The 52,197-nt window shown below is 52.2% G+C and carries 73 protein-coding genes (1 of these 73 only partly in view); 30 read left to right on the top strand and 43 right to left on the bottom strand.

Going from position 1 to position 52,197, the window contains the following annotated elements:
* The 4 genes from DXY31_RS03235 to DXY31_RS03220 all read right to left on the bottom strand — a co-directional run.
* Positions 1-154: the beginning of a hypothetical protein gene (locus DXY31_RS03235; protein ID WP_114992134.1), read on the bottom strand. The gene continues 161 nt to the left of window position 1, outside the view; 154 of the gene's 315 nt are visible here — the first part of the coding sequence; it begins with the start codon at positions 152-154; the stop codon falls past the left edge of the window.
* Positions 155-314: 160 nt separating this feature from the next.
* A complete protein-coding gene (locus tag DXY31_RS03230) occupies positions 315-869 on the bottom strand; it encodes a chromate transporter (RefSeq protein WP_114992077.1) in 555 nt (184 codons plus the stop codon).
* Positions 866-1,450 (bottom strand): chromate transporter, encoded by a 585-nt coding sequence (locus DXY31_RS03225; RefSeq protein WP_244279500.1) that lies wholly within the window; start codon positions 1,448-1,450, stop codon positions 866-868. Before DXY31_RS03225 ends, DXY31_RS03230 begins: the two co-directional genes overlap by 4 nt.
* On the bottom strand, positions 1,443-2,450 hold the full coding sequence (locus DXY31_RS03220; protein WP_114992075.1) for a phosphatidylserine/phosphatidylglycerophosphate/cardiolipin synthase family protein: 1,008 nt from the start codon (positions 2,448-2,450) through the stop codon (positions 1,443-1,445). Before DXY31_RS03220 ends, DXY31_RS03225 begins: the two co-directional genes overlap by 8 nt.
* Before the next feature lie 405 nt (positions 2,451-2,855).
* Here DXY31_RS03220 and DXY31_RS03215 point away from each other — a divergent pair, with 405 nt between their 5' ends.
* Positions 2,856-3,257: an OsmC family protein gene (locus DXY31_RS03215; protein ID WP_114992073.1), complete on the top strand. Its 402-nt coding sequence runs from the start codon at positions 2,856-2,858 to the stop codon at positions 3,255-3,257.
* A gap of 37 nt (positions 3,258-3,294) precedes the next feature.
* On the opposite strand, the gene DXY31_RS03210 is transcribed toward DXY31_RS03215, so the two are convergent.
* On the bottom strand, positions 3,295-4,026 hold the full coding sequence (locus tag DXY31_RS03210; protein WP_114992130.1) for a 16S rRNA (uracil(1498)-N(3))-methyltransferase: 732 nt from the start codon (positions 4,024-4,026) through the stop codon (positions 3,295-3,297).
* Positions 4,027-4,170: 144 nt separating this feature from the next.
* Here DXY31_RS03210 and DXY31_RS03205 point away from each other — a divergent pair, with 144 nt between their 5' ends.
* Both DXY31_RS03205 and DXY31_RS03200 read left to right on the top strand, forming a co-directional pair.
* Entirely contained in the window at positions 4,171-4,425 is a 255-nt protein-coding gene (locus tag DXY31_RS03205; protein ID WP_137024878.1) for a hypothetical protein, read from the top strand.
* The gene (locus DXY31_RS03200) at positions 4,422-4,703 is read left to right on the top strand and encodes a hypothetical protein (protein ID WP_114992069.1); all 282 of its coding nucleotides are present in this window, start codon (positions 4,422-4,424) and stop codon (positions 4,701-4,703) included. Before DXY31_RS03205 ends, DXY31_RS03200 begins: the two co-directional genes overlap by 4 nt.
* Before the next feature lie 3 nt (positions 4,704-4,706).
* Here the strand turns inward: DXY31_RS03200 and DXY31_RS03195 are convergent, their stop codons facing one another.
* Positions 4,707-5,534: a dehydrogenase gene (locus DXY31_RS03195; protein WP_114992128.1), complete on the bottom strand. Its 828-nt coding sequence runs from the start codon at positions 5,532-5,534 to the stop codon at positions 4,707-4,709.
* Positions 5,535-5,677: 143 nt separating this feature from the next.
* Between DXY31_RS03195 and DXY31_RS03190 the strand changes: the two genes are divergently transcribed.
* From DXY31_RS03190 to DXY31_RS03180, 3 genes are all read left to right on the top strand, one after another.
* Positions 5,678-5,872 (top strand): hypothetical protein, encoded by a 195-nt coding sequence (locus DXY31_RS03190; protein ID WP_114992126.1) that lies wholly within the window; start codon positions 5,678-5,680, stop codon positions 5,870-5,872.
* A gap of 147 nt (positions 5,873-6,019) precedes the next feature.
* Positions 6,020-6,661, top strand: a complete 642-nt coding sequence (locus DXY31_RS03185; protein WP_114992066.1) for a helix-turn-helix domain-containing protein — start codon at positions 6,020-6,022, stop codon at positions 6,659-6,661.
* A gap of 182 nt (positions 6,662-6,843) precedes the next feature.
* On the top strand, positions 6,844-7,419 hold the full coding sequence (locus tag DXY31_RS03180) for a ferritin (protein WP_244279496.1): 576 nt from the start codon (positions 6,844-6,846) through the stop codon (positions 7,417-7,419).
* Here DXY31_RS03180 and DXY31_RS03175 read toward each other — a convergent pair whose 3' ends face one another.
* From DXY31_RS03175 to DXY31_RS03165, 3 genes are read right to left on the bottom strand one after another with little or no spacing between them, the layout of a single operon-like run.
* Positions 7,420-7,710: a hypothetical protein gene (locus DXY31_RS03175; protein ID WP_114992064.1), complete on the bottom strand. Its 291-nt coding sequence runs from the start codon at positions 7,708-7,710 to the stop codon at positions 7,420-7,422. It lies immediately after the preceding gene.
* Positions 7,710-8,315 carry a Crp/Fnr family transcriptional regulator gene (locus DXY31_RS03170; RefSeq protein ID WP_114992061.1) on the bottom strand — a complete coding sequence of 202 codons (606 nt, stop codon included), beginning with the start codon at positions 8,313-8,315 and terminating at the stop codon, positions 7,710-7,712. The genes DXY31_RS03175 and DXY31_RS03170 overlap by 1 nt, the downstream gene beginning before the upstream one ends.
* Before the next feature lie 39 nt (positions 8,316-8,354).
* Positions 8,355-8,693 (bottom strand): hypothetical protein, encoded by a 339-nt coding sequence (locus tag DXY31_RS03165; RefSeq protein WP_137024877.1) that lies wholly within the window; start codon positions 8,691-8,693, stop codon positions 8,355-8,357.
* 70 nt (positions 8,694-8,763) lie between these two features.
* Between DXY31_RS03165 and DXY31_RS16340 the strand changes: the two genes are divergently transcribed.
* Both DXY31_RS16340 and DXY31_RS03160 read left to right on the top strand, forming a co-directional pair.
* Positions 8,764-8,964, top strand: coding sequence for a hypothetical protein (locus tag DXY31_RS16340; protein ID WP_137024876.1), 201 nt, complete (start codon positions 8,764-8,766; stop codon positions 8,962-8,964).
* Between the two features lie 103 nt (positions 8,965-9,067).
* Complete coding sequence (locus tag DXY31_RS03160; RefSeq protein WP_114992056.1) at positions 9,068-9,271, top strand: hypothetical protein; 204 nt, start codon at positions 9,068-9,070, stop codon at positions 9,269-9,271.
* Between the two features lie 320 nt (positions 9,272-9,591).
* Here the strand turns inward: DXY31_RS03160 and DXY31_RS03155 are convergent, their stop codons facing one another.
* Genes DXY31_RS03155 through DXY31_RS03125 form a run of 7 tightly spaced genes read right to left on the bottom strand, consistent with a single transcriptional unit; the run spans position 9,592 to position 16,317 of the window.
* Positions 9,592-10,779 (bottom strand): hypothetical protein, encoded by a 1,188-nt coding sequence (locus DXY31_RS03155; RefSeq protein WP_114992053.1) that lies wholly within the window; start codon positions 10,777-10,779, stop codon positions 9,592-9,594.
* A gap of 33 nt (positions 10,780-10,812) precedes the next feature.
* Positions 10,813-11,706 (bottom strand): metal ABC transporter substrate-binding protein, encoded by an 894-nt coding sequence (locus DXY31_RS03150; RefSeq protein ID WP_114992050.1) that lies wholly within the window; start codon positions 11,704-11,706, stop codon positions 10,813-10,815.
* A gap of 52 nt (positions 11,707-11,758) precedes the next feature.
* Complete coding sequence (locus tag DXY31_RS03145; protein ID WP_114992048.1) at positions 11,759-12,550, bottom strand: metal ABC transporter permease; 792 nt, start codon at positions 12,548-12,550, stop codon at positions 11,759-11,761.
* Entirely contained in the window at positions 12,543-13,244 is a 702-nt protein-coding gene (locus tag DXY31_RS03140) for a metal ABC transporter ATP-binding protein (RefSeq protein ID WP_170953519.1), read from the bottom strand. Before DXY31_RS03140 ends, DXY31_RS03145 begins: the two co-directional genes overlap by 8 nt.
* 25 nt (positions 13,245-13,269) lie before the next feature.
* The gene (locus DXY31_RS03135) at positions 13,270-14,655 is read right to left on the bottom strand and encodes a hypothetical protein (RefSeq protein ID WP_114992045.1); all 1,386 of its coding nucleotides are present in this window, start codon (positions 14,653-14,655) and stop codon (positions 13,270-13,272) included.
* Positions 14,652-15,341 (bottom strand): TIGR03943 family protein, encoded by a 690-nt coding sequence (locus tag DXY31_RS03130; protein WP_114992117.1) that lies wholly within the window; start codon positions 15,339-15,341, stop codon positions 14,652-14,654. Before DXY31_RS03130 ends, DXY31_RS03135 begins: the two co-directional genes overlap by 4 nt.
* A gap of 16 nt (positions 15,342-15,357) precedes the next feature.
* Positions 15,358-16,317: a permease gene (locus tag DXY31_RS03125; RefSeq protein WP_114992043.1), complete on the bottom strand. Its 960-nt coding sequence runs from the start codon at positions 16,315-16,317 to the stop codon at positions 15,358-15,360.
* A 167-nt stretch (positions 16,318-16,484) separates the two neighbouring features.
* Between DXY31_RS03125 and DXY31_RS03120 the strand changes: the two genes are divergently transcribed.
* Positions 16,485-16,973 carry a hypothetical protein gene (locus tag DXY31_RS03120; RefSeq protein ID WP_114992041.1) on the top strand — a complete coding sequence of 163 codons (489 nt, stop codon included), beginning with the start codon at positions 16,485-16,487 and terminating at the stop codon, positions 16,971-16,973.
* A gap of 22 nt (positions 16,974-16,995) precedes the next feature.
* On the opposite strand, the gene DXY31_RS03115 is transcribed toward DXY31_RS03120, so the two are convergent.
* From DXY31_RS03115 to DXY31_RS03100, 4 genes are all read right to left on the bottom strand, one after another.
* Positions 16,996-17,289, bottom strand: coding sequence for a DUF3721 domain-containing protein (locus tag DXY31_RS03115; RefSeq protein WP_244279494.1), 294 nt, complete (start codon positions 17,287-17,289; stop codon positions 16,996-16,998).
* A 59-nt stretch (positions 17,290-17,348) separates the two neighbouring features.
* Positions 17,349-17,933, bottom strand: a complete 585-nt coding sequence (locus tag DXY31_RS03110) for a hypothetical protein (protein WP_244279492.1) — start codon at positions 17,931-17,933, stop codon at positions 17,349-17,351.
* A gap of 75 nt (positions 17,934-18,008) precedes the next feature.
* Complete coding sequence (locus DXY31_RS03105) at positions 18,009-18,803, bottom strand: metal ABC transporter permease (protein WP_114992115.1); 795 nt, start codon at positions 18,801-18,803, stop codon at positions 18,009-18,011.
* A gap of 146 nt (positions 18,804-18,949) precedes the next feature.
* Positions 18,950-19,258, bottom strand: coding sequence for a hypothetical protein (locus DXY31_RS03100; RefSeq protein WP_114992037.1), 309 nt, complete (start codon positions 19,256-19,258; stop codon positions 18,950-18,952).
* Between the two features lie 213 nt (positions 19,259-19,471).
* Between DXY31_RS03100 and DXY31_RS03095 the strand changes: the two genes are divergently transcribed.
* Positions 19,472-20,383, top strand: coding sequence for an SMP-30/gluconolactonase/LRE family protein (locus DXY31_RS03095; protein ID WP_114992035.1), 912 nt, complete (start codon positions 19,472-19,474; stop codon positions 20,381-20,383).
* A 743-nt stretch (positions 20,384-21,126) separates the two neighbouring features.
* Here the strand turns inward: DXY31_RS03095 and DXY31_RS03085 are convergent.
* From DXY31_RS03085 to DXY31_RS03075, 3 genes are read right to left on the bottom strand one after another with little or no spacing between them, the layout of a single operon-like run.
* Entirely contained in the window at positions 21,127-21,861 is a 735-nt protein-coding gene (locus DXY31_RS03085) for a metal ABC transporter ATP-binding protein (RefSeq protein ID WP_114992113.1), read from the bottom strand.
* Positions 21,862-21,863: 2 nt separating this feature from the next.
* On the bottom strand, positions 21,864-22,898 hold the full coding sequence (locus DXY31_RS03080) for a metal ABC transporter substrate-binding protein (RefSeq protein WP_244279490.1): 1,035 nt from the start codon (positions 22,896-22,898) through the stop codon (positions 21,864-21,866).
* A 6-nt stretch (positions 22,899-22,904) separates the two neighbouring features.
* Entirely contained in the window at positions 22,905-23,288 is a 384-nt protein-coding gene (locus DXY31_RS03075) for an STAS/SEC14 domain-containing protein (RefSeq protein WP_114992111.1), read from the bottom strand.
* 103 nt (positions 23,289-23,391) lie between these two features.
* Between DXY31_RS03075 and DXY31_RS16710 the strand changes: the two genes are divergently transcribed.
* Positions 23,392-23,685, top strand: coding sequence for a hypothetical protein (locus DXY31_RS16710; protein ID WP_170953516.1), 294 nt, complete (start codon positions 23,392-23,394; stop codon positions 23,683-23,685).
* 195 nt (positions 23,686-23,880) lie between these two features.
* Here DXY31_RS16710 and DXY31_RS03070 read toward each other — a convergent pair whose 3' ends face one another.
* A complete protein-coding gene (locus DXY31_RS03070) occupies positions 23,881-24,078 on the bottom strand; it encodes a DUF2256 domain-containing protein (RefSeq protein WP_114992029.1) in 198 nt (65 codons plus the stop codon).
* 279 nt (positions 24,079-24,357) lie between these two features.
* Here DXY31_RS03070 and DXY31_RS03065 point away from each other — a divergent pair, with 279 nt between their 5' ends.
* Both DXY31_RS03065 and DXY31_RS03060 read left to right on the top strand, forming a co-directional pair.
* On the top strand, positions 24,358-24,621 hold the full coding sequence (locus tag DXY31_RS03065) for a hypothetical protein (protein ID WP_114992027.1): 264 nt from the start codon (positions 24,358-24,360) through the stop codon (positions 24,619-24,621).
* 27 nt (positions 24,622-24,648) lie between these two features.
* Entirely contained in the window at positions 24,649-25,011 is a 363-nt protein-coding gene (locus tag DXY31_RS03060; RefSeq protein WP_114992025.1) for a putative quinol monooxygenase, read from the top strand.
* 272 nt (positions 25,012-25,283) lie between these two features.
* Here DXY31_RS03060 and DXY31_RS03055 read toward each other — a convergent pair whose 3' ends face one another.
* Positions 25,284-25,568 carry a hypothetical protein gene (locus DXY31_RS03055; RefSeq protein WP_137024875.1) on the bottom strand — a complete coding sequence of 95 codons (285 nt, stop codon included), beginning with the start codon at positions 25,566-25,568 and terminating at the stop codon, positions 25,284-25,286.
* Positions 25,569-26,107: 539 nt separating this feature from the next.
* Entirely contained in the window at positions 26,108-26,272 is a 165-nt protein-coding gene (locus tag DXY31_RS16705) for a hypothetical protein (RefSeq protein WP_170953515.1), read from the bottom strand.
* 1,082 nt (positions 26,273-27,354) lie between these two features.
* Here DXY31_RS16705 and DXY31_RS03045 point away from each other — a divergent pair.
* Complete coding sequence (locus DXY31_RS03045) at positions 27,355-27,579, top strand: hypothetical protein (protein WP_244279488.1); 225 nt, start codon at positions 27,355-27,357, stop codon at positions 27,577-27,579.
* A 119-nt stretch (positions 27,580-27,698) separates the two neighbouring features.
* Positions 27,699-27,854: a hypothetical protein gene (locus tag DXY31_RS16700; protein ID WP_170953514.1), complete on the top strand. Its 156-nt coding sequence runs from the start codon at positions 27,699-27,701 to the stop codon at positions 27,852-27,854.
* Between the two features lie 122 nt (positions 27,855-27,976).
* Here the strand turns inward: DXY31_RS16700 and DXY31_RS03040 are convergent, their stop codons facing one another.
* Both DXY31_RS03040 and DXY31_RS03035 read right to left on the bottom strand, forming a co-directional pair.
* Complete coding sequence (locus DXY31_RS03040; protein WP_137024874.1) at positions 27,977-28,318, bottom strand: hypothetical protein; 342 nt, start codon at positions 28,316-28,318, stop codon at positions 27,977-27,979.
* 25 nt (positions 28,319-28,343) lie between these two features.
* A complete protein-coding gene (locus tag DXY31_RS03035; protein ID WP_114992015.1) occupies positions 28,344-28,550 on the bottom strand; it encodes a hypothetical protein in 207 nt (68 codons plus the stop codon).
* A gap of 540 nt (positions 28,551-29,090) precedes the next feature.
* On the opposite strand from DXY31_RS03035, the gene DXY31_RS03030 reads away from it, so the two are divergent.
* The gene (locus tag DXY31_RS03030; protein WP_114992013.1) at positions 29,091-29,408 is read left to right on the top strand and encodes a hypothetical protein; all 318 of its coding nucleotides are present in this window, start codon (positions 29,091-29,093) and stop codon (positions 29,406-29,408) included.
* Positions 29,409-29,474: 66 nt separating this feature from the next.
* Positions 29,475-29,669 carry a hypothetical protein gene (locus tag DXY31_RS03025; RefSeq protein ID WP_114992011.1) on the top strand — a complete coding sequence of 65 codons (195 nt, stop codon included), beginning with the start codon at positions 29,475-29,477 and terminating at the stop codon, positions 29,667-29,669.
* Positions 29,670-30,631: 962 nt separating this feature from the next.
* Here DXY31_RS03025 and DXY31_RS03015 read toward each other — a convergent pair.
* Entirely contained in the window at positions 30,632-31,096 is a 465-nt protein-coding gene (locus DXY31_RS03015; RefSeq protein ID WP_137024873.1) for a hypothetical protein, read from the bottom strand.
* A gap of 907 nt (positions 31,097-32,003) precedes the next feature.
* On the opposite strand from DXY31_RS03015, the gene DXY31_RS03010 reads away from it, so the two are divergent.
* Both DXY31_RS03010 and DXY31_RS03005 read left to right on the top strand, forming a co-directional pair.
* On the top strand, positions 32,004-32,267 hold the full coding sequence (locus DXY31_RS03010) for a hypothetical protein (protein ID WP_114992005.1): 264 nt from the start codon (positions 32,004-32,006) through the stop codon (positions 32,265-32,267).
* A gap of 99 nt (positions 32,268-32,366) precedes the next feature.
* Positions 32,367-33,506 carry a hypothetical protein gene (locus DXY31_RS03005; RefSeq protein WP_170953513.1) on the top strand — a complete coding sequence of 380 codons (1,140 nt, stop codon included), beginning with the start codon at positions 32,367-32,369 and terminating at the stop codon, positions 33,504-33,506.
* Positions 33,507-33,688: 182 nt separating this feature from the next.
* Here the strand turns inward: DXY31_RS03005 and DXY31_RS03000 are convergent, their stop codons facing one another.
* On the bottom strand, positions 33,689-34,135 hold the full coding sequence (locus tag DXY31_RS03000; protein ID WP_371639020.1) for a hypothetical protein: 447 nt from the start codon (positions 34,133-34,135) through the stop codon (positions 33,689-33,691).
* A 3-nt stretch (positions 34,136-34,138) separates the two neighbouring features.
* On the opposite strand from DXY31_RS03000, the gene DXY31_RS02995 reads away from it, so the two are divergent.
* The 3 genes from DXY31_RS02995 to DXY31_RS02985 are packed head-to-tail and all read left to right on the top strand — an operon-like array spanning position 34,139 to position 35,197.
* A complete protein-coding gene (locus DXY31_RS02995; protein ID WP_114992104.1) occupies positions 34,139-34,378 on the top strand; it encodes a hypothetical protein in 240 nt (79 codons plus the stop codon).
* A 20-nt stretch (positions 34,379-34,398) separates the two neighbouring features.
* On the top strand, positions 34,399-34,698 hold the full coding sequence (locus DXY31_RS02990) for a hypothetical protein (protein WP_114992101.1): 300 nt from the start codon (positions 34,399-34,401) through the stop codon (positions 34,696-34,698).
* Positions 34,688-35,197, top strand: a complete 510-nt coding sequence (locus DXY31_RS02985; protein ID WP_170953522.1) for a DUF924 family protein — start codon at positions 34,688-34,690, stop codon at positions 35,195-35,197. Before DXY31_RS02990 ends, DXY31_RS02985 begins: the two co-directional genes overlap by 11 nt.
* A 1,671-nt stretch (positions 35,198-36,868) precedes the next feature.
* Here the strand turns inward: DXY31_RS02985 and DXY31_RS02980 are convergent.
* From DXY31_RS02980 to DXY31_RS02940, 9 genes are all read right to left on the bottom strand, one after another.
* Complete coding sequence (locus tag DXY31_RS02980; protein ID WP_114992000.1) at positions 36,869-37,045, bottom strand: conjugal transfer protein TrbI; 177 nt, start codon at positions 37,043-37,045, stop codon at positions 36,869-36,871.
* Between the two features lie 251 nt (positions 37,046-37,296).
* The gene (locus DXY31_RS02975) at positions 37,297-37,551 is read right to left on the bottom strand and encodes a hypothetical protein (RefSeq protein WP_114991998.1); all 255 of its coding nucleotides are present in this window, start codon (positions 37,549-37,551) and stop codon (positions 37,297-37,299) included.
* Positions 37,552-37,682: 131 nt separating this feature from the next.
* Complete coding sequence (locus tag DXY31_RS02970; protein ID WP_114992099.1) at positions 37,683-38,492, bottom strand: hypothetical protein; 810 nt, start codon at positions 38,490-38,492, stop codon at positions 37,683-37,685.
* 512 nt (positions 38,493-39,004) lie between these two features.
* Entirely contained in the window at positions 39,005-39,289 is a 285-nt protein-coding gene (locus DXY31_RS02960) for a DUF427 domain-containing protein (RefSeq protein WP_114991993.1), read from the bottom strand.
* 268 nt (positions 39,290-39,557) lie between these two features.
* On the bottom strand, positions 39,558-40,283 hold the full coding sequence (locus DXY31_RS02955; protein ID WP_114991990.1) for a hypothetical protein: 726 nt from the start codon (positions 40,281-40,283) through the stop codon (positions 39,558-39,560).
* Between the two features lie 89 nt (positions 40,284-40,372).
* A complete protein-coding gene (locus DXY31_RS02950; protein ID WP_114991988.1) occupies positions 40,373-40,720 on the bottom strand; it encodes a PAS domain-containing protein in 348 nt (115 codons plus the stop codon).
* Between the two features lie 110 nt (positions 40,721-40,830).
* Positions 40,831-41,250 (bottom strand): response regulator transcription factor, encoded by a 420-nt coding sequence (locus DXY31_RS02945; protein WP_114991985.1) that lies wholly within the window; start codon positions 41,248-41,250, stop codon positions 40,831-40,833.
* 113 nt (positions 41,251-41,363) lie between these two features.
* Positions 41,364-41,513, bottom strand: coding sequence for a hypothetical protein (locus tag DXY31_RS16695; RefSeq protein WP_170953512.1), 150 nt, complete (start codon positions 41,511-41,513; stop codon positions 41,364-41,366).
* Between the two features lie 4 nt (positions 41,514-41,517).
* Positions 41,518-41,922 carry a hypothetical protein gene (locus DXY31_RS02940; RefSeq protein WP_114991982.1) on the bottom strand — a complete coding sequence of 135 codons (405 nt, stop codon included), beginning with the start codon at positions 41,920-41,922 and terminating at the stop codon, positions 41,518-41,520.
* Positions 41,923-42,027: 105 nt separating this feature from the next.
* On the opposite strand from DXY31_RS02940, the gene DXY31_RS02935 reads away from it, so the two are divergent.
* Genes DXY31_RS02935 through DXY31_RS02925 form a run of 3 tightly spaced genes read left to right on the top strand, consistent with a single transcriptional unit; the run spans position 42,028 to position 44,989 of the window.
* Entirely contained in the window at positions 42,028-42,696 is a 669-nt protein-coding gene (locus tag DXY31_RS02935; RefSeq protein WP_114991980.1) for a hypothetical protein, read from the top strand.
* Positions 42,696-43,082, top strand: a complete 387-nt coding sequence (locus DXY31_RS02930) for a hypothetical protein (RefSeq protein ID WP_137024872.1) — start codon at positions 42,696-42,698, stop codon at positions 43,080-43,082. Before DXY31_RS02935 ends, DXY31_RS02930 begins: the two co-directional genes overlap by 1 nt.
* Positions 43,082-44,989 carry a hypothetical protein gene (locus DXY31_RS02925; protein WP_114991975.1) on the top strand — a complete coding sequence of 636 codons (1,908 nt, stop codon included), beginning with the start codon at positions 43,082-43,084 and terminating at the stop codon, positions 44,987-44,989. Before DXY31_RS02930 ends, DXY31_RS02925 begins: the two co-directional genes overlap by 1 nt.
* A gap of 85 nt (positions 44,990-45,074) precedes the next feature.
* Here the strand turns inward: DXY31_RS02925 and DXY31_RS02920 are convergent, their stop codons facing one another.
* Together DXY31_RS02920 and DXY31_RS17290 are read right to left on the bottom strand one after the other, a co-directional pair.
* Positions 45,075-45,362: a hypothetical protein gene (locus DXY31_RS02920; protein WP_114991973.1), complete on the bottom strand. Its 288-nt coding sequence runs from the start codon at positions 45,360-45,362 to the stop codon at positions 45,075-45,077.
* A 166-nt stretch (positions 45,363-45,528) separates the two neighbouring features.
* Positions 45,529-45,741: a hypothetical protein gene (locus DXY31_RS17290; RefSeq protein WP_114991971.1), complete on the bottom strand. Its 213-nt coding sequence runs from the start codon at positions 45,739-45,741 to the stop codon at positions 45,529-45,531.
* Positions 45,742-45,893: 152 nt separating this feature from the next.
* Between DXY31_RS17290 and DXY31_RS02910 the strand changes: the two genes are divergently transcribed.
* A complete protein-coding gene (locus tag DXY31_RS02910; protein WP_114991969.1) occupies positions 45,894-46,127 on the top strand; it encodes a Nif11-like leader peptide family natural product precursor in 234 nt (77 codons plus the stop codon).
* Between the two features lie 218 nt (positions 46,128-46,345).
* A complete protein-coding gene (locus DXY31_RS02905; protein WP_114991967.1) occupies positions 46,346-46,636 on the top strand; it encodes a Nif11-like leader peptide family natural product precursor in 291 nt (96 codons plus the stop codon).
* A 430-nt stretch (positions 46,637-47,066) separates the two neighbouring features.
* Here the strand turns inward: DXY31_RS02905 and DXY31_RS16690 are convergent, their stop codons facing one another.
* Both DXY31_RS16690 and DXY31_RS16685 read right to left on the bottom strand, forming a co-directional pair.
* Positions 47,067-47,237, bottom strand: a complete 171-nt coding sequence (locus DXY31_RS16690) for a hypothetical protein (protein WP_170953510.1) — start codon at positions 47,235-47,237, stop codon at positions 47,067-47,069.
* Positions 47,237-47,389: a hypothetical protein gene (locus DXY31_RS16685; RefSeq protein ID WP_170953509.1), complete on the bottom strand. Its 153-nt coding sequence runs from the start codon at positions 47,387-47,389 to the stop codon at positions 47,237-47,239. Before DXY31_RS16685 ends, DXY31_RS16690 begins: the two co-directional genes overlap by 1 nt.
* 296 nt (positions 47,390-47,685) lie before the next feature.
* Here DXY31_RS16685 and DXY31_RS02895 point away from each other — a divergent pair, with 296 nt between their 5' ends.
* From DXY31_RS02895 to DXY31_RS02885, 3 genes are all read left to right on the top strand, one after another.
* The gene (locus DXY31_RS02895) at positions 47,686-48,036 is read left to right on the top strand and encodes a hypothetical protein (RefSeq protein WP_137024871.1); all 351 of its coding nucleotides are present in this window, start codon (positions 47,686-47,688) and stop codon (positions 48,034-48,036) included.
* Between the two features lie 122 nt (positions 48,037-48,158).
* On the top strand, positions 48,159-48,401 hold the full coding sequence (locus DXY31_RS02890) for a hypothetical protein (protein ID WP_114991960.1): 243 nt from the start codon (positions 48,159-48,161) through the stop codon (positions 48,399-48,401).
* Positions 48,398-50,680 carry a VapE domain-containing protein gene (locus tag DXY31_RS02885; RefSeq protein WP_137024870.1) on the top strand — a complete coding sequence of 761 codons (2,283 nt, stop codon included), beginning with the start codon at positions 48,398-48,400 and terminating at the stop codon, positions 50,678-50,680. The genes DXY31_RS02890 and DXY31_RS02885 overlap by 4 nt, the downstream gene beginning before the upstream one ends.
* Positions 50,681-52,197 lie beyond the last annotated feature (1,517 nt).

The following is a 52,197-nucleotide window of genomic DNA, read 5'->3' as shown; positions in this document are numbered from 1 at the left end:
GAGCAGCGACACGAGCAGCCTGGTCCTCATCCATCTCATCGAGCTCATGCGCCTGCACAGTGCAACCTTCAAGCAATTCGGCATCAATCACATTGCCGCCACCAACGTCGGCGACGAGAGCCTGCAGTCCGGCAAGTTCGCTGTTGTCTGTCATGTCGTCATTGTCCACGAGGGACAGTCATTAACAATGAAGTGCAACAGGGTTATAGCCATCAGATGACTTGAACATCAGCCGAAGCAGAGCCTGCAATACGCCCGCCAGCAAAAACCATGGATCTAAAGCAGAAATGAACTGATCTTTCGGTTCGTTCAGATCAACGCACGAAACCCAGCACACCAGCAAGGCCACAGATGCCTATAAAAACTAATGGTGAAATCTTTGTCTTCAAAACGAAGAAGCACACCATGAATGACAGCCCATAGGCGATCAAGCTGTGGTTGGCTGTTTTGAGGATCGTAACGCTCACAGAAAACAGAATGCCAAGCGTGACCGGCCCAAGACCCCGTTCAAAAGCCATCCGCCAGGGGGAATCGCGCCAGTGATTCCAATAAACCGATGCAATCAGCATGACCACTGTGGATGGCAGCAAAATCGCGATCTCTGCGGAGTATCCCGTGATCAGGGCCCAGACCGGTCCGTGCTTCCAGCCCGCTCCAAGACCAAGAAGACCCACAAACATGGAACTTGGCCCTGGAGCTGCCTCCGCCAAACCATAAAGATCAGAGAATTGACGGTTCGTCAGCCAGCCGAAGGTTTCAACAGCTTCACGGTGGTAAGCCTGCAAGAGCGTGTTGCCACCACCAATGGAAAACAAAGAGAGCTTCAGGAAGGTAATCACCACCTGCCACCAGGTTTGAATCGCAGTCATCGCTGTTGCCCTCGAGGCCAGTACAAACTCATCGAAATCGCACCAGCCACTAGAACAACAGGAATCAAAGGGAACTTGAACCCCTGAAGACACACAAAAACAATGACCGCAATAGCTAGGGCGAGATGATCTTTTTTATAGACATCCAATATCTTGAATCCCATAGACAGAGCCATCCCTGCAGCTGCAGCGGCAAGACCAGCAAGAAGACGATTGACCTCAGAGATTGCACTGACCTGAAAGTAGATCAGACCCAACAGCATCAATAAAGTGAAGGGTAGAAGAATGATTCCAGCTGTCGCCGCCAGAGATCCAGGAACACCTTTGAAAATTGAGCCGATATAGACCGACATATTGATCTGATTCGGACCTGGGAAAAGACGAGCAACCGTCAATCCCGTGACAAACGCTTCTGACGTCATCCAATGACGTCGCTCAACAATGATCCGGTGACTCCAGAGAGACATTCCTCCGCCAAAAGCAGAGAACGCCACCTGCATCATGCAAACAAAAAGCTCGCGAAGACCTGGATCAATCTGATGACCAGACTCCACCTCTGACCTGCTGGAGATCTCACTCATGAATAAAATCAGGGTCAGGAGCCAATTCCCCATGATCATGCATGGATGGGTCAAGAGGATCCGGAGCTAAATAGTCTTCAGCTTTATGCCAGTCGGAATCAAACATTTGGCAGCAGTGAGCAATCACCTCTGGCGCATCCGTTTCCATCCCCAACTCTCGACGAATATCAAAGGCACTTCTGTCAAGATTCATGGAACCAATCACAGCTGCTTTTTGATCAACAATGATCATCTTGGTGTGTAGCTTCAAGTGCTTCTGTCGGCGGATTTTGACGCCAAAATGCGACATCACACGTAAGCTCCCAAACGTGTCGTAAATATCCCAGTCAGAAATTCCATGTTTACCACCACACAACAGATGAACCTTGACACCCCTGACACAGGCTTCAACAATTCGGTCGAGAATCACAGCATCCACAAACTTGGGATGCTGAATCCATAAATGAGTTGTCGAAGAGTCAATCAATTTCGCGATCTGACCGCGACTATGAAGGTTGCTCCAGACAAGTCCGACCGTGAGATCAGGCTTGAATTCGAGATTATTCCAATCCGCATCAAAACCAGCAATCACCTGGTTAACCGCATCTTGGTTATAAGTTACCAATCCATGATCTCTGGTCAGGGTGAAGTATTTTTCCGCTAGATTAAATGTGGCAACTAACGCACACTCGTCATCAACACAAATTGATTTTTCATGCGTAACAGGGAAGGACTCACTCGTCCAGCGCACATCGAGGCCTGATTTCTCGAATATTTCAAAAGCCTCGTCATTCCATCGATCCCCACCGGATGTATGAGGGTTCAACATGATCTGAACTTTGACCCCACGATCATGGGCGTCCTGGATAGCCTTGATCACAGTAGGAGCCTGCAGCTTAAATTGCTTAATACGCAGGCTGTTTTTCGCTGATGCAAGCAGATCTATAACTGCTTGTTCACCATCATCAGGCATAACCAGCAAACGTTGCCGATGCCCCAGACTCGTGACTCCAGTTGCCATATCAGCTTCCCGTTAAACCAGGCAGTATTGACCCTTGCAAACTAGCCACAACAAGAACACTGGCCAAGCATCATTGGGTACCAGTTAAATTCACGCATCACAATCATGTCTAAAAATGCTATCCATATTCTCAATAGAAATCGGATGACAAAGATATTGCAATACCAATGAATAGCCAATGGCAATTGGCTCGCTGAAAGCCTAGACCCACTATAGTTAAATTATAGATTGCATCCAAAGGCAAACCAACACATCAATCATCATCTAGGAATGAGTCACTTCAACGGAAGGTGTAAAAATATCCCCATGAGTGACGAAATCATGAATCCATTGTGAACACAACATCAAGGAACAACCAATCATGAATTGTGGTGCCAAGTTGAACCAAACACTTTGAAGGACGACATGCCCACTGTTTCCTGTTTGTATAGCGGTGAACTGCGCTGTGAGGTCACACACCATGGCTCCGGTGCCGTGTTGATCACCGATGCTCCGATCGACAACGCCGGGCAAGGTGAAGCGTTCTCCCCCACCGACCTTCTGGCCACATCCGTTGCGACCTGCATGCTCACCATCATGGGAATCACGGCCAAGAGCAGGGGCTGGTCGCTTGAAGGAAGCACTGCCGAGGTGAATAAACACATGACCGAGCGAGGCCCCCGCAAGGTGGAGAGACTGCGTGTGCATCTGAAACTGCCCCAGCACCTCAGCGACGAACAGCGGTCACTGCTTCAACGCGTTGCGGAGCAATGCCCTGTGAAGCGCAGCCTCGATCCATTGATGCAACTGGAGCTGGTCTGGAGTTGATCTGAAGTTGATCCCAACGATCAAGAGTGAACTCGCATCAGCTTGGCAACACCCCGGTCGCCAAACCCTGTGCCAAGACGGCCGGCAGGGCAGTGTCAACACTGAGAATGCGAGCGCCTAAGTGGACCCGATCTGCCACGACCGAGGTCGCAAGCTCGATCTCGAAGGGCACAAATCCTCCCTCCGGACCGATCATGACCAGCGCAGGAATCGCAGGGGTCTGCGACAGGGCAATCGGCGCTCCCTTGTCGGTGATCCAACAGGGGCGACCGTTGCAAAGCTGGGGTAGCTGGTCCTCCACAAAGGGGCGAAAGCGTTGATGACAGTGCACCACAGGAGCGATCGTGTCCTGTGAGCGTTCCATCCCTGCAATCAAGGCTTCACTGAGCTTGACCTGCGACAACAAAGGTGACTGCCAGTAACTCTTATCGACCCTGGCACTATTGATCAGATGAAGATTACTGACACCGAATTCCGCAACAGTGCGCAGAATTCGCCGCAGCATTTTTGGCCGGGGAAGTGCCAGAACGATATCGAAGCGATGCCTCGGCGGTGGTGATTGCATCAACTGCACAGAGAGCGTCACACCCGCTGCATCGATGACATCAACCCGAGCATTTCCCTGGTCACCGCCATACAACCCAACACGAAGCGTGTCGCCAACCACGGCTCGCAGAACCGAACGAATGTGTTCAGTGCGGCGACCATTGGCCAGAAAGCAGCTGGATCCAGACCAGACGTCGTCGGCATAAAGCAGGATCAGATTCATGCTGCTGATCATTGCTGAAGGGTTTTGACCTGCGCAAGCCTGACCATGGATTGCATGCCCATCGACAGTGTCCGGCCAAGAACAAAAGCGGTGAACCGAACATTTCAGCTCGGCAATCACACCCTTCATTGAGTTGATGATCTGGTGTCAATCGCGGACAGTATTAATATGCAGAACACGAAAAACAGCAACAGAACAAACACGATCAACGATTCCGAATCACTGCTGCAATTGCTCAGTGAACGCCTTCTCCTATGGGATCAGCAGGACGCTGCTCAGGCCGCCGGTGAATGGCATCAGGCACTGTCCATAGAGCATTCCATTCGATCGATCTCACCACGCATCCGACAGGCCATGGGCCTTCTTGTGCCCTCGCGAGAGGGGGGCTCTGAACGATGAGGCTGAGTGACGTTGTGGCCAATCATGGCTTTGCACCATGCAATCTGGCCACGATCGAGAATGCGCGTTTGTACCAACGCGAGCACGACGACGGGGTTCTCGAACTGCTCTGCGTTCAGAAAATCGGTCCCGAGATGCGGGTGGACCGTCAACCGCTGATTCCGCTTGTGCTCGACGGACAACTCACCATGCCTGTCTTTCTGCCGGTGGGAGATGCGGTCTCCGATCAACGCATTCCCACTGACCGGCTTGAGGACTATCTGAACACCACCTTGTGAGCGTTAACGGCAGTACGCCGCGATGCCTGTTGTCGGTGCACAAACAGCCCTAAGGGACGTTCCTTGTTCCAGACCCTCACGCAATGCGGTAACGACGCGCTTAGCGATCCTGTCCAAGGTCAGCTTGCGTTGTCTTGGATCACGCAGGCCCCGCTCGAGAGCTCCCTCAAGCATGCCAATTTCCAGCATCGACACACCTCTGCGAGGGGCTCCCAACATGCCGCGATAGTCGTAGGGGTAAGCCCCGAATTCCTTGGCCAGGGCTTCATCCATCACGGAAAATCCGAATGCGACAGCGGGAATGATTCCTGCACCGATGCCATGCGGTGAGTAGGCGTCGTAATGGATTTCCACGACGTAGCCCCCCTCCGACGCATGTTGTTGACCGACGGACCAGTTGGTACGTGGATCTTGCACGTTGCGAATGGTGCGCACACCGGGGTCATAAAAACTGATATTCAAACCCTGCTTTTTACCCTCAGCCACCACAGCCCTGGCTGTACGCAGGTTCCAGTAGAGCTCATCGGTCATGCCCACTTGCATCGGAGCGGCTCCAGCAACACCAACCGCCCAGCCTGGTGTCCCAGATCCGTACATCCGCTGTGAGTCGGCATGACCTGCCAGAACCAGAATCGACGTTCCCTGCTTAGGCATGCGGTCACCAACCCAGTTTTTGCCGCGGCCTGGCGTCAACGGAAGCGACGGAAGCTGCAACGTCGACCGCTCGGGTCGCGCCGGTTTCATGCTCTCAAGCAGTTCCATCAAACCTGCACCCGACACGGGCAGAGCAAGCAGAGCAAAGCCCCCTAGGAGCCAGGCGATGCGACGCATGGGATTCAACATGGTGAACCATGGTGCCTGACCTGGCTCAATCCGTCACCCCCCATTGCAGATTCAGGCGCTGGTGGCAGCCAAGCAACCAATCGTCAACAGCCAAAGTTGCTATCTCAAAGGCAGGAACCAACCGGATGACCATGGCAGATCTGACCGCGCTGTTCATGGCCTTGCTCTGGCCAGGCGCCCTTGTGATCTCAGTACTAGCCATCAGCCGGACTCTGATCGTTGTGGCCCGGAGTGGAATCCGCGTCGAGATCTACACTCGGAAGCCGATTCTGATCGGCACAGGACGCGAACCTCTTCGCGCAGAAGTGGGCAAGGTCAGAATTTGATGCCGTTGATTGAATTCGGCCAAGCCCAGCCCGAGCAACCCAAAACCACGAGAAGCTCGTATCAAAAAAAACGCTTTACAGGCACGCCTGCACTGTTATAACAACTGAAGATGAAGGTGCTTCAATAACTTTGCACCAGTCAATGGTATGGCGCAGGACGAAAAAAACCAAGCGACTTTGATCACATCTGTCATCACACTAAAGAAATCAAGTCAACACAGAATTATTACAAACGAAGGCGAAAATAGAAGCTTTCAAATGAACATCATTGCTGGCTTTATTCGCCTTTACTGCGTTAATGAAAGCAAAAGCAATGCAAGCGAATCCACATTGGCATTGATCGATGCTGGAACAAGCAGCTCATTCTCTTGGAACAATCACCGTAGGCTGATGATTGAAGCGCTTGAAACATCCAAAGTTGAATTCAACCCGAAAGGTCAACCGATCGAGACCAACCATTTTCTTGAAAATTGGATTCTCGACCTCTACGAAATCAAGCAGCCCGCAGACAGTCTGGAACGATTGATCAAGCTGCTCTTGCTGCTCGCCAGAACAAGAACCAATCATCATTCCGCTGCTGGTCAAACCATGATTACGGGCCTGTCCCACCGACGCATCGGCGAAATCATCAGCAGCACAAGGCCCACAATCAGCAGACACCTGAGCTGGATGCAACGTCAAAAGCTCATCGACGTCGATGTCGCAACAAAAACGATGCGCCTAAACCTTCTGCAACTGCAAGCCAAACAGGATGAGCTCTTCGCTCAACCACGTCCGCATTTGCATTGACCGCCCTTCCACTTCGAGCACTTGGACTTCTTACAACCTTTCTTTTTCTGAGGCTGATGAACAGGCACGACCCAAGCTGCTGAGAATGCATCTCATTATACAGCTCTGATCAATCGCGACATCAGCAGCCGTCGAAAAGCTCGGGAACGCGTGTACATTTGATACACAGGCGCCACGGTTTCATGCTCTCTGATTCCTCAAAGCACGTTCAAGTGCAGATCGGCCCTTCGGGTCGAGCGATGGCGGAATCGATGGATCCAGCCTTGCTGGAGGGTTTTCAGGCGCATTTCAACATGGAGCGTCAAGCCCATGCGACCTATTTTGGCGCTGCCATCTGGATGGCTGAACGGGAATTGCGCGGGTTCTCCAAACACTTCAATGACGAAGCCAAAGGGGAACAGGAGCACGCAGCCAAGGTGGCTGACTATCTGATCGCCCGGGCCCAATCACCTGAGTTACAAGCTATCGAGTCTCCTGATCAATCCTGGGAATCAGTTCTCGACGTGATGAGTACCGCATTTCTGACTGAGCGGGATGTGACCACGTCACTCCAACAACTGCTGATGGCGGCTGAACGCGTCGGCGACTCACGTAGCGCAGTATTTCTCGAACCAATGGTGGAAGAACAAATCAAAGCCGAACATGAAGCAGCTCATCTGCTCGGTCGAACCAAGTTCGCAGCTGGACAGGCTGCTGCTGTGTTGATCATTGATAACGAACTGAGAGATGGTGTCGCAGACCCCGCCCAGCTTCAGTGATCAATTCACCGAAGAGCGAATTTTCACAATCGCCCGTCGGGCAACTTCGTTCGCGAAATCCCATGCCAGAGGATCGGCAACGAATTCACGATCCATCCCTGCAATCAGCTTCTGTAGCTCTCTGAGGCGCAATGCAATCTGAGACTGCTCAGCTCGTAATCGCTTGATCAATCTCTGATTCAGGCACAGATTGCACTGTTGATTGATTTGAAGACTCCGCCTGGAACAACGCTCTGCATCACCACAGAGCGTTGCCATGAGATTGGTGCCCTGGCGGTGGATCAAAGCCATCAGAGATGGGTCAGAGGTGCGGTGCTGATCATGTCGATCGAGAAGTTCATGGTGAATTCACCACCCGAACAGTTCATTTGATCAACATTTCTCCACTTGGAGACCTGACGTGTCGTGGTGACGCGCGTGGCTCCAATCAGCTCTCCAAGACGATCATGCGTCAGGCGGAATGGCAACTGGAAGCAATCGCTGCATCGCTTGCCTAAACGATTGACGAGAAGCGCGAAGAGAGCGTGAAGCCTCTGCTCAGCCTGTCCGAGGTGACGGATGCGCAGAAGCTGCAACGTCCACTCATTCACTGCGTCCATGCCGACTTCATCGTCAGATGAAACACTGCGGGCGAGGCGCAGATCAGTGAGAGCTTCGACGCAGATGCCTTCGCTGCAAAGGCGGTCAGTCCTCAGGCGGTCGCCCGCCTGAAGGAAAGCCAGAGTCATACCCTCTGTTTCCTCGCAGGGGCAATACACACGGCAGAAGCCTTCATGGACTTCAAGAATGCTGCCTTGGCCAGCAGAAGCCGGGTCGATCAACACGGTCTGGTGACGGGGCATCGTCATCAATGCCACTGGAGCATCGGGAAGAAACCGGTAAGCCGAGAGAGTCATGGACGGATAACGTCCTGCTATTGAGAATCGATCTCGACTCTAGAAGCAAAACTGACCTTCATGCAAGCGATTCTCAGAAGCAGTAGGGGTTCCTTTGAGCCATTTGCTACCAGAAGACCCAGCAAGACGTTGTCCCTGAGGTACAGAAGACAACCATCCCAACAGACCAGATCCCACTCGATGGCTGCAAAAACCGTTATTAGAACGACAGTCGGAACGCCATAAGAATCGCCGGTTGAAGCCAAGCCAGAAGCTGTCGATCAGCCGTAGCACCTCTTCACAAACGAGCCTCAAGGGTTTGCAAACCACCATCAGCACAACGTGAGCCAAGCCGGCGCTTGCCACCAGGAGAGCAGTCTCCAGAAGACCCAATGGCATCAGCTCTCGCAGCTGTTTAGCGGCAGCTAGTTAACGGCAGCTATGCAGTGGCAGCTATGCAGTGGCAGCTATGCAGTGGCAGCACATAGCCAGCAGCATCTACAAGACGCCGACAGGGAGTGCCCGCACCGGTGAAACAGACAACATGATCAATCAAAACAATGATGTCTTGATCAAGAATGCTTCTGACCGCAATCAGAATTACTGCCAAGAACTTGCAATATCAATAGAAAAAACGGGCACTCAACAAAGCACGAATGCACCCATTTGATACAGGAACAGCACAAAGGTGCATTTCGCTACGTGCGGATGTTGAGCTTGAATCCACACGCATTCGTTTGCACAAGTAGACAACTTGCACTGAATCCAGCTCGATGGATCTGCCGGAACAATGTCATTACGGATGCCGCAGAGCCCAGGCAGCTGCATTACAGAACTGGTGCATGGGTCAACTCTCCAAACTCACTCTTCAGGGGCGAGAAAATGATGCCCGAGCTCTAACCCAAGAGCATCTGGAGACCTTGATCAAAATCGATGTCAGCTCAATCATGTGGATGCAGATCAAGAAAGTTAGCTAAAATGCACGCAACAGATTGCCCATAAAACAAAAAACACCGGGGTATAAAATATTTGCTTGATTTGACTAACTTTTTCAAAATAATTGACTGAACCGTCCTGATCCAGCTTTTCCTTGTTCAGGCAATTCTGAATAGAGATTGAGTGTGCATGCTCAAAACTGATCTGACCTGATCGGCAAGATTACACAGGTAAAATTTATGTAAGCAATGCTCCAACTTCAGGCTGAAGCATTGCATACACAGCACTAAGGCAACAGTAACCCAATCAAAAAAAAAAAAAGATCGTCGTCACGGGGAATGTGAAGACAATCCTTTATCGATTAGAACGAGAACGTCACACCAGTGCCGATGTGGTGATTCCATCCCTTGCCACCCTCAGAACCCCAATCTTCTGAGCTGTACACAGGTTCCCAATGAGCGAAAAGCGCAATGGTGTCTGTGATCGGATATTCAAGCTCAAGCTCACCACCCCAGTCGGTGCGTGATGAAAGGCCTGAATAACTACCCGGCACGTAGAAACGAGGACCACCGGAAAGTGTGATGTTCAGCAGGTCAACATTGAAGCCAAAACCTGGCCAGACATCGGTGTAGTTACCGATATAGGTGCTATCTGACTCCCAGCCAGTGCGATTTTCAACGGAGATGAATACGCCGTCGATCACATCTTCCAATCCGTCACCGAGCGCAAAGTTGACATCACCATCACCGAAGGCGTAGGTGACATTCACACCGACTTCATTCTTCAGACCTTCCCCGAATTCTTCACCGGGACCTGTCACGTAGTAAGGCATCCAAGCGACCTGGAAAGCCAATTGTTCATTGGGTTGATACCGAGCCGCTAAGTAGCCCCTGACATCCGTGCGTTTGAAAGGCGCACCTGATCCATGCGCATGGCCATGGTGATCATCATGGCCATCATGATCATCGTGGTCGTCGTGGTCGTCGTGGCCATGATCATCATGGTCGTCATGATCATCGTGGTCGTCATGGTCGTCATGGCCATGATCATCATGCTCGTCATGATCATCGTGATCATCGTGGTCGTCATGGTCATCGTGATCATCGTGATCATCGTGATCATCGTGATCATCGTGATCATCATGCTCGTCATGATCATCGTGGTCGTCGTGGCCATGATCATCGTGATCGTCATGGTCGTCGCCGTGAGCATGCACGACTCCATAGAAGTGTTCCGCCTCCCCATAAACAACAGAAGGTCCAATGGAACCTTCAATGGCAAAGACACCATTGTTGGGCAGTCCCCATTCGAAGACATAACCAAACTGACCATCAATGGCGTAATGCTCAGGCTTGCCATCGAGGTTGGTCTCCATCCCACCATGCCCCTCAATGGTGATTACAGGAGTGACGCGGAATTCACCCTCGGGCACTTGTTCACCACCACCATGTCCGCCATGCGCATGAACCCCACGGATTGCAGAATCACCGGCCAGCAACAAGGCAAGCCCCGCAGCGGCATTCAGAAACGAAAGACGAGAAAAGATCATTGGATCAGAAAATCAGAAAAGTGTGCAGATAAATCAGCGAATTGAGGCCCAACGCTGCTGAAGCTGAGCTGCACTGTTTTCATCACAACGTCCGCCCTGGGCAACAACGAACGTGCAGATGTTGCCGGTTGCTGTTTGAACAAGACTTTTGCCTGGAGCCTGTCCATCAGCAAACAAGGGCTTGCTTGCCAGTGGCACGCCACTGGCCTTGCTGATCCGGCGCATCGTTTTGGACGGGGGCAATGCCTCGGGGAATATCACCTTGGTTCCTGACTTCTTGATCGCCTTGCTGATGGCACTCAGGCTGGAGGGGCGCATCCGCCCTCCAGTGGCGTATTCATCAACAACAGGAAGTTCGCGAATGCCGAACCGACGTGCCAAGAAGGAATAGGCGCGGTGTCCTGTAATCAGAACCCGCTGCTCAGCGGGCACTGTCTTGATCTGCTGACCCGTCCAGGTTCCCAGCGAACCAAGCACTGAATCCATGGCAGCCCTGCGTTGATCAATGGCTGCGTCCTGCGTTCCGTTGAAAACAGGCTTGAGCTTGGCCGCAACCGCATTGGTCATGGATGCGGCAATCGCCGGGTCATGCCAAAGATGCGGGTCATTCAAGGGATTGCTGGGAACAGCAATTTCACCAACGGAGACCACCGGTCCACCGGCTTTGACGCCCTTGAGAGGGGGTGTGAGGTTGTAACCGTTCAGCAGCACAAGCTTGGCTTTGCTGAGATTGCTTCGATCAGCAGGCCTGAGGGCCATGGTGTGTGGGTCTGCCCCCGGCGGGATCAGGCAAATCACTCGGGCCTGATCAGCCACCAGCTTCTTGGTGATGTCGCAAAGAACGCCGTCAACTGCAACAACCGTTGGGGCTGAAGATGCAGCGGCTAGCAGTGTTCCTGCTGCTGCCGTGACGAGGGGGAAAGGCAAAGTGCGACAAAATATCTCAGGAAATGATAATCATTCTCACCGACTGTGCAAGTCATGTCGCGTCAGCAAATCGCAGTCTCGGGATACAAAGCAAAACCATGCAGACAACGCCGATCAGGGGGCCAGGAGGCAAGTTGAGAACAACAGCAACAAGGAAGCCCACGCCACTAAGGGCCAAGCCCACCAGCGACGACTGAAGCATCGCGGCACGCAGACTGCTGACTCGACAGAGACCCGGAAGCACCGGTGCGCACAGCAAGCCAATTACCAGAATCACTCCAACTGCAGACATCGCGCTGACGATCACCATGGAGGTGACCAGCGCCTGAACCAACTGCAGGCTCCTGACCGGCAAGCCTGAAGCCTCAGCACCCTCTGGATCAACACCCAGAAAGACAAGCTGTCGATAGCGGGTCAGCAGCAACAACGCCATCGCGGCGGCAGCCACAAGCACTTTGTAGAAGTCTGACCAGTCCACAATCAGCAAATCGCCAAACAAAAGGGCCTCCAGATCAAGGCGAATGTTGAGCACCGGAATCAAAAGCACACCGAGGCCGAGAAAACCTGCAAGAACCGTGTTGATCACAGCTTCCTGGCCAGCCGGTTGCCCACGCTGCATGCGCTCAGCCGCCAGTGATCCCAGCAGACCGCTGATCACACCGCCGATGGCTGGGTCCACGCCGAATCCCACCGCGATGGCGACGCCCGGGAGAACGGCATGGGAAATCAGATTGGCCTGCAGCACTCGTCTCTGCGTCACCAGCAACGTGCCGGTGACAGGACAAAGCACCCCAATAAGCAGCGACATCAGCAATGGCACCAGCCACAGATCGAGTTCACTCATGGCTGTGCTCCAGGCGGTCAGGCCGGCTACTGAGCTTGTGGCGCACCTGCTGCGGTGGTCCATCCGCCAGAACACGACCATCGAGCACAATCACTCGGTCATAGAGATCAAGAGCCGCTCCCCAGTCGTGGTTGCTCACCAACAGGGTGTGCCCTGAATCAGCCAGTTGACGCATCAGGGAAAGCAGCTTCTCTCGAGACGGCGGATCAATAGCAGCGCAAGGTTCATCCAGCAACAGAACCCGAGACGGCTGCACCAGCGTTCTGGCCAGTAATGCCCGTTGCTGCTGACCTCCCGATAACGCATCCAAGCGGCGGGTGGCCAGTGTTTCCAGGCCGACACGCTGCAGTGCCGCCTCCCTATCGCAGCAACCAAAGGAATGGTGACCGATCTCCCCGAGTGCGACGAACTCACGCACCGTGATGGGAAAAGACCAGTCAATCCTGCCCCGCTGCGGCATCAGCACCACCCGGTCACGACAACTCTGAATCGGCATCCCATCGCAGGCGACATTGCCAGCGGAGGGGATCAACCGGCCTTGCAGCACATGCAGCAAAGTGGACTTGCCGGTGCCGTTGGCGCCCACCAATGCCGACAGCGTTCCGGCTTCCAGCGTCAGCGACACATCATCAACAACGACATGGTCGCCATAGGCGACAGACAGGCCTTGCGCGACGAGGGGAGGCACCCTCATGGGCTGAGAACGATTATCAGTCAAGTTATCGAGAGGGGTCCGAAAAGTCAGTCAATACGCCTCCCGCCGGTAGCCAACGCGCCAGCACCGCGGGTTGCTCGAGCACCTCAAGACCGAGGCTGCTTCCAGAAATCAGAGCAATCCGACCATGATCCGCAGCTGGCTTCTGAACCACCGTGAGCAATTGATCACTGACCGGGTCGTAATCGAGTTCCGACCCCGAGCTCAATCGCCATGGCCCCAGGGAGCGTCGACGAATCTCCTGACCCTCGCTGTCGAGCTGCAAGAGCACATCCTCGGTGCGCAGTCCGGCTTCACGCAGCACCAGCCAGAGACGATCACCACCGTTATCGCAGGCCGCCGCCATCACCCCGGCTTCACCCAACCAGACCTGCTGTGGAGGCCGAGCCGGAATCACCAGCTCGAGGGATCGGCGGTAGTCAGGCCAATGACGCACAAGCAGAGCGCGCCCGGAGCCGGAGCAGAAGGCCTTCACCTCCCGACTTCCCGGAAGCGACTGTCGTGATCCTCCATCCAGGGAAGGATTCAGGGGCAACAACTCCAGACCGTCAAAGGAGGGCAACACCAGTCCGTTGCCGTCGGGAAGCAAACGCAGAGGACCGCTGGGCTTCAAGTCGAGAAGCCGTGGCTCTTTGCCTTCAGACTGAATCCAAACACGATCACTATCTGGCTCAAACCCTCCGAGCTGAACCAGCAATTCACCAAGTTGATTGCTGCTTAGATGAGCAAACAAGAGAGATCCCGAGTCTCCAGACTCCAGCGTTTCAAGGCTGCCCAGCGCCGGATCCGTAAGACCTTGCTCGCGGATGCTCAGAGCATGCTGATCCAGTTGACGCAACAGCACCCGTTGCCGTGCCTCACTGTCATCACTGACCAATGCGACCCCGGTGCCATTCCCCAGTGGTTCAATCTGCAGGATGCGTTGCTGCACAGGCGCAAGCGATTGCCATCGTCCATCTCGCAAGCGCAGCTTCAATCGTTCTCCATCCTCGCTAGGCACCACCGCAAGCAGGTGCGGCCTGGGGTTCCACCAGACCACCTGGCTTTTCAGGGGCAACTGCCGCAGATCCTCACCAAGCAGTTCCAGGCGAAGCGGTCCCGCAATGGGTTGGCCAGAGTCCACCAGAAGCCGTAGTCGATCCTGTCGCCCAAACCAGCTGTGAGGAAGATCCGGAACTAATGAACTGGCTGCGACAGTGGAGCGATCCATCGGCCTGCTGAAGATGACATCCAGCGCAGCGGCTCCGGAACGAAGCGGCTGAATGGCAACGGACTGAAGCCAAGGTGGTCGTCGCAGCAGGATCTGCTGTTGCACAACAGCCAGTCCAACCAGAGCCGCAAGACACCCGAGCAACAGCCGAGGCCGTGACGATGAAGCCGGCATGGTCATGGTTCGAGCGGCCGCTCAGGCCTTGGAATCAGTGTCAGCTTGGTGGGTTTCACCACACTGACCGGCACCCCATTGCGCTCCTGAACAGTCATCGTTCCCTCGATCTCAAACCATTGATCCACCCTCGGATCGGCTTCAGCCGGCCAGTCCACTGGCAGGCCTGCTGGCGTGGCATCCGCGAGGCAACAACGCACGGTCAAGCGGGCCAGCTGCAATGGTTCTCCCGGTCGATCCAGCACAAAACCGCTGATCCGCACAGGATCTCCAGCGTGCAACTCCGGGTCAGGCTGACTGCGAAGCAACCGAACCCACTCCGTCAGGGTGCGCTGCTCCGGAGGCAGGAAAAAGCTCAAAGTGGGTGCCGCCGGAAGACTGTCCGGACGGTTCGCGGCCAGGTCGCTGAACGATGGTTGTGGAGGCAGAAACAGGATCAACAACGCCACAACTGCGGACGACAGCCAGCCGAGAGGAGCAACTGGCACGCGACGCCGACCAGCCAACCGCAGCTGCATCAGTCCAACCAGCATCAGGACCACACCGGCAACGGCGACCACTGGGTGAAAGGCCGCATTCAGCAGCAGATCCAACCTGGACGAAAGAGTGCTCCATACCAACACCCAACCCCAGAGTGTGAGCACCAGAGGGGGGAGAACAGCAGCCCGACGGAGGTGACGCAGAGATCTCATCGGAGCGGCCACCACATCAGAGCTGAATCAGGTTCACCCACTGGCCAATCAACAGAACCATCAGTGATGCAGACAGCGCTGTAATTGCAATTGCTCGCGGAGTGAGCAAAACGGTGAACAATCCAACCAGTTTGAGATCAACCACCGGCCCCAGCAACAGGAAAGCCAGCAAAGCTCCTGGGGTGACCTGGGCAGCAAAGCCGAGTGCCAGAAAAGCATCCACGCTGGAACACACCGAGACCACGAGCGCCAGCAACATCAGCGCCAACACCGAGAGTGTCGGCGCACTGCCAAGCGCCAGCAGCAAGCTGCGTGGCAGCCAGGTCTGCACCACGGCAGCCAGAGCACTTCCGAGCACCAGCAGTGTGAGCAGGCTGAGGAATTCCCGGGTGCTGTGGGAAAGAAGTTCACGCGGCAGAAAAGCCGAGGGTCGGGCTTTCATTGCAGACTTGGCAGGGCCTGATCCGACCATCCCTATTCGACGCTCCAACAGCCCGATGCTGGACAGGGGCTGACTGAGCCTGCGCTCCTCCAGCAGTGCCCCCTCAAGCAAACGGGATTCAGGAATCAGCCCAAGCAAGGCGCTTAAAGCAAGAGCAATTAAAAAAGCCCCTGCAGGCCTGGCCCAAAGCAACCAGGTCTTATCGGGAAATGCCGCCCAGGTACTGGCCAGAACAATGGGGTTGAGAACGGGCGCAGCGAAGAGAAAACCAAATCCCGTACCCAGCGGGGCTCCGCTGGCCAAGAGGCGACGTGCCACAGGCACGTTGCCACATTCGCAGGCTGGAAGTGCAAACCCAAGTAATGCCCCCACGACCGGTGCAAGCAGGGGATTCCGTGGCAAACGACGGACCCAGGCTGACTGGGGAACCAGCCAGCGGGCGAGGCCGGCAATGGTGACACCCAGCATCAAAAAGGGAAGTGCCTCGATCAACAGACCTTGGAAGATGGCCCAGGCTGTGGCAAGACGCGTCATTCAGCCCAGGGCAGTTCAGGCACAACCTTGATGAATCCGCAAATCAACGTAGGGATCATCAGCAGCAATGTCGACACCATTCAGCTTGGCGAGCGCACGACAGCTGCACAACAGACAGCGTTGTACATCAGCACTAACGTCTGAGCAGAGATGTCGTCTTAGAAGTCATGGTGCGACGCTCGCTGCGACGGCTGCTGCATCTTCTGATTGCAACCGTAGTGCTCTGGTCGCCAGGACAAACCATGGCCTGCATCCCTGGCTTGCAGTGGGGCATGGACAGCTCAACCGTTGAACAGCGTCTGGAGATTTCTCTGGGAACAGCCCGTTCTCTGGAAGTGGATTCGTCGGCCATTTATCGCGTCAGCAACCAGCACATCGGTGAACTCCCCGTTGAACAACTGGATCTGCGCTTCGGTAACCAAGGATTAGAACAGCTGGTGTACAGCCTTCCCAGTGATGACATGACGGAGGTGCTAGCAGGGCTCAGAACCCGTTACGGGTCTCCCGTCAGCACCACAATCAATGACACCGATCAGATCCCTCAACAGATCTGGATTTGGAACACAGAAGAAGACTGCATCACTGCAGTCAGAGCCGAGGATCAGAGATTTCTGCTCAGTTACCGACCAAGTCGCCTCAGACCATCACAGCTTTGAGAGCCTGAGGCAGCAATGGCAATCAGTGAGCACCGTGTCCATGGGATGAACAAGGCATCCATTGATTGCCCATCTTGTGAGCTCCCGAGCAATTGAAGCCTGGGGCAGCGGCCTCAGCTTCAGCCTTTGTGCTGAAGATGGATTTCATGCCCTGGGCCGTGCTGGTTGAATCACCAGAGAGAAGGGTACCGGTGTGATCATCGCCAGGGACATGGTGGGCCCGGGCCGATTGTGCTCCCACGAGAGTGAGTGCGGCCAATGCGGCCAGGGAACCCCGAACGACGGATCGGTTGGAGAGGAGCATCAGGCTGGACAACGCAGATGTGTTTCGCCCATTCTCCAACATCAGCCCAGCCAATGGAAACCCTTTACGAACTAGCGCGCATCAAATGGTGCTGATGAGTGATGCAGCACGATGCGAACCGAACCATCTAATTGGCGAAGAAAGGTCCAGGTCTTCTCAGGTGCAGCGGTCTGGCCCTGCGAGTCGGTGAGGATAATTTGCCCCATGGCATTGGCTGTGCTGCCCAACAGCTGCACCACATAGTCCTCGACCTCACATTTGACCCAATGGCGGTAAGTCGCGAATCCCAGCTTCTTGTCCCTGAACTTGGGGATTGTGGGATCCGGACCCACGAAATAAGCCAATGCACCCTCACGCGTGGTGCGGATTGTGTCGGGTCCTGTGGCATAGGTGGGCTTGAACGCCACAGGCCCATAGTCGAAGGCGTATGCGCCATCAATGACAGCCGCCGCCTTGGCTTTTGCTGCGTCGTAGCCACTGTTCTGATAGGCGGCACTGATAGCCAGCAGACCATCGCACCACCCTTTTTGCATCTGAAGAACTTCAGCCTCAGTAATGGCAGTACTGAAGACATGAACAGCTGGACTGGCCTGAACCTGTGCACACATCAAAGATGAGGCCGCCAAAGCGGCAGCAGCAGCTGAGGAACGGTGCATCACAGACATAGAAAAGATCCTTGCTTAGCTCTGGTTAGCTAAAGCACTGGAATGCGTAAACGATCAGACAGAAACCTATGACGAGGGGCGGCAGAAGATTCCGTGACGCGGCGCCAGCAGAAATGCCAGCAAGAAAAGGCCGGTCTGAACAAGAACGATGCAGCCAGCTGTTGAACTATCGGTCCAATAACTGAAATAAACCCCCAGAAGACTAGACATCACACTGCTGCCGATGGCCAGCCAGGTCATGCGATCAAAGCGATCTGTGAGCAGGTAGGCCGTGGCTCCAGGTGTCACCAACATCGCCACCACAAGGATGATGCCAACGGTCTGTAAGCCGGCGACCGCAGCAAGCGACAGCACCGACAGCAAGAGGTAGTGGAGAAAACCGGTGTTGATGCCAATCGAGCGAGCGTGGGTGGGATCGAAGCAGAACAACAGCAGATCACGTCGGAACAGCAGCAGCAGCGCCACAACGACAAGGCAAATCATCCAGGTCTGCTGGATATCGGCCGCGGAGATCCCCAGCACGTTGCCAAACAGGATCTGGGTGAGATCAATATTGCTGCGCGTCTTCGACACCAGCACAAGCCCGAGAGCGAAGAAGCCTGTGAACACGAGGCCGATCACTGTGTCTTCCTTGATTCGCGACTTCTGCTTCACGAATCCGATGGTGGCCACCGAGCCCACACCAAATACAAAGGCTCCCAGGGAAAAAGGCAAACCCAAGGCGTAGGCCAGCACGACTCCCGGAAGAACGGCATGGGACACGGCATCACCCATCAGGGCCCAGCCTTTGAGTGTCATGTAACAGGAGAGCAGCCCGCAGACTCCACCAACGAGGGCACTGATCATCAACGCGCGCACCATGAAGTCATGACGCAAGGGTTCCAGAAGAAAGTCAGGCAAAGTTGCGCTCCTTCTGATCCGAATGCTGTTTCAAAACAAAGGTGTTCAAGCAGTCCACGGCGCTCATTGCGTTTGCTCCTCAGCAATCGATGACCAGCCAATCCCTGTCATACCAAATACAACACCAGCCAAGAAGAAAGGGGTCTCAGGTTGCTGTCGATCCCAAAAGCAACAGCTGTTACGAAAAACAAGCCAAGGCCCTCGAACATCAACTGGAGACTTGATGCCGCTACTTCCAGCCAAAACGATCCGATCCAGCGATTGATCAACTTTGGCAGTGAGGCACAACACGTCTGTCCCGAACACAGCCGACTGCCAACCAGATGCAGCAGGGGCAGCAGCCGAAGCCGCAGACCAACGAAAGCCAAGCGGGGTATCGCTTCAGCCCTGGCTCGCAGATACCAGGAAGTCGTCATCAATCATTGCCAACGAATGAGCATTAACTGCAGTTACCAACCAATAGCGAGCACAATGATTAGCGCACTGGAACCCATCAGATCGGACCAAACAAACCTGAAAAAGTATTGATATATATTAAAAAGTAAAGAAGACTAGAAGCCAAAGACGACACAGCTTTGACGCTGCTACAAAAAGCACAAGATCACCAATTCCGCTCAAGCAGGTCCAACTTGATCAAAGCTGAATCCGACAAAATCTGGAACCTCTTATCGAACGAGGCAGAGATCAAACGCGTTGCCACTGGATTCATATTTACTGAAGGCCCAATATGGAATCCAAGTGAACATCACCTTCTATTTTCCGATGTTCCAGCAAATATTTGCCGCAAATTGACCCTAGATGGCCAGATCAGCGAAGTAAGAAATCCCTCACAAAAATCAAATGGCCTAACCTACGATAAAAATTTAAATCTGCTGGCCTGCGAGCACCTTAGCTCTTCGCTAGTCCTTATCGACCAGGATGGAAAGCGCGATATATTAGCCTCCAGCTTTGAAGGGAAAGAATTAAATAGCCCTAATGATTTATGCGTTAGACAGGACGGATCAATTTATTTCACCGATCCCCCATACGGACGCATGCCTGGATTCGGCAAAGAGCGCGAACAAGACTTGGGTTTTCAAGGGGTGTTCCGACTAACTCCCAGTCAAGAGCTTCAGCTTGCAGTGGAGCCAGATGCCTACAGAACACCAAACGGTCTTTGCTTCTCCCCAGACGAATCATTGCTGTACATCAATGATTCAAGTCAAGCACTCATCGACGTCTATAACGTCAATCCCGACGGGGGCCTTTCTGGACGAAGATGTTTCGCAAAGAACATTGGTAATGGCCAACTCGAACAGGGAATACCCGATGGAATGAAATGCGATGAACATGGCAATATTTGGGTTTCGGGACCCGGGGGAATCTGGATTTTCGACGACCAAGGAGAACTTCTGGGGATCATTGAGACCCCTGAGAATGTTGGCAACTTTCATTGGGGAGGCACAGATTGGCGAACACTCTTCATTGCAGCAAACACTTCCATCTATACCCTAAGAACCAAGACGCTACCTCACGCAGAACCTTTTATGAAAGTTCTATAGAAGATTCAAATTAAATTCAGAACATGCCCAAGCGGTCGACGGACAGCCAACACCAACAACAGATGAGACATGAAGCGCAATGAATCGATAACACCAAAGAGCTGAGAGCGCTGACTAATAGCAATCACATAAGACAACAATCAAATACCTATCACAACCCTTCCTTCAATCAACAAACAAAGCTATCAAATAAAAGAAAAGAATCAAAATGTTCATAGCCCATACAGATGCAACTTGCGCAAAGACGAGCCTGTTTGTACTTCGCAAATAGGGAAGTCTTAGGGATATATTGAGGACGAGCAGAAAAGAAAACATGACCAGCGCCAGGTGTGGGCGAGTCCTGCTGACGAAAGCAAGTTCATACGCATGGACTACCAGCGGGAAAAAAGGCACAAAGCTAATCACTGCTCCTAACTTGAATAGTTTCTCCTCTTGGCGTTTAGTCAGCATCTAATTAATTTTCCTAATTAAATTGAAAGCCCGACTCCTTGAAGTACTGGCCCAAGCGTTTGGTCTTAAACCATAATTTATCTACACCTTGCGAGCATGGCCTCCAAGTTTTTTGCACTGATTGCAAAAGCTCCCAGGAACTAGCAGAACTCTTCAAAGCCATTGATCGTTTTGTTCACGCGGCTCGCATCGTTCTGTAGCGGAATGATGTGATGGGATTTGAACCAGCACTGACCAGAGGTGGCATCGAACACTGCCTGCGGATCAGGTGCGGGGAGTGGTTACTTAGGTCGCTACGAACCCCGCAACACATCAGGTGGAAGACCGCCGAATGCCAGCGACAGATTTTCTGGGGTAAAAACCTCCGATGTTTCTCCATAGGCCAGCACGGTCTTATTGATCAGCACCACCAGATCACAGAAATCACGCACATGGCTGAGGTCATGGGTCGAGATCAGGATCGAACACGCCTGGTTGCGCAATTGCAGAAACAATTCCGCCATGAGCTTCTCGGTGCGTACATCAACGCCGTTGAAGGGCTCATCGAGCAGAAGCACAGATGCTCTCTGGGCAATCGCCCTGGCCAGAAATGCTCGCTTGCGCTGACCACCAGAGAGGGCAGAAAGGGGCCGATCTCTCAGATCCAGCAGTTCAACCCGCTCGAGGGCATTACGCACCGCCAGGCGATCGGACTGACGAGGGATGCGCAGCAGGTTCATCGAGCCATAGCGGCCCATCATCACGACATCCCAGACAGAAACAGGGAAATCACAGTCGATGCCCTCGCTCTGGGGCACGTAAGCCACAGCCTGCTCCCTCTGGGCTTCAGCCACGTTGAGACCGTTGATGCGGATTCGTCCTCGGGACGGACGCACAAAGCCAGTGAGTGCCTTGAACAGTGTGGTTTTGCCAGCTCCGTTCATCCCCACCATTCCGCAAATGCAACCAGCAGGCAGCGTCAGCGATGCGTCGTAAAGAGCGACAGAGCCGTTGTAGTCAACGCAGAGTTGTTCAGCTGCGATCCGAATCGTCATGGCTTTGGATCGGCGGCGGAACCCAGCCCAGCTCGAATGAGTTTCACATTGTGGCGCTGCAGATCAAGCAGGGTGGCTGCAGGACCGTTGCTATCCGACAAGGAATCAACATAAAAGCTACCACCGAAACGACTGCCAGCAGCTCTGGCAACCTCGCGCTGAGCCTTGTCGCTAACTGTGGTTTCACAGAAAACTGCTGGCACCTGATCACGCTTCACCCGTTCGATCAATCGGCCCATACGACGTGGGGAAATCTGACTTTCAGCGTTGACGGGCCACAGATAAGCCTCTTCAAGGTCGTAATCGCGCGCCAGATAACTGAAAGCTCCTTCACAGGTCACCAGCAGGCGCTGACCGGCTGGCAGCAGCTTCAATGCATTGCGCAGTTCCACATCCAGTTTCTGAAGACGGCCTTTGTAGAGCTCCGCATTGGCCTCGTACTGCTGGGCACCCTCAGGATCAAGCGCCGAAAAAGCCTCAACCAAGCGGTCAACGTACTGCTGGGCTGCCTTGGGAGACATCCAGGCATGCGGATTGGGGCGACCGGCATAGGCATCCCCAGCTATCAGCAGCGGTTCAATGTCATCGGTGAGCGTCACGGTGGGCACATCACCAGCGGCTTCAGTGAAACGTTTTGCCCAGAGCTCAAGACCCAGGCCATTTTCAACAATCAGATCGGCACCTGCAGCCCGCTCGATATCGCTGGGAGTGAATTCATAACCATGAATCTCGGCACCGGGCTTGGTGATGGACTCCACCTGCAGCCTGTCGCCAGCGACATTGCGAGCCATGTCAGCGAGGATCGTGAACGTGGTCAGCACCTTGGGGCGACGGTCTTTGGCCGAAGGATCCTCAACAACACTGTCCTGGGAGAGATCGCCCGCCCCGGGAGAGCCCAGCCGTGTCGGACTACCGCAGGCAGTTGTGAAGAAGAGGAAACCAATCCAGACTGCGGTAAGAGGCAAGCCTCGCTTCAACAAACGGCGATCACCATCACGCGATATCGATGTTTCCATTTTAGGGAATGACATCAACTCTCAGGACCTCACCCAGACATCGCCCGCCTCCCGTTCGTGAAAACTGCGGATTTGCCCAGGCATCAACAGACCTGCAAGCCGACTGAACAAGCTGAGCCAGCGAGCATCGGTGATCAGAGCAACTCGTTCAACATGGAGACCGTGATCAATGCTCAGGTGCAAATCATCGAGAGCAGCTCTTGGTTCCCAGCCCCTCAGTTCGCGAGCGTCCAACACAAGACGGAGGCGATCGCTGGTCTGCTCATCAATGGCAGCCTGTAGCTGCGGAATCAGCGACACATAGTCGTTATGAGTGAGCCGTCCACAGGCCGACACAGTAATCACCGGAACAGGTGCAAGCTCGACGGCCTCAAGAGTGAAGCCATGCAGAGCAGAAACTGTCATGTGCATCAACTACATCTGATTTGGTGCTAGCGGATCTGATCAAACAAACGCATGCAATGGAGGTGAGGATGCCCCAACCCGGAAGTGATCATTCTTCGAAGTCATGATCATGCTTGTTCATTGCTTCCACAATCAAATCGTGAATCATCAGCTTCACTTCCATATTGCTGTGATGCACAACAAGACGTTGAATTGCGTAATACACGATCAACATCACCGGCAGTATCAGAACACAGATGATCTCAAACATGGTGGCCTGGAATACATATCAGCAGAGATGAACCGTCTGGGTGAAGGCTTCAACCAACATGATGACTCAGATCAATCTCTCCAGCCGCAGACCGCGCCGGCTTTACTGGTCATCCAACAACGGCTCGACATTCAACGCCACATGTAGTGGCACCCGCCCAAAGCGATGCAAGCGACGGGCGAAATGTCATCGTTCAAGTCAGCAGACTCGTCTACTAACACCAGATATGGGGCTTGCGCAATGGCATACACCAGACCTATTGGTAGATGGGTGAACGGGAGGCAGTCATGGCTGCGATATCCCCGTTCAAGGGCCGGGTGTTGGGGACTTCAATCACCGGCATCAGCGTCCCCGATCGTTGATCGGGGATTTTTTTTGGCGTCTGCAGCGTTCAGAGCAGTAGCGCACCTCATCCCAGACATCTTTCCATTTCTTGCGCCACTGAAACGGCCTGCCGCAAACTGAACAGATTTTTGTAGGGCGATCGCGCGGGCGTACACCAGAAGCACCGCTGGACGGCTCAGTTCGAGGTCTACCCATCAGTGATCACGAGCGTAAACACTCCAAGACAAACTAGAAATTAAGCCAATCGTCGATCATTCCGAGACGCTGGTGAAACCAATTTCTAATCAGATCAGAACAGCTTTTGCGACACGGCGAAGATCATCGGCGACATCAAAGACACAAGAAATGATCAAACGCAAAACACTCAGGAGTTAATTCTTTAGAAAAAATAAATACTTATTTGAGTTTTAAGAAGCTCCCGACCCCTGCACCAGCAATGGTCATAGTTTGAACACATTCGGTTTCTGGCGTGACATGGCCCTTCAACATTCGGCTCCCTCCTGCTTCATGCATTGGAGTGTGCAGCGCGTCACCAACAACCTGTTTTCGGTGTCAGCAACCAGCGATGGCCGTGATTACACCCACGTAGGCAATTACCGATCTGTGGAAGATGCCAACCGGGCTGGTCGACACTTTGTTTCAGTCAGAGCACATGAACAAGGACACAACACCCACGACAGAGCAGACGTTGATGCCCATCAGCAAGGCAGCCTGACCAGCAGCGCTCTCCATAGCTAATCAATGGATTGATCTAATCCATCAACCATGACCCTTGACGATCAATGTGTCTCGATCTATCCCTACTTCCGCGTTCCTGCTGAACGCGAACAAGAGGTGATGGAACTGTGCAAACAGTTCGTCGATCGTTCAAACCAGGAACCTCTCTGTCTTTACTACGGATTTACCAAAGCAGGAGAGATGCTTCATTGCCGCGAAGGCTACCGAGGTGCGGCAGGTGCCTTGGCTCATCTGGAGAATGTTGGTGAGCTGCTGCAACAAATTCTGCAAATCTGCGAACTCACCAAGCTCGAAGTGCATGGTCTACCCGATGAGCTTGAGAAACTGAGACCAGCACTGACAGCCTTGCCAGTAGTTTTCTTTGAATTGCAGATGGGATTCCGACGCTGAAAATAAAGAGAAGCGTCCTTAAATTTTGACAGGACTGTCTAAGCTGACCTCGATAAGCTAGGTACCAGACCCGACTTCTCCATCGCGTCATGGCTAGCTCGATAATTGAAGACAAGAGAATAGTTAGGGTGTGGCTGCATAGCCAATACTGTGACTTTTACGAAAGCAAAACGCAAGTAAAGGACCCAAAGAGACTACTCAACCAGACAAAATCTGCTGGATCAAGTTTTAAAGTGATTTCGAAGAGAACATACCTAAGACCTTGACGGTCATTACTTTCTGCAAACAATATCGATTTGACTTTCCCACATGTCCATCGCTAGGGGAACAACTTGTTGCATTCCATGCTTTTTAGCATCTTTCATTACTGATTTTTGCAGTTCAGATTGAGACATCCACTGGGAACCATGCTTTGAAATTTCCGAATCGTCCACCATCTGCACTTCCCGATTTGAACAATCAACTAAAGCAAGAACTTTATTGGAATCCATCATCATCGGAATCTTTTTGATGTTTTTTTGATTTCGACCAAAGCACCCAACTAATCCGGTTGTCAACAGAACAATCAGAACACTGTTTGAAATAGTTTTGAAATACATCGTATTTTGTTTAAAAGAAGTTACCGACTGGATTTGATCAGGATTTCAGATCCACAGCTTAGCGACGGTGAGGCCAGGGATCTCACTATTCATCCCGAGTAGCTGTATTCCGTCAGATCTAAGCGAAAGTGCATCGACTGAAAAACCTCCAAGGCCCCCAGCTACAACAATGGAACTGGCAACGCATGAGCCAAAACCGACTCCTACGCTGAATAGACCGAGGAGTCCTACAGTCCTATGCTCAATTCATCGATTTCAGCCGGTGAAAAAGCATAACTCAATCGATTAATAATAACGAAGTCATTGAGATCAAAGCTATAACTTAATTCCGGACCCGAATCTCAATCAGTGTTATAAATGATAAAAATCTAAAAAATTTTTCGCTAACTCTATTGATTCTCCAAATATCAACATCCTCGCAATTCCTATCTGAAGCGGGTCAACCCGCCTTGAGAGAGCTGATCAATGGCGCGCCAAGACTTGACAGAACAATAGTGTCAGCCGATTTCCGAGGGGCACTCTGGTATGGCGAGGTCTCGTTCCTGTGTAACCCGTTGTTGAAGCTCACTAAAGCGTTCATCTTTGTCTGGAACAGAAAACCAGCGACGCCTTCCACCCACAACAATGAAGTCCCTGGGCCTGGTGCGCTCTTCGTTGGCCATGAGTTTGGCTCCCTTCCTAACAGAAGCAGGCATACGCCTTTAACAACTGAGAACCTAACGAAAACTTGATTTCGATGAAGGTCGATTCAGCGCATGTTCATCTGAGTTTAAGGTTTCAGTAAGATTCGAGTCACAATCAAACGCGTGCACCATTAGCCATTGCAGTTGGACGACTTCTGCTCAACTGAGTTCAACCGTGTCAAATATTGGTGAATGATTGATCGGTTTACGAGCGTGAGGAAAGACCTCAAAATCCCTGTGATTGCCAAAGCTTTGTGTGATTAGGCTCTTCAACAGCACACCATCACCAGCATTCATTGGTTCATTTCGGCGAGAAATAGGAACCACGCTTGTTTGAGCACAGCACAAGCCTGACCACCACCAACCACGCCTTCTCGTTTTTTCCGCTGAGTAGGTTGCGTTTGTTAGCAGAACAATCGTGACCAGCCTCTTAGGCAGCACCTACAACTTCATCAAGACTGAGCTGCTTTGAGCTTCTACTGGAGATGGTGTCGTTTTTGACGTTCACGGGGAGAGCTTTGAGTTGTTTTAGGGGTATGGGTGATCAACCAATACAGAAGTCATCACCATGGCCTCGAGAGGTTCAGCCTGACTCCGGACATCATCCAGATGGCCACAAGAAATGCTGAACGACCTCCCAAATGCTGCAATCACAACTGTGCTGGTAACGGGTGGTGAAGCGAGAGAAGGATGGCTGTCTGAACCAGGGCCTGCTCTCTTTTCTCTGACTGTCCTGTGACCTGGGCGGACATCGACCTAAAACATCAGGCCAGATCAAGATTCTTGGCCCAAAAGACTTTATGACCGTCTCAACAACAGCAAAGGCCTGAAATTTGCTGGAGCGTGGCACCAAAGCATCTTGTGCTTCAACTTCGATACAGACCGAGTGACAACAAAAGATCTCAGCGACACAACGGCTGAAACCGATCCCGATGCTGCCACTCGTGATGATGCCGAGTGCATCCAAGCAATACGGAGATCTAGCCCGATAAGTGAGGACTCACTGAAAACCGGGAGTAACCGTGTGATCCGTAACAAAACGTTTGGTTTATCCCGATACCTTGCGAAGACTCCGCAAGGTGATCGGCATGAACGGCAGCATTCAACTCACCACCGAGCAGCGATTCCAGATCGAGCAGTTCAATCGTGCCCTCGAAACAACCCAGGACCCTGAGCAGCTTCGCCAGTTGGCAAGGCAACTGATGCAAGCCTGGCAGACACAGAAAGCGGCAACCTGCTGGGTGCTCAAACAGGACATGCCTCCGTTCATCTCGACAGATGGCTGATGCGCCCAGTTTTGGCATCCGTTGCCTCAATATCACCTGTTCACGGTGTTCAATGAACCTACGGAGCTCCACAATCGCCTGACTTTCGCGATTAGGGTTTCTTCAGGATTAGGCCTCCCATGGTTGAGCTTTACCTGAACGCCAAGCTTCACAGCCGCATGAGTGAGGCTGCTTACCGTTCGCTGCTCACACGCAAGGATCTCGACGATCAAGATCTCAAGTTGCGCAGTGACCTGCTCAAGCAGGTTGACAATGGATCAATCAGGCTGACCTGACCAGGTGATTCTCGAGACCCTTGTTCCAGCCCGATGATCCACGCTTCTGGAAGTCTCTGCTTGGCATTATCTCACTATTGGTCGGATGTTCGTTGGCCTGGTTAATACTCAGTCTCTAAAAATCAGCTGATCAACATCCAGAGCAACGACACAACAGTGACGCTCGCAGCAGCTCCCAGCAAAGCAAGTAGCAACAGACTGCCGCCGGCGAACCAGAGCAGACGGCGGAACGATTGGGGGAACAGCAGATGCAGGCTGAGCCCAATAGCGACAGGCCAAAGAGGCGGAATCACCACACAGATCGCAGTGAAAAAAACAAGTTTCCGACGCCGTTGTGCATCCTGCTGCTGCTCATGTCGAGTCAACCGCTGCTCGTGCTCGATCTGCTCAAGCTCATCGTCACTGAGCCAGCGCCCCATTTCCCGGGCCTTGTTCAGCTCCCGCTCCAACTGCTGAGATGACATCGAATCGGCCATCTACCGATGTTATTCAGCGATGGTTTCGTGTGTCGCTTTTCAGCCAAGACCTTTCAAGAGAGGCCCGCGCCTGCTCAGGGTTGAGAGATTCCAAACGCTGCTGGGCCTTCACTTTGGAACGAAAGGGACCAGTAAGTCGCCAAAAGCGCAGTGCGGAAGCAACGGCCACCACGGCCCAGGCAACCAGGATCCAGCGGGGGTCATGCAAGGTCATCGACATCCATGGGCATAGCTGATGGCATGACTGAAAGAGGCTGCGTCAACTAGAAGCATGACCCAACCAATGACCAATCCGTGGGCTAACAGGCGGAGATGATCAAGAGAACCGGATTTCATTCTTACTTCAAATTAGATGTTTCGGAGTCACTCACAATCAGACGTTAGAGATCCCACAGATTCGGTCCATGCAAGGGAACGAGGCATCAGTGCGGGGCACACTCGCGACAACAGTCAGTAACTGCAGTGATAGAACAAACAAATCCCAGCAAGCACCACACAGGAGGCATTGGCGCGAACCGTAGTGATCCAGTCGAGATCTGGCGCCTCGGGAGAGATGGCCGTCAGTCGCTCAGCAGAGCCTGATCAACACAAGAACAGAACCAGTCTCCCCAAGTTGCCATACAATCAGAATGAAGCGGTGGATTGCAGTGGTGCAATCAATTAACAGATCGATCGACAACGGGAAGCAATCAACTTCTATTGAAGAAGCAAAGAGGAACTAGGCTCTGGCAGATAGAAAACACCTGTTCGCATCAATACAATGAAAAATCTTCCACTGTTTATTATTTTAGCACTTAGCAGCTTGACAGCATGCAACAATAACTATCAGTCAGTCTTACAGGCAGAACAAGCCTGTGAAGAATGGGCTAGGCAAGGCCTTGAATTTACCCTTGAGCCAAACGGATACTTAGAAAGCATTGAATACAAGGGTGCCACAACAAATCGATTCTGCGAAAAGAAAGAAATCCAATACATCGGTTATGTGTTTGATCTACCAGACAACGACAAACCTGTTTTCGCCGATGAGCTGATGAAATTGAGAGGGAGTGCCAAGCCCACTGAAAAATTCAGATGGTAAATAAACAAACTGACTTCAAGCAGACCCGGAATCATTGAGCAGACTGGATGGAGCAGCCGTCAAGTCATGACGTATGAGCAAGAGATCATCATCAAATGCGCGATCAAGGGAACTCTCGGCGGTCTGGATAAAAAAATGACAGCTGAGGAACTGGATGACTTATTGAATGGTTCACAAGACTGGCGGAAACACTTGGTAATTGAGGAAATTACAGAAGTTGCGACCATCCATGCAGGTCGGAGACGCCCAGAGATCGAGTAGCCGCGAGCAAATCCTCCTCGAACAGATCAAGATTTATCTTTAATACAGATCAGGGGCGCTACCACCATTTGAGAAAACTTATTGATGGCAAGCCCATCACTGCAACTCATGCCTTCAGGGCCGTTCATGGTGGCAGGACTCCATGGCATAACGACTGATGCAGCTGTATTTGAAAATTGATTAAGGACGCTGGCAATCAAACACAGGTTCGCAACGATCAGGACGACTGAAATATCTCTATGCCTACCAAGCATCAAAACAGTTACGACGATTACATTGTGATAGGGGGCAAGCGACGTTGGTTTGGCACACCAATGTCGACAAAAGATTCACCAACCAAGCAAGACGCTTATTGTGAACAGTCATCATCAGCAAAGAAGCGCACTGTGGGTTAACAGGTTGTAGGTCTGCGTTCACGATGCCAGAGCCTTTTCAATGTCTGATCTGTGGCCAATCAGTTGGCGGTTCAATGGAAACGTATTGGATGCGCAATGGCCACATGTTCTGTTCGCTGTGCTGGAGCGGAGTTCCACCGCTTGAAGAACAGTTGCCAGAACAAAGACTAGAGGCCAAACGTCGCCTACTCATGCTGATCAAACATAAGCGCTGCAACTTCTGATTTTTTAAGTCAGGATCAAACATAGTCATCATTAATCATTGGCTCGCTCACTCAGCCACTGCCAAGAAGAGATTTGGCATGCATCAGACTCCCCTTAACGTTTCCCTTGCCACTTTTCACGCGTTGTGCGATAAAGTCAATCAATACCCTAATGTCATCTAAGGCAATATCATTGAAGGCATTATCCTTATCGGCTGAATTAATTTTCTGTAGCAAGAAGTTTTTTGGTCAACCTGAGCCGCTATTAACTCTGGTCAAAACCATTGATTGTTCATGAAAATGATCTCTCTGGATCACGGCAAGCAAAGCAGTCACCGATGATTCATTCGCAAGCCAACAAAAGTTAAGCATCAAAAGACTCTGACTCGTCATATTCCGGTGGTCCAACCAGAAGAACGTCGCAATCATGCTGATTTACTTGAATCACCAGGATTCGTCTCGGAGATTCGTCGTAGCCTTTCTTTGCGGTTGCAACTGCCTCAACCACATCGTCCATCGTCGTGATAGCTCCTCGCTGCAAGTCCGATTGAGCCTCCTTCCATAACTGAGCGAATTCCTCTCCCGACTCCATCAGCATCTTGTGCATGGCATTCTCGGCTCCTATCTCTTTCGCCAGAGCAATGAACTGTTTCACCAGAGGATTCGACATCGCAGACGAGACTCTGAGATGAGTCGAGAGGCCTGAAAGGGTCGTCTGCATCACTTGGTTCTGCTGATCAATCACGACGCACTCAGCACTGAGATCAAATGCAGTCCTGTCACTCAGTCGCGACCAGTGGGGCTCGATCTCACTCCAATTGCGTTTCATAACGTGATTCTGGCTGATCTCACCACGAGAACCCATTGGGCATTGCTCTAATCACTAACCGAGAAATAGGCATTAAGCCTTAGTCGTCGAAAAGTAAAAAACGTCCATAGTCGAGGACCGCAATCACACCAATGAAAGAACTGCACCTGTCTCTACCTCTGTTTGGGTGCATGGTTGCACTTGCTGTGATGGTGATGACCTTTGTGGTGAAGGCAACTGCCTAAACAAAGGCGCGGAAATCATCTGTCCTGACTGGCCCAAGGATGCGCCGGTGCCAGCCGAACCAAGGGGAAGCCATGAAAAAGCGGCGTCCCACTGCCCCTCTTCGTGATAGCGGGATCCCGCCGCAGGAAGCGCGCTCAGCGAAGAGTAAAGATACATACAAAGATTTGTGCCTTGAGGCACAATCGAAAATGGAGTGAGGCCTCGATCGAAGTTCAAGCAGCGCGGAGCGAACTTGTCATTGACAGACCAAGACAAGAAAGCCAGGGCACAAAACAAGACTCGACGCCCTATCGAGACTTCCGTCGGTGTGGGGAGCTGAATGTCGCCCTGAGGAGTGCCAAAGACATGATTCACAGCTATGGAGTGTGCCTTTCAACGGACTGGTTGAACCACAACTGGCACTGTGCCAATGAAGTGGCTAATTTGTAAAAGTGAGGAGAAAAGCTTACGGGGTGGAAACAAGGACACACTCCCGCAGAGTTTTCAAAACCCCTGCCTTCGGCGGGGGTTTCTTTTTGAGTGGTCATCAACTCAGCTGAAAGTCGGTCAATCCAGTTGGATTGATCAAGATGTGAATGTGATTGGCTCGTTTAACGCTGAGCGTGATCCCGAAGATCCCCTGCACCTTCCAACGAAAAAAGTGCATCAGTATCCAGGCTGAGAGAAGAGGACGGGTCCTTCAGTGTTTTCAATTCAGCAACTGACAGAACAGGGATGGAAAACGAAGCCAGGAGACCTCACTGACCTCACTCTTGATGAAGCAAGGGTGAGAGTGCGCATCGTGTCGGCGCAATGCAAGGGGGCTTATCGCGTTGTTGATCTCGATTCGCTTGAAATGCAATGTCTTTGGAGAGACGGACAGCTTTTAGTGGATCAATCCGTGCCAGACGATCCGCCCGTTGCTCCCGAAAATCAGTCAGCCACGTTCAGCTCACCTAGGGACTGAGCATGAAGAGGGCATGACGAAGGGCCAACAGATCCCGAAACCCGCTGACGTTGGGCTCTGGTCGAAACGATTAAGGTGCCAGCCCTCGGAGTGGGGATCATGACGCGTCAGATCGACAATCGGGTGGTCGTGATCTGCTGTTCAGACGAAAGCTCATGGCGACCGAACGGCATCGATGGGACTCCCATCGGGTCATATTCGATCGGAATCGATCCGATCACGAAGAAAATTCGCAGCGAGCGCATACCTGAAAGCTGCTTGCACAGCTTCAGCCACAGCGAAAACGGCACGCTGATTGAACTATCCAGCGAGGGAACAGGAGTGATCGCCATTGACACGATCAACCTGCCGCGCAGCACTCTGGCGGTGGTGCGTCTCATTTCCAGTCACCAGGGCAACGACATCCACCTGGTCGAGGGGGTGAAAGCCGAGGATCTATCGGCTTACAACTGGAGCCTGGAGGGAAAAGAGAAATTTCAGTTGTACAGAGATCCAAATCCCCCTGCGCGATGGGTGGGAGACCTCAATGAATGGCAGAGCAGTGATCTTTACAAAGCCCATCAGCGGGATTTCACTCATCGACTGGAATACGAGTTTGCATCAGCGGTGCGAGCCCTCTCGATTCATATCACTCCCGAGAATCAAAGAGTTTTTGATGCCTTCATCACCCGTGCCTGCGCGGAAAACACCGGCTTGTTCTGGGACATTCGTAAAGCTGCAGCCGTTTATGCCCTACAGGGAAGCTTCTGCCAGAACGACCTCAACCGAATGGTTTATCTGGCTCAAGAGGGTATCGACCTTCAGGAACTTGCCTTTAAGTGCACACCTCAGCAATTTATTAAGGCCCTCTTCGACCACTGCAAGCAGACCGCAGAAGCTTTAGACGATGAACAAATCTGGGATGCGCAGACCCGTTGCAATCTGCTGACACTGGATCAGCTGATGCCCATCGTGCAGACCAAATCGAAATACAAACCTTTCCTATACGAATGGCTATGGCGACTGGATGGCAAGCCCGACCCAAGTTTGATCGAAAACCCTGATCTCTATGAGATCTACCGAGAGGAATTAATCGCCGATCGCGCCAAGATTATGAACGCTTTCGGGATTAATGGAGCTTTGGAGGTCGACTATCGCGATCAAGTGATCAACTCCATGCTTCGAGATGACAAGTGGGCCCTAGTGGAGACAGACCGTTTTGAAGAGGAAGAGCAACGACGGAGAGCAGGCGAGTTGTAGACCCGCCGCCGCCTCACACCTAGCCTGAGGTTCCATCGGTTCTGCCCGGCAGACTCTGTCACCTTGAAACGCATTGACGGTCGAGTGCTGATTAGTGTGATCGGAGCGCTGCTCTTGGCCGCTGCGGCCTATGAGTACTCACTTGTGCAGGGCTTGGCACCCGCAGCCTGAACCCGAAAGCTTTAAGGCTCAGGACTGCAGGAATAACTGACGATGCCCCCCTTGCGCTGGCGGAAATCGGGATGCTCAGGATCCTCGGCCTGCCACCACCAGCGACCGTCTGTATAACTCGGAGCCCCAGCATTGTTGGTTCGCGGTAACTGAAGGGTCACGCCGCGCCAGCTGAGCAGGATCAGATCTCCGGGCACAGTGCCGTCGGCACTGTTAGGGATGGGCTCAGCCGTGGCTCCAAAGGCGTCCCGACCAAGCTGAATGGGTTCCGCAGTCAACCTGTCACCGTCACAGATCCAGGCCGCTGACACCGGCAACACCGCCGTGATCATCACGATCAACACCAGCAGGAACGGCAACAGGCGATTGCCCCAAATCTCTTGCCATTGCAGAGGTTGATCCACAGCAGCGTCTGAGAAACGACAAAGTAACAGAGTCGCACCCTTGTGCAGTTCCACTCAATGATCCCTCCTTTCGTTCCTTTCTGTCCGATCAGCGCCGCAAAGATTGCCGGACTTAAGGCCACAGTGACACTGTTGCTGATTCTGTTAATGAAATCCAAGCTGCTGCGCGTAAAAATGTCATTGCTTGGCTCTGTCCTTGGCCTGATCATGCTCACAGGATTTCTGCTGAGCACCGGGTTGCTCACTCTTGTGGCGGGTGGAGCCGTGGCCTATGCAGCCAATCAGAACAAGTCATGAGCTCACAGTCTTCAGAACCGATGGCCCTTCCCAACCGTGATCAGGTTCTCGCCGCATCGGCGGGCTGGGTCGCCGTTCTGCTGAATGTGTTGCCCGGACTGGGTGCGGGGTATCTCTACCAGCGTCGCTGGAAGGCCTACTGGATCACGTCCGCTTTTGCAACCGCATGGTTTGTTGCAGGAGCTGCTCTTGGACAAGGGGCAGCAGCTGATGCGGAAACCCAAAATCAACTAGTCGGACTTGTTGGGCTTCTTGTGCTGGCTGCCGTCACAGCTGCGGAAGCAGGTCTTGTGGTGAAACGTGTCCGCGATGCCTCCTGAGGGATTAACCCTCGCTGAAGACATCCTTCATTTCTGGTTTGAAGAATGCCGTCCATGGCAGTGGTTTCGACGCAATCAAGGATTTGATCGTTCTGTCAGTGAACGATTCGGGCCACTGGCGGAGGCAGCACAGCACGACGGGTTGATCGAGTGGGAAGCCAATCAGACATCCTGCTTAGCACTCGTCTTGTTACTCGATCAGTTCTCTCGACAAATCTGGCGTGATCAGGCGCGCGCCTTCCATGGCGATGTTCGTGCACAAGGATTGAGCCAACTGGCTATGGATCAACATTGGGTGGAACGGGAACCAGAGAGGGCACGTCGACAGTTCTGGTTGATGCCGCTGTTGCACGCAGAATGTCTCGAGACGGTGAATATGGCGATCCCTCTTCTGGAGAGATGGGTGGATGTTGCAACCGCTGATGTGGCCAGACGAAATCGCGACATCCTGCTCCACCACGCGCGCTATCCCTGGCGGGATCAAGCCCTGGGCCGTTGATCGATGGCTGAACGCGGATTCTGCTGTGGTCTCTGTGGAGTTCAGTGATCTGTGCACTATCGCGTGCGCAGCGAAACAACAGCAGAGTGGACTCTTGTATGTGCTAATTGTTGGACTGGAATTGCCGAGCAACCGGGCTACAGATATGGAGGAACGCGTAAGGCAAATCGGCGAAAAAGGAAGCGCTAAGTTGTCAGTTCTCCTCAGTTCAATTGAAGTACGGCCCAGCTTGCATTACCACGCTGAACTGGCATGATCAATCCAGTTCGAGATGGATCCGAGGTCGGAGTAATCCGACCTCTTTTTTTGAGTGATTGCAATTGCTCGTGGATGACAATAAAAAACCATTGCCTCAGCAATGGTTGAAACTGGGAAGTCGGATAATCCCCATCACCCGACCCATTGATGTCAGGTTAGAGATGGCTGCCTCGGAATAGGTGTTCATGTATACCTTGTCACGAACTTCAGGCTCAATACACCATCTATGTGGTTGAACCACTCCAGCCATCAAGACAAAATGTAAATCCCCATTATTCAGACCCCTGACGGCACTGTCCGTGGGGTCTTTGTTATTGAACGACAGTGTTGAAGACAAACTGGGTGCAACAAGGCCCACCGCCAAAAGCAGGGGGTTGAAAAACTCCCCAGGAGTGCCTGCTGATTTCCACACTGTGAGTTTCTCTGATCACAACAAAACAACCCCGAGCAAACTGCAGCGAAATTGCAACCAGGTGTGTGTTCAATGCGCCGAACGGCAAAGCTCTAGCTATACCTTTTGTAGTTGGCTCTCCTCACCGAGATTCCCAACTCCTCACACCCACTGAAGACCCTCTGGGTCTTTTTTTTTGCCTTGGGTCAGCTCTCTAATTGGCAATCCACGGATGGAGCTCTGCAGTCGTCATAGTCATAGTCCGATCTGCGTCGAGCATTCGGGCGTTTGCCAAACCGGTGGATAGGGATACCCGCCGGATTGGTCAGCGTGAATGACTACCCACCACAGCTCGTTGCCATCACAACAACAGTTGTCGGTAGAGCAACACATTCATCAAGTAGATCACTCCATTGAGCTGCCATTGCACAGACGCATACGATCAATTGACGATGCTGGGGACTGTGCACTGGATCGGCCCAAGCAACTCGGTTGAGCCAATGAGGCCATGCCAACGGGAATCAGAGTGATGGCAATCACAATCAATGCCACTCTTGTTCCTGGCGAGTGGATGTTGGCTTGAAAAAGGCTTATTGACCCCTAGAGACACTGCAAGCAAGGTCAGCAAACCGCTTGATGGGGTTGAGTTCTACGGGCAGAATGAACCTTGATTGCACAAAAAGCGCCCCTGCTGAGAGGGGCGTTTGCCATTCACCCAAGGACTCGGACTTGGGTAAGCTTATGCGAGAGCTCAAAAAGTTGACCAACTATTCAACAACAATTGAACTCACTTAGCAGGAGCTTTATTGTCGTTAGGCTGATGATTGTGATGCTCGGCGTTTGGATTGTTGCAGCACATCGGCTTTATCGCGAATCTGTAAGTTCTAACAGATGATGGAGATGTATCAGCTGAAAGCTCGCTGAGAGTTACACAATCGCAACGAATTGCGAGAATGGTTATCACTCTCGCCTATGGGCTCTAAGCCGAAATTCAGTTTTGGAATCGGATCAATAGCGATGGACTACCCACCACAGGTGCAACCACAAGCACCAGCTCCATCATGACAAGGCTCATGGTTGGGATGTCCATTGGCACAGGCATCGGAACAGAAGCTTTGTCCACTCCTTTGAACAGCAGGTGGACCGCCAGCTTCGCAGCTACAGCTTGGGCAGGCACAGATTAAAACTGTTGTCGTCATCTGAACAACACAACTGAAAAAGGTTTAACAGAAAACGGATATTGACCAAGCCAAGAGTAAGCAAAAGTCACACAATCGAACAAATAAACGACAACGATTATCATTATTGTCCGTCAAAAATCAAAATGATTATCACTATCTATCAGCATGTTTGTGCTGTTGCTCCCCACGCCAGTGGATTGCTTGGGGTTGTCCCCCCAGCCCAAGACGCATGAATAAGGGGTGGATGATTCCTAGGAGTAAGGGCAACATCACGCAGCAGCAGGTGCTTGATCCAGATTCGAACCAGCGTCTTCCCCTGCAACGAAGACTTCTGTGATTGTTCTGACGCCATTAGCAATAGTCCAGGCAGCAGCTTCAATCGTTTCCTTGATCTCTATCCGAGTTTTGCTGAATTTGCCTGTGACGCAAACATATTTGTCTTCGCTGAGCAGCTTGCTCTCTGGTGTCTCATGCTCCTCTTCAAACTCCACCGACTGACTATTGATATGAATGCTGTAGTCCAAGGTCTGGACTTCTTGTCCTTGAGTGAAGGACCCAAGTTGAGTGCTACCAAGTGCAGCTGGTTCATTGTCTGCCTGCTCTTGAGGCAGACGTGATCATTTTCCAACTTCGGCTGTTTTAGAAGTCTGCTGTTTTAGGGATCAACTTTTGAAGGATCAGCCCAAAAACGTCGACGTTGCCAAGCTGTGAGACGGCTGTTGGCATCAAACAGAATGCTGAGCTGCTGAAATAACCCAACACCGAGCAGACCGCCGATCTCCAGCTGAAAGACAGCATCCGGAAGATACTCAGGCACCGAAAAAACCAGCGCATCCTGCATGACAGCAGTCTTTTCATGTCGCATGAACTGATCTGGAACAAAAACAGACGGCTGAGGTGCACTCACCTGACCGATACAACCAGGCTGCGGCCGGAATGTTTCCGCCACGCCGGCCCAACCCCGAAGCGGTTCCAGCATTGCCTCCGCCGTCCTGAATGAGGGTCGTTCCGGTTCTGGCACAGGAGCGTTGGAGCAACGGAAACCAACGGCACCCACCAACTGCAGACGCCAGCGCGTTCCCACCGGCTCCCAGATCAGCACCAGCATGGATCGGGACCGGCCGTAAAACAGATTGATCTCGTGGCCGAAGCGACGGCGATCAAGATCTGGCTCAAGACTGGACTGACCTCCAGCACCTTGGAATTGCCAGCATCCGCAGCCGGCGTTGTAGGTGCTGCGGCTGATGTCATACCTGGCGTGGCCGCCAGGAGCGAAGAACAGTCCGGATCCATCCCAGACGCCGGTTTCGGGATCGCTGAAAGAGATGTCGTACGTCGTGGGATCCACCACCCTGACCGGTGTCACCAGATCAAGCCTGTCCTCTGCATCACGCCCAAACCATGCACCACGGCCCTGCCAGCGCCCCTGGAAGTTGAGCCGATTCAGCGTCCATTGATCTGTCATCACTTTCACCATCGAAGGACCAGCAACTCCCGAGGGCCACCTCTGACAGCAACGAAGCCATTGGGGTGACAACCGTCGGTGTGGCTAATAATTGCTGAACCCAATCGTGCCAGACCTCGAATGCTTTTGATGGGCTTATCAAGCAACTAAAGAAATTAAAAGACCTTGTTTAATTATTAGATCGGATGGTCTTCATATGGTTTGGCTCGGGTTGCAGCAGTTGTGCAGAGCACAGCAGCCCCACGTTTTCGCAACCGGCCAAGCCACATTTTCTAGCTACTTTTAACTGAGCTGACTGATCTTGTCAGCGGTGAATTCAAGCCATGTTCTTGAGCAACACCAATAACTTCTTAAGGCAACTTAGCTAGCTTTAGTAGACAGCGGTTTAATTCACCATTTCGGCTGGCAACGCTTCCAGCCGCAGGGCTTCTGCAGGGCATCCCATGCCTTAATCGCGTTTTGCCTGAGCATCCGTCTAATGACCGGCTGTAGCAACTGAAATTTGAGAAGCTTCAGCTCACCTCCACTCCTTTGCCACGGTAAAAGGCAAATCGCTCGCGGATCTGATCAGCCTCAGGCTTGGGCGTTTCGTAACTCCAAACCGCATTGGCGATGACGTTGTCAGCGAGAACCACATCCCAGTAGCGGGCAGTGCCCTTCCAGCCGCAAACCGTGGTGTGACTGGAATCACGCAAGAACTCTTGACGCATTGCCGAGCGGGGGAAATAGGGATTGCCATCCACCATCACAATGTCGTCGCTTTCCGCAAGCACTGTTCCATTCAGGACCGCTTTCATAGGCTTCTTCCAAACCGTTGACATTGCAACAACCTATCGAATTTATCGACTCAGGGGATTGCCATCAGGAGACTCGAACCATTTCTTGGAGCTTAAAACCGCAAAAGCAAGTGCGATGAGTAGTAACGCAAAAAAACATCACGACGACTATCGACACATATTCAGAAAACCATTCAACAATCTCCAGCAAACATCAAAAGAATTCAGTAATCGCTGACCTTAAAATATAAATTAGCAAACACAACATTAATAAAGATAGAGATTACGATCAAAGTAATACAGGGCGGCACGAATCACTGAAATCGCACCAAGGATTTACACCCACGTCTGCGTACTCGAGACGCCACACATGTGGTCCATGCGCATGGGCAACGCAAATACCTCCATTTGATCCATCGGGCGATGAAAGACTTTGCATAAACGCGCCGTGGGGGTTGATTCCGCAATAAGACAAACGCATTGCACCCTTTGATGGCTGCACGTAACCGAGGGACAACTTCATCAACTCACCATCCTGAGAGTTAGCAAAAAACCATGTCCAAGGGCCGCCAGACACCAAAGTCATCACCTCATCGACCCCGACACCGTCGGCGCTACTGTTGACATGAAAGGGGCCAAATTTCAGCTGTGTATCGACCTGCCCTTGAGCACCCAGCGCTTTAAGATCGTAAACTTTTGGATAAGGAGGAACATCTTTTTCAGATGTCACAAGTGAGCCACCGCTTTCACAAGCAGGATCGCGACCAGCCTCAGCGATAAGTCCCAGAAGTGCTGAACGATCAAGAGCATACATGCTGATCAGCTGTTGTTGTTGCTGCAAACTCAGCAATTCGCTGCTTGGCGAAGTTGACAACTTTAATATCTCCAATGACTCTTTAACAAGAGGGACAATGGAGACTCTCACTCCAATTTTCATCAACTCCTGATTGATTGGAACCAAACCAGTCAGACCAGCTCGGCCGCTTGAAAAATCAAGTCTCAGGGAATCAGTCATTTCGGAAAGATCACGAAGGAATGTCTTGGTTGAAAATATCCTATTTAAAAAGCAAAGAGCAATCAGATCAAAGAGATCTGACTATAAAATCAGCCTGCTTTTGGCGTCAAAATACCAATTCCCGCAACACAGCGAGAGCCATCAATCATAACGAGAAACTTATGATCTTCTGCCATATACATGACACCTTTAATCTCAATTTCAAAACGAAAACACTCATTAACTCCTGAATCAATCACCCGGCGGTCAGCCTCATTGAACAGCGCTGACTGCTCAGAAGCAATGAAATCAACATCACTTTTGCCAATCATGCTTTCAGCATCTGCCTCATAGAGGCGGCTAACCGCAGAGTTCACAAAAAGAAATCGCAAATCCTGGTCTTTCACATAGATACAATTGTCAGTAGCATTAACAACCAGTGAGAGAAGGTTTTCCATGCTTTGTGCATTAATTAATAGCCTCCAGAACACTAGCCAGATAGAATTACATCGTCAGCAACTGCTTCTGAAGCCTCGCCCATTACATAATTCAGGAATTAGCGAAGAGATCAAACCATCTGAGGATCAATCAATCCATAGAGAAGTGCGGAAACCGCAAGCTGCGTTCGGTCGCGAACTGCCAGCTTGTTCATCGCATTGGACACATGGCTCTTCACCGTTTCGGTAGAGATTTGGAAAGCAGATGCGATCTCTGCATTGGTAAGACCACCTGCCACCGCTCTCACCACTTCCTTCTCGCGCTCGCTGAGCTCCTCCACAAACTTGGGGCGATCCTCCGAGTGGAGTGAATTCACCAGCCGGCGCACATCCTCGGGGTAATAAACACCACCGCTGCTGAGGGTCTGCAGTGCCTGAATGAAATCACCATGACCGGTGCCCATTGAAGAGCGGAACATCACGCCATCAGCATGGGCTTGCATCGCCTCCTGAACAACATCCTGCGATTCCCGACTGAGGAAGATCAGCATGCGAGTGTCAGGGCGGTGCTCATGCACTCTCTGCGTAAGTAATTCAAGCCATGACTGGCTTTTAGGGGCTCATGTACCACACATGTACATATTGTTGCAGTACCTGTACCAGATCAATCCTCACCACCAACAAAGAAGTCTCTTAAGCCCCATTCCTCCCAGAGGCAGTCAGCGTCCTGTGGGCGACCCTGCCGAATCAGCTCAAATCCCCTCTCAGCAAGCTGCTGAACCTGCTCATCTGGGATGACGGTGTAATTATCCATGGCTTCAGTCTTCCACTGCGATAACCGGTAATTCAGTAAACACAACCTCAACAGGATCTGCACTTGGCTCCTTTCTGGATGGCCGCTTGATCTCATTCTCTGGAAACTCACATTCGAGGGCAATAAGCACTGAAGCCCGTCCTGTTGTCTGTAGCAGGATCTCTGTGGGAAAAGTGAAGATGATGTCACCCTTGCTCAGATCGACGGTGTATTCCTTGCGGCCACGGTCGTAGGTTCCAAGATCAATCTCAGGGTGCAGGATAGAACCCGTAAATAGCGTTAGGTTACTCCCAGCTGTTGAGCGACCCCAGACCATCTTTGCTGTGTAAGGCCATTTAGCTCCTTCGACTCTCCATCCCTTGGGCTGCCCTGCTTGTGTAATCAGCTTTTTGTAGATCGTACGCTTCATGAGGCCCTTTTAGTTACCCAAGGATTCCTAAGGGCTGCATCGTGATCTAAGCCGTCCCAGAACGGTTTTAGGAACAATAGAGAGAACTAAGAAAGGCAATCCGAGATGGATTCGAAGCACATTGAACAGCTGTTCCAGTCAGCATTCGGCAGAGAAGAGACAGTCTCACCGCGTGCAGTAACGGGCTCCAGATACAGGATGAATGCAACCAGGATGATGAACCTAAGTTTTGCAGAAAAGATGGAGGTTCAAGCATATATTGACCAGGATGTACCTTATGCCGACCTACCTGCCTGGGTCATTGACGGCGGCTACGTGGAGCCAACAAAAGCAGAAAAGAAACGCCAGCAACAGCTGAATGACGCGACAGGATTGAGCATTTCTGAGCGCAAACAAGTCTTCAACGCTGCCCTTGCTGACACTCAGATTCTGGCAGAAATGACTGTCTCCGAAATCCTTAGGGACAGCCAAGCTATCGACAGCGAGATCCAGCACTTCCTCAAGAAATATGGTGATCAAGCTATGACCATGTTGGAAGAACTTGACGCAGATGCTGCTACCTACGTGCACGCTCGTTTGAGGGTCCAGTCTGCAGAAAAGAAGGTTACTGATTCCGATGAGTCTGTCCGCCAGGAGATCCAACAGGCCAAGGCGATGATCGACGCGCAGAACAGCGCTGTAGGTCTTGAGAACATCTCAGCAGAGGCTATGCAGGCTGAACTAGCCAGACGAGCATCCATGGCAACTCAGGAAGCTGCTGCACAGGGTGAATGATGTCTGGTGGACCTAAAGTTGGTAGCTACAGAACAAACAAATACGGGGTTCTAGAGTATATCGAGACCACGATAAAAACTCGCAAAAAGCTGGAGGTTATTGACAAGCTAGACCGTATCTATAAGGCCCATAATCATGGCTATTTAGACCTGGCCGAGGATACAACCCATGTTCGGGTCAGGATAGATCGTGTAGAACCTGCCGGACTCTGGAGCGTATCCCTGGGGACTCACCTGATCAACATCGGCCCTGACCTAGCTGGTGAGCGATTCGACGAGATTATTGCCGTCAGCCCTGGGCTTTCTGTTTATACAAACCGGCACGGCATGCAACGACCAGGGAGTTCGCCTCTCTATGTCCAGGAACTAATAATCGAGGAAGATTGATGGCGACGAGTAATAAGGGTTTCAAGCTCGACAGCTCTGCTCCACTACGCCGACAGCAGGGTGAAAGGCAGTCTGCTTACGTCCATTTCCAGAGGTGGAAAGAACTGGGGTTCTGCAGTGATGAACAGCTTGCACAAGACAACGGGACCGTCGCCGCTGCCACCTTCGCCCGATATCGGACTGCCTACCGCTGGGAGACCCGAAAGAACCTCTATCTCGCCCGCAAGCAACAGTCTTTAGGGGAGCAGATGTATGGCGAGGCCAACGCCAAGAAAAGAGCAACGGCCCAACCGCTGAAGAAAGCAGACGGGGACATTGCACTACCGCCACCGCCGCCGATTCCGCGTGGTCTCCATAACTTCGCCCTCAAATACGGATATCTGGTATGCCCTGGCTGGGAGTCGGATCCACTCGTCGACTTGATGCTCACGCACCTGGAGGAGCTGGTTGAGGGTGAGGCTGGCGGTCGTCTGCTGATCAATCCACCACCGCGATCATCCAAAACGACCTGCTGCATCCTGGCCCTTTGCTATTCGCTGCTCCGCTACCCAGACCGTGGACATGCACTTATCTCAGCCAATGGGCGGCTGGCATCAATGAATAACCAGAACCTCCGCACAGTCTTCGAGCACGCAGTTCCCGAGGGCTATGGCATCGACAAGAACACCAAGTCAAAGCTGGCCTGGAAACCCAACTGGCTCGGGGGCCGTGAACAGCTCGCACTGAGTCGTGGTGGGGCAATGCTCGGTTACACCGTCCACCTGGGGATCCTTGATGACTTGTGCGGGCAGGTCTCAGACATCGAATCGCCCGAGATCATGCAAGCCACCATGAGAACGATGGGCACTGATATCACCACGAGGCTTACGAAAGACAAGGCAGGGAAGGGTGCAGCCATGGCAATCGTTGCCCAACGGTTAGGCCCAACAGATCCGACAGCAGAACTGATCAACCGTGCCCGTGGTCATGAGAGAGACGGACTGGCCACTACCCACTACAAGGTGATCGCTTCCCCGTTCCTGAACCCTTCACCAGAGCGGGCAGCCGAGATCGTAGGCGACTACCCGAACAGCTGGCAGGTGTTCCAGCCCAGCTACGGCCCTGAGGGGGAGCCTGTATCCCACCGCTTTGATCGGGCATTTGCGGATCGACTGCAGGCAGAGCTACCGCCGAATGACTTCGCTGCGATGTACTTGCTGGACTGCTCCAGAGAGGTTGGTTTCTGCGCCTGGAAGCCCAGCTACATCAGGGAGATCGATGAGGAAGAGGCAAGGGTGCAAGCCACGATGATGGCCATCGACTTTGGGTTGACCGAAGGAGGAGATAGGTCTGCTCTGACTGTCGTGGGCACCGCTGACGGCCACGTTGTGATCCTGGGCCTGCACTTTCTCCAAGGCCAGATTGAGGACATGTTTTCGCAAGTGGTCGACTACGCCAAGCGATACAACGTCCATACGGTTGGAATCGAAATGGCCGCCGCTGGTGATTACATGTTTCGTGGATTGAACAGCAACATCGGTGATCGACATTTTTTGGTGGTGAAGCTCTCCCATGGCGGTCGAAATAAAGCAATCAGGCAATCCGCAATGTTGGGATGGGCCGCCAATGGCAAGCTGCTAGCGGTCAAGGGTCAGCCTGAAATGCAAACCCTGCAGGACCAAATGCGAGTCATTGCAACGTATGGCGGCAAAGGCAAGAAAGCCGATGACCTGGCCGACTCCTGCGTTCACGCTTGCAACTGGGTTTGGGAGCACTGGGTCAAATCAGGCTTCAGCACATCCTCTGTCAGCTGGCAAGGAGGCTCTGGTCAAAGTGGGGCTACACCGAACAGCTGGGGTTATGGCCGCCCAGAGACACGCCGTGGGCTTGATGGCATCCAACGGGTTTTGATACCCGGGTTCGATTGAAAAGAAAGGGGGCGGCAGGCTCAAACCACCCGTCATGTCTACAATTTTAGGTTTCCGGGAAGCCTACTGACCCCACCAACAGGGTTCAAAGGCCCAGCCTATCGGGGTCAAAATCCAATTCCACTGCCAGTGCACGGCTTTTCCAGCGATCGTGTCGGGCTGCTCTGACTGCATTGGATTCTTCCCTGGCAACCTCCGCATCCCGTACTAGAGCCTCTGCGCCTCCATCCGCGACGTACTCCGCCCATAGCTGCTGAGATTCGAGTCGTTCACCCTCGATCCAATTTTGCCGCCAAACTTCATCCTTGAAGGCCTCGAATGCATCGTGGTCTTTCTGGCGTTGAGTCAAAGGTCTGGGTGGAATCTTGCTCATTGGTTCCGTCCCAGATAGTCTTTGCAGGCCTCCAGGAGGGCACGTTGCACGCTCTTGCCGTGAGCAGCTGCGTTTGCCTTAAAGGCTCGTACTATTGCCCTATCGGGCTCTCTGACGCACGTTGCTGTCAGATAGTCGGGCTTTCCCTGTCGAAAATACTTACGGGTCATTTGGTGCCCCATGGGGTGTAAGCCTCAAAAACCTTTGCTTCAGGCTGATATGCAATTTTGACTGCAGCGATGGCAGAAACACTGGCAATCATTGATACTCCACCTCCGATTTCAAAGCTCACATCACCTTCGCAGGCCTCGCCGTCCCTCACCTGAATCCAGCGATCGCCAATCAAGACAGCGTGGCATTTTCCCCAGTCGCATTTCATTTTAATACCTCGTCGATTGTACTAATCAGCAGTAAAGAGACGCCTAAAAAGACTCCGATTGCAGAGAAAGTAACCATGGACTGCAGTCTCATCTAAGCTGATATGACTAGTATTCCAATCGTTGCTATAACTGATTAAGACTCCCGATACCCATGTCCCTAGAACAGCTCAAGGCATTCCTCGCCAAAGTTAAAGGCGATTCCAATCTTCAGGAGAAACTAAAAGCAGCTAAGTCATCTGAAGATATTGTAGGCATTGCTAAAGAACATGGTCATGAATTCACTGCTGATAAGATGACTGAACTCAGTGAAGAGGAACTAGAAGGCGTGGCTGGCGGGAAAAACTGTGCACTTTGTGTCACCACAAACTATGAGCTGCGGAGTTAGGTAGAACCACTGGCAACTGAGAACCACTGGGTTTAGACTGAAACAAGCATAGCTTACACACTCAAAGCCTCTGCATTGCCAGGAGCTTCTTATTTCTTCAATGGTCTGAATAATCCCATAAATAAGCCTTCAATACCTGGCACGATTGAGCACTTTAATTGTTAGTCAAAGACACTGCAGAAGACCGTTGCTATAACCGTTAAAGACTCCCGATAGCCATGTCAGAAGAACAACTCAAAGCTTTTCAAGAAAAAGTCAAAGGCGACACCAGCCTTCAGGAGAAGCTCAAGGCAGCTGCTGATGCCGATACTGTTTCTGCGATTGCCAAGGAAGCAGGTTTTAGTATCTCTGCTGATGACCTAACTAAGGCCCAATCCAGAGAGATCACAGATGAGGAGCTGGAAGGCGTGGCTGGAGGAAACTTGTTAAATTCGTGGCTGGTCTGTGAGGTTCGTTGTCGATCTGTCAATGGTGTTGGCACTAACAAATGGGTGAGAACCAACCAATGAAAAAAGTTCAAATGATGGTATTCACAAAAAAGAGCTTTTGAGCTTTGTAGCTTTAAATGTAATGGCAACAGTTCAACAGAGTTTGTAATGGATTGTTGTCCATGGATGCGCAAACAGTTTTTTTAGTTCAACAGAGTTTGTCATTTGGAATCTTGGAGTCTGTTAACTTCAAGACCAGTTTACACACTCAAAGCCCCTGCTACCACAGGGGCTTTTTATTGCTTCAATCACACCAAAAACCCCACAAATCAAGCCTTCAATACCTGGCACGATTGAGCGTATTAATTCATAGCCAGGGGCAGCAATCAGTTTCTATTTTGGCGACTTAGGCCCTCTAACTGTTCCTTCAGTTCGAAGTATGTTGGCCATTCACCTTCATCGGCAGCCGTTGCCATTCGCGCTTCTAGCTCAAGCCATGCTTGCTCGTACGTCACAGCATCCCCCGCTGCAACCGGTACCGCTGTGCTGCTGTTAATCGAACATCCCAGGAAGGAAGCCAGAGCAAGGGAACGTCCATCACTTCGACAACCTTTAGGCGGTCATCGTTGATCCGCTGCGAGACCGATTTGCGGTTGCCCTTGTAGCCGGTCCAGCTGTTCATTAGTCCAGCCCAAGCCTTGCAGCTTTCTGATTCGCCAGATTCGATTCAATCTGTGCCCAGATGTCGGCATTAACGTCATCACCCCTTCGCCGGCAATTGATCAGCTCGTTATGGGCTACAGCAAGGGCCTTGTTGATATCTTCGACCGTCATCTCACCGTGCCTCCAAAGTCCCTCACGTTGTCCAGCGCATAATTAATGGCTGACCTAATGAGCTGAGACTTGCTAACACCGAGCGTGTCGCTGGCAACCTGAACCCGATCTTTCAGTGCGACATCAGCAGGATCAGTGTTATTCAGGTAGACGACAAAGCGGCTCTCATACTTGCCTTGCATAGTAATAGTCTGGACAGATGCTATAGGCTTCCCACGACTAGATAGTTGCTAGCTGAGTCTTTTTACCGTACAGAAATAGGAATACTAATTGCGATAATCATTAGGCTATTTGCCGTGTCTGATCTAAACATTTACCCCGTCGGTGGGTACATCTGTAAAGCCGTTCAAGCAGAACTCTGTATGGGCTGTGACCCGTTGCTGTCCTACGTCGTGCGCGACTTGGTGATGGCTTCTGCTAAGGGTCCGAGGGCGGTTAACCCCAAATTCTTTGGAAGGGATCGTGGAATTGCAGAGCAGGTTGTCGTCGACGCTGTTGACCTCGGCGAACGGCAGGGAGTGCTCACGGTGGAGTACTCGGAGAACGCGAAGGGCTATCCACAGATGACTGTGGAACCGACCGAAAAATGCATCAAAGGCCTGGTAGACGCCAAGGCTGAAGCTCAAGCCCGTTACGCGAAGAGCTAAGCGCTAAGCACTAGATGTGGTGTTACCGCTGAAACGCAAACACTGCATCTTGCGCACACGCCTAGGCTGGGTACAAGGCCAATCAAGCCCTTATTTACTTCACTTCAATAGGAGATCGCCTCATGGATAGAGAAACTTTCTACAACGAATCAGGTACTAGCCCGCCGAGAAAGAGGCACGGTTTCGAACTCAAGTTCACAGCCTGGGGGCAGCCAATGCAGGCGGTGACTGATCACTACGAAGAAATTGTTCTCGGGTTCAGGATTACTTCGCGGGGTGTTATCTATATGGCAGCCAGTGGCCGTGAGATTCCGGCTCAAGGAACTGCACTGTTCGCCCTTGGAACTGAGGGAGGTGCAGCGTGACAATTACACCCGCAGTAATGCCTGGCTTCCAGGATCTGAGCAGCTGGGCTCAGTCAGACCTGTTGAAGCGCTTGGACCGCAGTCACATCGACTCACTGATCGAGTCCGGTCATCTCGTGCCCTTCACGTCATCGGAGGCCAAGGCGCACCCGTACCTTTCGAGTTCTTCAATCAATGATGAGGTGGATGGCTACCTCGTTCGCTTCGACGCATCACAGGACGGCGAGATCTACCGGCAGAAGCAGAAGGATATGCCCGGCAACCGTTGGCATTCCAAGGTTGTCTGTCAGTTCCAGGGGGATCGTGATGAGGGGTACCTACCGCCGACCTATATGCCGGATAGTGCTGTAGCGATCACAGAGGGGTTCTTTGATGCTGCTGTCCCCACACTGAAGCTCGGTGTTCCTGTTGGGGCAGTCAATTCACCATCGCTACTCAAAAACCTCAAGGCGCCCGCAAAAGTCTCCGCGTACATCGGCGACGTTGACACCATCTACGGGAACTGCGACCTGCTGCCATTGGTGGTTGAGGCCTGCTCTATTCATGGCTGGGCTATCAACGTTGCACCTCGCAACCCTGTCGGCGATTACACCGTCTACCCATTGCGAGAGCAGCTCAAGTGGGGACTGGAGGATGCAATCAATGAAGGCGTGCTTACCGCTGCGGACCTGAAAGATCTGATCATTCACGCAAAGCAACCGGCAGATTTTTTGCTGTGGGTTTTTGAGGAATGGCAGAAGCTCCGGATCTCCTGGAAGACAAGACCAGAGGTCGTAGAGCACGGCGTTCAGGCTTGCGCCCTGGTGAAGGGGAATCACCTTGAAAAGCTTCGGGCCAAAGCTCAGAGCTGCTTAGGCATCAGCAAGGCCGACTTCAACTCAATCGTCAAACGCAAGGCGGAGCTGGCAATCAACCGCGACTCCGGTGCCGTTGAGCTGTACGAACACTTCCACAGCCAAGACGCCCAGGTGCTCGCGTACAACTACGCCATGAGCGGAGAGACCGTTCGCAATGAGGCCGAGGTTGTTCAGCTCGTGGTCGGTGGCCTGATTCCTGGCTTCAGGTGGAACATCCTTTCCGACGGACCTGAGTGGAAACCCTGTGATGAGTGCCCCTACGAACCTATCGAGCCAACTACTGCGTCTGCCTTAGTGCCGATGATGGTTAAGCGGCTCAGTGTCGACAGCGCTGCATTTCGTAGGGCGATTGTCACCTACGGCCGAAAGAACCCATTCAATCCCCTAGAAAATTTCTTGCGGGCTTGCTCAGACTCCGACCTTCCGATCATGGAGTTGGAGGAGATCGCGGGTCTGTTTGGTTTGGCCGAGGATGACCATCTCAGCCTTGCTCACGTCATTCAGTTCTTCACCGGTGTGGTGATCCGTTGGAGGAATCCCGGAGCGAAGCTCGACATCATGCTCAATTGGCAATCACGCCAGGGCTACAGAAAGTCGACCGTAATCAAGGCACTCGGGGGCATGGGCATGTTCTACGCCGTACTCACCGGGGCAGTGAATATCGAGAGCAGAGAGTCTCTGGACGTGCTGCATGCAGCTGGTTTGGTTGAACTTGCCGAGAGTGACACCTGGACACTCAAGGGTGATGACGACGCCACCAAGCGCTTTCTGTCGACCGCTACGGACAAGTACAACCCCAAATACAAAACGGGGCAGGTTGTTCGTAATCGTGCTTTCGCGATTGTTGGAAGCACCAATGAGACAGGCATTTACAGGGACAACGAAACACGCAGATTCCTCACAATCCAATCGGTGAAGCCCTCTTCGATCCCCGACGACGAGAAGGCTGCCGGTGAAGTTGTCACCAGGTTCTGGAAAACCATGGCCCACCTTGTGGACTCAGGAATGGTGCCCCCGTACTTCGACAACACGTCATTTCACGGGCGACTGTCGGAGCAACGCAACCAGGCCTTCATGGTCGAGCGTGATGGCGAACAGGAGATCATGAACGCCATTTACAGCGATGGTTGCTGGTCTGAGCTTCAAGTCAACGATGAGACCATCATGGTGACCAAGCCTCAGTGGATCACGAGCTGGGCCAACTGTGAGCACGTCAATCCAAAGATCGTTCAAAAGATCATGCGTGCCGCTGGCCTGGAGCAGACTCACCGTCCCCGTAAACTCACACGGAACGGAAAGACTGATACAAACCCTCGGCTCTGGACGCATCAATCAGGACAGGTGCCTCGCCCATCTTCTGTAGCGGCTACTGCGTCATCGGTTGGGGAAGTTTTAGAACGGTCTGATGCGTGGTTCTTGTAACCATGTAACCACCACTAGTTAAACAGGTGGTTGCACTAAATCCATTGGCATCACTGCCCTGTAACCAGTAACCACCTAAAATCACATAAAACTATATTTGAGAAAAAGGTTTTTATAAAAGGCCTGATTCCTCAGAAATAGTTTTCTCGAAAATAGCTGGTTTCCTGGTTACATCGCTGAAATACCTTCCACTACAAGAGATTTTCGTAACCACCAGTTTTCCGTGTTGGTGGTGACGACGGTGACGCTACACCGAGGGAGTCAGAGAAAGTCTGAAACTCTAGTCTCGGTATAATGGATAGTAACTAGGGGCGGCTAATGACGAGAGCAGGACGTAACGCACGGATCCAACAACACACCAATTACTTACGCCAATGTCAAGCAAGAAGCAATTCACTGATGCCTGTATTGCAGGAGGATTATCCTCGCAAACGATTAGCACCCTTTGCCGAAAGGTCGCTGGCAGGTGGAACAAGGGCCTGGAAACTCTGAGCAAGAAGTCTCCGGCAGACCTGGAGGAACTTGAACGGCAGTACGGCCTACAGCCAGAGGCAGCTCATTCACTGCATGATTACTTTGCTGGCCGGTCGATCGTAAAGAGACGGTGGGCACCTCCTGCACATGACGACTATCGCGGGCGCTGGGTGGAGTCGAGGGAATACAACTCTCCCCAGATCACGCATACGGCAACTCTCCAGGAGCATGTGGCTATGTTCCCTGATTCTCGATGGGCCGATTAACTACTACTCGGCAGCCTTAAGTGGGCATTGGTTCCTCTGTGTGTGGTACGCAGGGGAATTTTTCTTAGATATATTTTCTCCGTCAGTGTTCTAGCTGGATATCAAATAAGCCCCTGGAAGCGTCACTAAGAGCTTCTGTAGTGGATGTGATGTATCGATGAACCGACAGCCCTTGTAGAGCCTTCTTAGCGCCTCTGAGAGCACTCCTATCTATATATGCAAAGGGAAACTTGTGTTGTCAGGCTGCAGGACACTTCGAGCAAGACCTGTCAGTGATTGTGGTGACTGATTAGTAGCCTGATTGCTGTGGGGTGGATGGCGCGAAATTAGAAATTCTTATATAAAATGTAGCCCCTCTAAGTAATAAAAACTGACACAAACTGCAACCACTGCCTCCTGAGAAGCACTGCTACAGCTGGGTTCTGAGCGGATCAGTTAGCTATAAGAATGGTTCGACGAAAACTAAGCTAGGCTCTACATATTATCTAGCAATCGCTATGTATTGTAAATAAATAGTACCTGCATGCCGATCACGCAAAGTGCGCCAAGTAATGCCCGAAAAGCCGCGTCACCACTGGGTTCTTCGCGACTGGATTATTGATAATAATCAATTAGCATCTGGCCGCCTTACTTATCAGATAGCAGGCCATCGTAGCCCATCAGTACTGCTAATCAATCATGGCATGCGCTTGTCGCCCAGGCACAGTGATTCTTGTCCCATGCCCGATACGCATATGGCATCCAAGTTATAACTAGAGTCCTGCCTTGTCTGTACCG

The organism is Synechococcus sp. UW179A (genome assembly GCF_900473965.1).
GTDB lineage: Bacteria > Cyanobacteriota > Cyanobacteriia > PCC-6307 > Cyanobiaceae > Synechococcus_C.
The sequence above is the reverse complement of the archived record's forward strand: the minus strand, read 5'-3'. Positions and strand labels throughout refer to the sequence as shown.

Coding starts and splice junctions, on each gene's coding strand:
- DXY31_RS03230 (WP_114992077.1), bottom strand. CDS start 869: ATGACTGCGATTCAAACCTGGTGGCAGGTGGTGATTACCTTCCTGAAG.
- DXY31_RS03225 (WP_244279500.1), bottom strand. CDS start 1,450: ATGAGTGAGATCTCCAGCAGGTCAGAGGTGGAGTCTGGTCATCAGATT.
- DXY31_RS03220 (WP_114992075.1), bottom strand. CDS start 2,450: ATGGCAACTGGAGTCACGAGTCTGGGGCATCGGCAACGTTTGCTGGTT.
- DXY31_RS03215 (WP_114992073.1), top strand. CDS start 2,856: ATGCCCACTGTTTCCTGTTTGTATAGCGGTGAACTGCGCTGTGAGGTC.
- DXY31_RS03210 (WP_114992130.1), bottom strand. CDS start 4,026: ATGAATCTGATCCTGCTTTATGCCGACGACGTCTGGTCTGGATCCAGC.
- DXY31_RS03200 (WP_114992069.1), top strand. CDS start 4,422: ATGAGGCTGAGTGACGTTGTGGCCAATCATGGCTTTGCACCATGCAAT.
- DXY31_RS03195 (WP_114992128.1), bottom strand. CDS start 5,534: ATGCGTCGCATCGCCTGGCTCCTAGGGGGCTTTGCTCTGCTTGCTCTG.
- DXY31_RS03190 (WP_114992126.1), top strand. CDS start 5,678: ATGGCAGATCTGACCGCGCTGTTCATGGCCTTGCTCTGGCCAGGCGCC.
- DXY31_RS03185 (WP_114992066.1), top strand. CDS start 6,020: ATGGCGCAGGACGAAAAAAACCAAGCGACTTTGATCACATCTGTCATC.
- DXY31_RS03180 (WP_244279496.1), top strand. CDS start 6,844: ATGCTCTCTGATTCCTCAAAGCACGTTCAAGTGCAGATCGGCCCTTCG.
- DXY31_RS03175 (WP_114992064.1), bottom strand. CDS start 7,710: ATGGCTTTGATCCACCGCCAGGGCACCAATCTCATGGCAACGCTCTGT.
- DXY31_RS03170 (WP_114992061.1), bottom strand. CDS start 8,315: ATGACTCTCTCGGCTTACCGGTTTCTTCCCGATGCTCCAGTGGCATTG.
- DXY31_RS03165 (WP_137024877.1), bottom strand. CDS start 8,693: ATGCCATTGGGTCTTCTGGAGACTGCTCTCCTGGTGGCAAGCGCCGGC.
- DXY31_RS16340 (WP_137024876.1), top strand. CDS start 8,764: ATGCAGTGGCAGCACATAGCCAGCAGCATCTACAAGACGCCGACAGGG.
- DXY31_RS03160 (WP_114992056.1), top strand. CDS start 9,068: ATGGATCTGCCGGAACAATGTCATTACGGATGCCGCAGAGCCCAGGCA.
- DXY31_RS03155 (WP_114992053.1), bottom strand. CDS start 10,779: ATGATCTTTTCTCGTCTTTCGTTTCTGAATGCCGCTGCGGGGCTTGCC.
- DXY31_RS03145 (WP_114992048.1), bottom strand. CDS start 12,550: ATGAGTGAACTCGATCTGTGGCTGGTGCCATTGCTGATGTCGCTGCTT.
- DXY31_RS03140 (WP_170953519.1), bottom strand. CDS start 13,244: ATGAGGGTGCCTCCCCTCGTCGCGCAAGGCCTGTCTGTCGCCTATGGC.
- DXY31_RS03135 (WP_114992045.1), bottom strand. CDS start 14,655: ATGACCATGCCGGCTTCATCGTCACGGCCTCGGCTGTTGCTCGGGTGT.
- DXY31_RS03130 (WP_114992117.1), bottom strand. CDS start 15,341: ATGAGATCTCTGCGTCACCTCCGTCGGGCTGCTGTTCTCCCCCCTCTG.
- DXY31_RS03125 (WP_114992043.1), bottom strand. CDS start 16,317: ATGACGCGTCTTGCCACAGCCTGGGCCATCTTCCAAGGTCTGTTGATC.
- DXY31_RS03120 (WP_114992041.1), top strand. CDS start 16,485: ATGGTGCGACGCTCGCTGCGACGGCTGCTGCATCTTCTGATTGCAACC.
- DXY31_RS03110 (WP_244279492.1), bottom strand. CDS start 17,933: ATGCACCGTTCCTCAGCTGCTGCTGCCGCTTTGGCGGCCTCATCTTTG.
- DXY31_RS03105 (WP_114992115.1), bottom strand. CDS start 18,803: ATGGTGCGCGCGTTGATGATCAGTGCCCTCGTTGGTGGAGTCTGCGGG.
- DXY31_RS03100 (WP_114992037.1), bottom strand. CDS start 19,258: ATGACGACTTCCTGGTATCTGCGAGCCAGGGCTGAAGCGATACCCCGC.
- DXY31_RS03080 (WP_244279490.1), bottom strand. CDS start 22,898: ATGTCATTCCCTAAAATGGAAACATCGATATCGCGTGATGGTGATCGC.
- DXY31_RS03075 (WP_114992111.1), bottom strand. CDS start 23,288: ATGACAGTTTCTGCTCTGCATGGCTTCACTCTTGAGGCCGTCGAGCTT.
- DXY31_RS16710 (WP_170953516.1), top strand. CDS start 23,392: ATGATCATGCTTGTTCATTGCTTCCACAATCAAATCGTGAATCATCAG.
- DXY31_RS03070 (WP_114992029.1), bottom strand. CDS start 24,078: ATGGGTAGACCTCGAACTGAGCCGTCCAGCGGTGCTTCTGGTGTACGC.
- DXY31_RS03065 (WP_114992027.1), top strand. CDS start 24,358: ATGGCCCTTCAACATTCGGCTCCCTCCTGCTTCATGCATTGGAGTGTG.
- DXY31_RS03060 (WP_114992025.1), top strand. CDS start 24,649: ATGACCCTTGACGATCAATGTGTCTCGATCTATCCCTACTTCCGCGTT.
- DXY31_RS16705 (WP_170953515.1), bottom strand. CDS start 26,272: ATGGCCAACGAAGAGCGCACCAGGCCCAGGGACTTCATTGTTGTGGGT.
- DXY31_RS16700 (WP_170953514.1), top strand. CDS start 27,699: ATGGTTGAGCTTTACCTGAACGCCAAGCTTCACAGCCGCATGAGTGAG.
- DXY31_RS03040 (WP_137024874.1), bottom strand. CDS start 28,318: ATGTCATCTCAGCAGTTGGAGCGGGAGCTGAACAAGGCCCGGGAAATG.
- DXY31_RS03035 (WP_114992015.1), bottom strand. CDS start 28,550: ATGTCGATGACCTTGCATGACCCCCGCTGGATCCTGGTTGCCTGGGCC.
- DXY31_RS03030 (WP_114992013.1), top strand. CDS start 29,091: ATGAAAAATCTTCCACTGTTTATTATTTTAGCACTTAGCAGCTTGACA.
- DXY31_RS03025 (WP_114992011.1), top strand. CDS start 29,475: ATGACGTATGAGCAAGAGATCATCATCAAATGCGCGATCAAGGGAACT.
- DXY31_RS03015 (WP_137024873.1), bottom strand. CDS start 31,096: ATGAAACGCAATTGGAGTGAGATCGAGCCCCACTGGTCGCGACTGAGT.
- DXY31_RS03005 (WP_170953513.1), top strand. CDS start 32,367: ATGACGCGTCAGATCGACAATCGGGTGGTCGTGATCTGCTGTTCAGAC.
- DXY31_RS02995 (WP_114992104.1), top strand. CDS start 34,139: ATGATCCCTCCTTTCGTTCCTTTCTGTCCGATCAGCGCCGCAAAGATT.
- DXY31_RS02990 (WP_114992101.1), top strand. CDS start 34,399: ATGGCCCTTCCCAACCGTGATCAGGTTCTCGCCGCATCGGCGGGCTGG.
- DXY31_RS02985 (WP_170953522.1), top strand. CDS start 34,688: ATGCCTCCTGAGGGATTAACCCTCGCTGAAGACATCCTTCATTTCTGG.
- DXY31_RS02980 (WP_114992000.1), bottom strand. CDS start 37,045: ATGACGACAACAGTTTTAATCTGTGCCTGCCCAAGCTGTAGCTGCGAA.
- DXY31_RS02970 (WP_114992099.1), bottom strand. CDS start 38,492: ATGACAGATCAATGGACGCTGAATCGGCTCAACTTCCAGGGGCGCTGG.
- DXY31_RS02960 (WP_114991993.1), bottom strand. CDS start 39,289: ATGAAAGCGGTCCTGAATGGAACAGTGCTTGCGGAAAGCGACGACATT.
- DXY31_RS02955 (WP_114991990.1), bottom strand. CDS start 40,283: ATGACTGATTCCCTGAGACTTGATTTTTCAAGCGGCCGAGCTGGTCTG.
- DXY31_RS02950 (WP_114991988.1), bottom strand. CDS start 40,720: ATGGAAAACCTTCTCTCACTGGTTGTTAATGCTACTGACAATTGTATC.
- DXY31_RS02945 (WP_114991985.1), bottom strand. CDS start 41,250: ATGCTGATCTTCCTCAGTCGGGAATCGCAGGATGTTGTTCAGGAGGCG.
- DXY31_RS16695 (WP_170953512.1), bottom strand. CDS start 41,513: ATGGATAATTACACCGTCATCCCAGATGAGCAGGTTCAGCAGCTTGCT.
- DXY31_RS02940 (WP_114991982.1), bottom strand. CDS start 41,922: ATGAAGCGTACGATCTACAAAAAGCTGATTACACAAGCAGGGCAGCCC.
- DXY31_RS02935 (WP_114991980.1), top strand. CDS start 42,028: ATGGATTCGAAGCACATTGAACAGCTGTTCCAGTCAGCATTCGGCAGA.
- DXY31_RS02930 (WP_137024872.1), top strand. CDS start 42,696: ATGTCTGGTGGACCTAAAGTTGGTAGCTACAGAACAAACAAATACGGG.
- DXY31_RS02925 (WP_114991975.1), top strand. CDS start 43,082: ATGGCGACGAGTAATAAGGGTTTCAAGCTCGACAGCTCTGCTCCACTA.
- DXY31_RS02920 (WP_114991973.1), bottom strand. CDS start 45,362: ATGAGCAAGATTCCACCCAGACCTTTGACTCAACGCCAGAAAGACCAC.
- DXY31_RS17290 (WP_114991971.1), bottom strand. CDS start 45,741: ATGAAATGCGACTGGGGAAAATGCCACGCTGTCTTGATTGGCGATCGC.
- DXY31_RS02910 (WP_114991969.1), top strand. CDS start 45,894: ATGTCCCTAGAACAGCTCAAGGCATTCCTCGCCAAAGTTAAAGGCGAT.
- DXY31_RS02905 (WP_114991967.1), top strand. CDS start 46,346: ATGTCAGAAGAACAACTCAAAGCTTTTCAAGAAAAAGTCAAAGGCGAC.
- DXY31_RS16690 (WP_170953510.1), bottom strand. CDS start 47,237: ATGAACAGCTGGACCGGCTACAAGGGCAACCGCAAATCGGTCTCGCAG.
- DXY31_RS16685 (WP_170953509.1), bottom strand. CDS start 47,389: ATGACGGTCGAAGATATCAACAAGGCCCTTGCTGTAGCCCATAACGAG.
- DXY31_RS02890 (WP_114991960.1), top strand. CDS start 48,159: ATGGATAGAGAAACTTTCTACAACGAATCAGGTACTAGCCCGCCGAGA.